Origin of the sequence: Rhizobium mayense, from assembly GCF_030272705.1 — a bacterium.
In the GTDB taxonomy this organism is placed as follows: domain Bacteria; phylum Pseudomonadota; class Alphaproteobacteria; order Rhizobiales; family Rhizobiaceae; genus Rhizobium; species Rhizobium mayense.
The window spans coordinates 1-41,759 of sequence record NZ_JARFYM010000043.1 but is presented as its reverse complement, the minus strand read 5'-3'; the positions used below and the strand labels follow the sequence as shown (position 1 = coordinate 41,759).

Here is a 41,759-nt window from a genome sequence, read left to right as displayed (position 1 = left end):
GATGCGGCTTGCCCATGGTCGATCTCCTTCCATGCACAAGTGAATCACAAAGCAAGCTTCAACGGAATCCTGAATCACGTAAGCTGCGACACGCTCTAGGTATTTGTCGAGATTCAGGGTTTCACGGATAGAGATATCATGATTCAAGCTCCTTTTGAGGAGTTTGAGGATGATTCGGACTGTCTTGACGGACGCCCAGTGGGAAAAGATGGCTCCCCATTGCCATGGCAAGGATACCGACCCCGCCCGCAACGGAGGCGACAATCGGCTCTTTGTTGAAGCGGTTCTGTGGAAAGCGCGCACCAACAGCCCTTGGCGGGATCTGCCGGACGCATTCGGCAACTGGAATACGGTTTTCAAACGCTTCGACGACTGGTCGAGAAAAGGCGTGTTCGAACGGATATTCGAAGCTGTTTCGGATGATCCGGACATGGAATATGCCATGATCGATGCAACCATCGTTCCGGTCCATCGTCATGGACACGGCGTAAAAGGGGGACTCAAAATCAGGCGATCGGAAAATCGAAAGGCGGATGGACAACCAAAATCCTTGCCTTGACTGACGCCCTTGGAAACCTCGTCCGGTTTCATCTCCTGCCCGGCCAGCGCTACGATACGATCGGCGTGGCTCCCCTGATCGAAGGGATCGATTTCGAGGCGATCCTTGCCGACAAGGCGTTCGATGCCAACTGGATCATCAAGGAGATGAACGAGCGCGGGGCGCAGATCGTCATCTCGCAGCGGTCCAAGCGCAAGCATCCGATCGAGATCGACAAGGAAGTCTATAAGTGGCGGCACCTGATCGAGAACTTCTTCTGCAAGCTCAAAGAGTTCAAGGCAATCGCCATGCGCTCCGACAAAACCGACCGAAACTTCTCGGCAATGATCTACGCTTGCGCTGCCGTCATAAATTCGCGTTGAATCTCAACAAACCCTAAACCGATATTGGGCTCCCTCGCGCGAACGTGAAGGTTGCTGGCAGGTAAGGGGCCGCAGATACTTCCTACTCACGAAGTGTCGAAAATGGTGTGATAGACCAACCGATTGAATCGACGGCACGCTTTAGTATCGCCTTGGTCTGAGCAAGGCTGGGTGAGACGGCGATGACATATCCGATGCGGTCTCGGTAATCCCCCTTCCTGACGATTGGCGTCTTGGGTTCAACATACAATTTGATCTCTGCGATACCCGGTATAGCAGCCGCGCGACTGTTGCCGTCAATCCAATCGAGCGTACCATCGCGATCAGGAATGAGGGAATGTGCGACCGCAGTGTTCGAATGCCTTTTGCGCAGATTCCATTCTTTGCCAATGACAAGCTTGATGTGCTCGGTGATAAGGTCGACACCGCAAGCCAGTTGAACCAATTGAGGATCCGGTACGCCAGCTAGACGCGGGTTGACTTCAATAACGACTGGGCCAAGCTTCGTCCACCGGAGTTCAATGTTCGTTGGCCCCCAGCCGAGGTCAAGAGCTCGCAAACAGCTCAGCGAAACATCAACTATACGCTGATGCTCGTCATCAGACAACGGGGCAGGAAAGGTCAACTCACGAAAGACGAAATGAGGTGGGGGACCGTAGTCAGCGACGCTAATCCCAATAACCTCATTTCCCATTATCTCAGCATTATAATGTGGTCCTTGGACGAATTCTTCGACCAGTATCCGCGGAGATGACGACCAATTTTGCCTCCCGCTCAACAGATAGGTCGTATGTTCGGCTAGTTCATCGACGGTGCGGCACAATCGGACACCACTGCTGCCGCTGCCTACGGTTGGCTTAAGAATCGCCGGCAGGCCGACCTCGGCGGCGGCGCTTTCTATTTCCACCGCATTCGCTGCCAGGCGATAGGTGGGTATTGGAACACCGGCCTCACCGAGGAGTTGACGTTGAGTAAACTTGTCGCAGCATCGCTCAATCGATACGGGATTGGGTCCAGGCAGATCGAAATGTCGGGCGAGCTTGCTAGCTGTCGCATAGAATGCTTCCCTAGGGCACGTAATTCCAGCAATGTCATAGGTCGCGCGCAGATGGGAACATTCGCTGATCAGCGCATCGAGGTCGTCTGTATCGACGCGGATTGCCTCAAGTCCTTCCGCAGCAAGATATTCGTACTGAGCTGGGTCAGCGCACAGAGTAATTGGATTGAGGCCAAGCCGCTGGCCCGCTAGAGCGAATAGCAGGCCAGTACCCGTTGGATCACCTTCAATCAGGATAAGCGCTCTTGTTGCCATGACTTTCATCTCCGACGTTGTAGTGCGGTGCGGTCACCCGAGGGTAATCCACATCAGCTTTTTCAGTCCTGTCCACGTCAGCCTTCGCAGTGAACCTACCAGCGTCGGCGGTTTGCGCTCGCAAAGATTCTGTAAATTTTGTTTCGAGGTTTGGTGCCGCGTCCGTTGAACTCGGAATCGGAAATTGGACGTCAGTTATAGCTCTTCGTGATCCCCTCCTTCGAACCAGGAGGTGTGATGGCGCGAGCACTGAGTGACGATCTTTGCAGTCGGGTTTTGGCGGCGACTGGGAACGGGTTCCACACGGTCGGCAGTAGCACGGCCTGGAATCTGGATTTCAACGGGCCTTTGCCTGGCTGGCGAGCCTACGACAAGGGCGGCTCAGGGCTGCCAAAATCAAGTTGAAACGGCTGAACTGGAGCGTCGCACTCGATGACGCCGATGGTCTACTCTGAGCTATTGGCTGCAAACAGATTCGGATTGGCTTTAGCCGGCGCCACCGATTTGTGGCGGCACAGGAAGCGATGGTTCCCAGGCTTGGCCTGGCTATCATTGATGATGACGCGCCCCGGATGGGGCCGCGGCTGAAACCACGCCGTCGCTGCAAACGAAGCACGTAACGCCGCACAGCTTCCGTCACGCCACCGCCGTCCATCTTGTATCGGCGGGCGTAGACATCACGGTCATCCGCAGTTGGCTTGGGCATGTGAGCCTCGACACCACCAATCACTACGCGAAAGCCAATCTGGAAACAAAGCGAAAGGCGCTGGAACAGATCGCCGCACCGGTGTCGACGGGGCATTTATCATCGTGGAAACGTGATACGAGCCTGCTCGCCTGGCTCGACACGCTCTGAAATAATGCGAAGGAATTTTGCGTGCAAAGGCCGGCAACCGGCGCGGTCCGCGTGAGTTCCTTCGCATTTTGAGCACCTGACGATTAGTAAAGTAATGGAGAGGTGGCCATTACTTGCCGTATGGCTTGACGTAAGACGCAGGCATCAGCCGAACCTCGTGACCCAGTGACCTAAGAATCCGAGCCCAGTGGTGTCCCGTCGCGCAAGCCTCGATGCCGACTAAGCATGGCGGCAATGCCTTGAAGAATCCAGCGACCTCATCGCGGCGAAGCTTGCGACGGGCAACGATAGCACCAGCTCCTCCCGTGAATCTGAAATACGTGCTTGGCGATATCCAGACCAATCGTGGTAATCTTCTCCATGGACGGCTCTCCTTCATGTGACTTTCGACAGCTACACTTTGGCACATTGCGATGCCGGGAGCGAGGCCGTCCACCACATCAGGTCAACCCGGCCCGGTTCAGTTTGTCGAGTCCTCGACACAGGCATTGTTGCCCTACCTCTGAGGTACAACAGTGCAAATCATTGTTTCAGCGCGCAGAATTTTTGTTCTTAGGCCCTAGGTGAGATTGGCACGACTTTTGAGTGTCCCTCTATAAGTAGGAGCTGCCAGCCTGATCGATATGCCAGATCTGTTCGGAACTCGCATTCCACTATCCTCAAATGTTAGATACGGAGAACAATTATGTTCGTGCGCAGCCTGCAGGATGTAGAAGTCACCGACCGGAGCAGTGGCACCAATCACCGTCTGCTGACGGAAAAGGCGTGGGCTTTACCGTCTGTCACACGATTGTGCGGGCCAATACGGTGTCACTTATCCAATACCGCAATCACCTCGAAGCCTGCTATTGCATCGCTGGAGAGGGCGTTGTCGAGGACATGGACGGCAATTGTATAAATCAAGAATCGCGGCGAAGGAAGTGGCTGCGCCATGTTAGTATATCGAGAGTGGAAAGAAAAAAATGGCATAAATAATAGGCAACATAATAGATATAAAATCTGCGCGTCGCTAGAAATATCAAATATAGCAGAAAATGAATTGGCTAATAGTGACATTCGATCTGCTGCAAAGAACGTTAAGATCGCCGATCACATGTAAGATTAACGGATTGGAAAACATATATGTCGGTAATAACGTCATAATAGACAGAAATGTTATCCTTAATGGTTTGAGAGGATCAGTCACCATTGGCGATTATGTTCATATCGCATCTGGGTGCTATCTGGACGGAGAAGGAATGATTACGCGCAATGATTTTTCCGGGCTTGCCCCAGGCGCTCACATATTTTCCGGCACGGACGATTACACAGGGGATATCTAACGAATATAACTATTCCAGAAGAATGCCTTAGGGTCAAATTCGCTGCCGTCTATATAAGAAGGCACGTCATCATTGGATCAGGGGCGATCGTTCTTCTCGGATGCAATATCGGAGAAAGATCATCGGTCGGGGCGTTGTCTCTAGTAACAAAGCGTCTGGATAGCTGGTGCGTATTCTGTGGTATTCCAGCAAAGCGCTTGAGGGCCAAATCGAAAAAGCACCTGGGGCTTGAACGACAGCTAATCCAGGCCAGCCAAATATTCGCGAACCACCGCTGCTCGAGCCCCGCGACCTTTTCGAAACCTGCTCGCCGTCACTGAGCGGTTGCGGCACAGCATAGATCGAACCGCGAGCGGGGCGGCCACAGGCGATCACGCTCGGCGCGCCGACAAGGCCTACGACGCGTAAGTCTTAACTGCAACATCTTCTTAAGAGGAGTTTTCAACAGATGGCAGCCACTACGGGTTCAATCAAACAAAATGCAGATCTCGACTCCGTACTCAACGACGCACGGCAGCGATTTGTGGACCGCAATCCTAAAAGCTTGGCCCGCCATATAGACGCCAAGCAGTCGCTTCCAGGCGGCAACACCCGTACCATACTCTGGTACAATCCTTTTCCACTTACTTTGGTGTCCGGGAATGGCTGCTACGTAACAGACTTTGATGGCCATCAATATGTGGATCTCTTGTCGGAATACACCGCGGGCCTGTACGGACATTCCGACCCAACCATAGCGGAGGCCATGATTGACGCCATCAGGGAAGGCGTCATGCTCGGCGGGCCAAACCGTTACGAGGCACACTTGGGTGCCGCTATTGTCGACCGCTTCCCGGCGATCGAACGCGTACGCTTCTGTAACTCCGGCACGGAAGCCAACATTATGGCGTTGGCAGCCGCGCGCGCAGTCACGGGCCGAACCAAGATACTGGCTTTTAAAGAAAGCTATCATGGGGGGGTCATGTGCTTTGCAAACGGAGGCTCACCGCTCAATTTGCCGTTTCCTTTCTTGCTGGCCGACTATAACGACGAGGTTGGCGTAGAGAAGATGATGCGAGAGCATGCCGATGATCTCGCTGCGGTCATCTTGGAGCCAATGTTGGGAGCTGGGGGCTGTATTGTCGCCAAGCCAAACTTCCTTCCGCGTCTCCGGGGTCTGGCTGACGAACTCGGCGTCATCTTGATCTTCGACGAGGTGCAAACGTCACGCTTAGGTTATAGAGCGTTGCACGGTGAACTCGGTATCCTTCCCGATATGGTTGCGCTCGGGAAGTATATCGGCGGCGGCGCAAGTTTCGGTGCCTTCGGCGGCAAGGCCTCGATCATGGACCGCTTTGATCCTGCGCGTGTCAATTCGTTTTCGCACGGCGGCACCTTCAACAATAACGTCCTAAGCATGGCGGCGGGATTGGCTGGCTTCACAAAAGTTTTGACTGAAGAAGCAAGCCGAAGAGTGAATGCCATAGGCGACTGGTTGCGAAGCGAGACGAACACCGCCCTCGAGCGGCATGCGGTTGCTGCCGTCGTTCTCGGCCGCGGCTCGCTGATGAATCTGCATTTTGTCGATGGCGTAGTCGAGACACCGGCGCAACTTAAGGAAAGAGACGTACGCTGGCTGGAGCTCTGGCACGTCGAGATGGTTCTGCGCGGGTTCTATGTGGCGCCACGGGGACTTGTCGCGCTCTCGCTCCCCTTCGGTGAGAACGAGGCGGAACGTTTTCTTGCGGCATTCGACGACTTTTTGGCTGTTCATCGTTCCCTTTTGCCTACACGCACCAGCTAAGCCGCTGATTTCTGGATGACAGCAGATGGGCTTGTTGCAATGGGTGAGTAGAGGGCGCAGAGAGCCCTGATCTGAGGTCAGTCAGGGGCGAGGATTCGAACTGCTCGGCCAGGGACGGATTCGGATTGAAGGCGCCTCGCCTGTCGACTACGCATCACGTGAATCATTTCGATGCCGGAAAGGATGGTGGCTGCGGCGGCCGTCGATTCGAAGCCGAGCATCGGCCGGACTCGGTGCTTGATGCGCCGATGCTCCTGCTCGATCAGATTGTTCAAATACTGGCTCCGGCGGATGCGGATCGGTTTCAACCGGCGCCGGGCGTGATCCTGCAAGCGATTTGTCGCGTCGCAGGAAACGATCGCCTCGTGGTTGGTCTGGCGCGATCATGGGCTTACGCCGCATCGCTGGCGAAGCTTCAAACTCTGAAGCGACAACGCCTTCGCTGAGAAGTTGGGTCGGATTGAAAGTACGTGTAAAAAGTTCACAAGGGTAGTTCGAAGGGTAAAGGTTTTGGCACGAGTGGCGCAGGCACGCCATCGTGTTCGTACTCCGAAACGGCGAATATGCTTGCCGATCTAGGGACTGCGGCAGCAAGCTTCGGCGTGACATCCAGGCCATCGGTGGCCACGGAGGCAAGACATTCTGTGACACAATTACCGTCACATCCAGCCCAAAAAACCGCACGGCACTTTACCTGCGCGTTTCCCCGCCGGACCAGAAGCCCGATCTTCAAGCTACGCCACGCGACGGACTGGCATCGTCGGAGACTACTGCGACATCGCAGTGTCAGGCCGCCGCGAGGGTCGCGAGTATTCGCAACAGGTATGTCGATTGTGTCCTGGTCTGGAAAATCGACCGCTTCGCTCGCTCCACCTGTCGCCTAGAACTGACCCCTCCCATTGCCTCAGTGAGGCAATGGGAGGGGTCAGTTTCTCATTTCGTCCGGCAATCCTCTCCGGCTACGATGAGCTAAAAATCCTGGGTCCAGGGGATGCTTACTATTTCGAAAGTCTACGACCGCATCGGTTCCGCCGCATCGGGCCTGTTGTGGGCGAGGTTATTAGCGCCTGCACGCCGGCGACCTTTTGGGATCGGCTTTTGATGCGGTGAGCACGCGGTTTAGCGCTGTGCTCGTCCCAGAACAGCTCCGAGGACCATCGACCACTACCAGTCGCCTGCATGCCGCGCATCGGAATCATTGATGCGGCAACACCACGGCGGTTCACTCTCAGCCTACTGCGGCGCCCGGTGGCGCGTGATCTGCGCGACTTTTGAGAACTGGTGATGATGTCGTGCAGATGCTTCCATCCATGTGCTCCAAGCTGACCCTGCCGTTACGGGAAAACAACGCGATGCCTTTGGAAGGACGGCAGCTTCTTTTTCCCGCAACGGCCCGGCTTCAAGATCGTCAAACCGAGCGGCGGACGTTTGAGGGCGGCAGCCCGCGTTAGAGGCCGCCCATACATAGATACTTCATTTCGAGATAGTCCTCGAGACCGTGCCGCGAGCCCTCGCGTCCAATGCCGGACTGCTTGATGCCACCGAAGGGTGCCGCCTCCGATGACATGCGGCCGGTATTGATGCCGACCATGCCGTATTCCAGCGCCTCGGCCACCCGCCAGACGCGTTTGAGGTTCGAGGCGTAGAAATAGGCGGCGAGGCCATAGATGGTGTCGTTGGCTTTCCGGATCACCTGCTCCGGGTCTTCGAAACGGATGATGGGCGCCAATGGACCAAACGTCTCTTCCTGCGCGATCCGCATCGAACCGACGACATTGGTGATGACGGTCGGCTCGAAAAATGTTCCCTTCGCGCCGATCCGGCGACCGCCGCAGCGAACCGTCGCGCCCTTTTTGACGGCATCATCGACATGCGCTTCAATTTTTGCCAGCGCATGGCTATCGATCAAAGGACCGATAGCATTGTCCGGTTTGAACCCGTCGCCAACCTGCAGCCGCCTGACGCGCTCGGCAAACCTCTCGGAGAACAGGTGGTAGACGCCGGCCTGCACGTAAATACGATTGGCGGACACGCAAGTCTGGCCGCCATTGCGAAACTTGGCCTGAATCGCACCATCGACGGCGGCATCGATATCAGCGTCGTCGAAAACGATGAAGGGCGCGTTGCCGCCGAGCTCGAAACTGATCCGCTTGATCTGGTCGGAGCTTTGGCGCATCAGCAGCCGGCCGACTTCTGTCGATCCGGTGAAGCTGATCTTGCGAACTTTCGGATTAGAGCAAAGCTCCTTGCCGACGGCATCGCCGTCCGACGCATAGATCAGATTGAGCACGCCCTCGGGAAAGCCGGCCATCCGGGCAAGCCCGAACATGGCGCCCGCGACAAGTGGGGTTTGTTGAGCGGGCTTCAGGACGATCGTGCAGCCGGCTGCCAGCGCCGGCGCAATCTTGCGCGCGACCATCGAGGCCGGAAAATTCCAGGGCGTGATGGCGCCCACGACACCGACCGGCTGCTTGATCACCAGCAGTCGTCTGTCGGTGGACGGCGCCGGGATCGTCTCGCCGTAGATGCGGTTCGCCTCTTCCGCATACCATCTGACATAAGCCGCGGCATGGGAAATCTCCGACTTCGCCTCGGCAAGCGGCTTGCCCATTTCGCAGGTCAGAATAGCGGCGAGATCATCGATGTGATCGACAATCAGCTGGTGCCACCGCCACAGGATGTCGGAGCGCTCACGCGCGGTCAGACCCGCCCAACGTTCTCTTGCGGCATCAGCTCGATCGATTGCGAGCGCCACATCCGAGGCCTGCATGTCCGGCAACTCCGCCAGCAATTCACCCGTGGAGGGATTGTGGACCGGAAAGCGCCTGGCGGTTTCGACGACGCCAGCGGCGGCTGCAAGATCGCCGAACCTTTTGGTGTTCTTGATATGCTTTTTGAGCGCCTGCGTAAGGGTCACGGCGTCCTCCTCCTCAAGTGGGCCTTGCCCGTTTCTTCCGCCGTCAAACGACAGAACCGGAGCGGCCCTTCGACCGCTCCGGCTTCATGCCGCATAATGGTGCGGCCAGTTCAGCCGACAGCTATGACGGCTTCGATTTCCACCTTGGCGCCTTTCGACAGAGCTTTCACCTCGTAGCAGGCACGCGCCGGGAACGGCTCGGAGAAGAACTCGGCATAGACCTGGTTGACCTCCGCGAAATCGCCAAGGCTGGTCAGCAGCACCGTGGTCTTGACCGTCTTCGAAAGCTCGGTGCCCGCTTCCTTGGCAATGGCGGCCATGTTCTTCAGGCATTGTTCGGCCTGCTTGACCACATCGTCAGAATTAAACTCGCCGGTGGCCGGGTCGATCGGCAACTGTCCGAACACGAACAGGAGATTGCCGGTCTTGATAGCCTGGGAATAGGGGCCGACAGCGCCGGGGGCATCGGCGGTAGAAACAGCGGTGATCACATTAGGTCTCCATGGAAGAATTATTCGAGTTGGCGTCAGGCGTAGCGGGCGACCGCGAGCTCAGTGGCGTCGATCTCAGGCTCCGGCCGCGGGACCGAGGCGCGTTACTGTAAACCCGGGCACACGGGCGATGAGGATGGCGATTTCGCCGCGATTGGCGTTCAGGATCGCGTCAGCCGCCGTTCGTTCACGGTTGGCCCATGCCGGTAATCAAAACGTTGCAACATATACCGATCAAGTCAATCCGTCAGTGGCCAGCACACAGCAGGCGATCATTCGCCCGCTACATTTGGTTAGGCCACGGCGCCCGTGGCCGGAGCGCGCACGTGACAGGCCACAAGGCGGCCATCTGCAGCCGGCACCAAGGGCGGCACTTCGATCCGGCAGCGCTCGACCGCGAGCGGACAGCGCGGGTGAAACGCGCACCCGCTCGGCGGATTGACCGGGCTTGGCACCTCGCCCTCGACGGGCACCTCCAGTCGGGCACATGAGGGATCTGGCACCGGAGCCGCGGCTATCAGCGCCTCAGTGTAAGGATGGAATGGCTTGGCGAAGAGCGCTTCGCAAGTTGCCAATTCGACAATCCGTCCGAGATACATGACGGCTACGCGATGACCGATATGCTCCACAACACCAAGATCGTGCGAAATGAAAACAAAGGCGATCCCTGTTTGCTCCTGGAGGTCCATGAGCAAGTTCAGGATTTGCGCCTGCACGGAGACATCGAGAGCCGAGACCGCCTCGTCGGCGATGATGATTGAGGGCTTGAGGGACAACGCACGCGCAATCCCAAGCCGCTGGCGCTGACCGCCCGACAATTCCGAGGGAAGCCTGTGCATGATCTCGGGCGCAAGGCCCACCTTTTGTAAAAGCTCCGCCGCCAGGGCCTCGCGCTTTTTGCGGCCCAGACGCTCGAAGTTCTCGACCGGTTCGGTGATGATCTGACCGGCCGTTAGCCGCGGGTTCAGCGACGAATAGGGGTCCTGAAACACCATCTGCATCCGACGGCGCCAGTTCCGAAGCTCGTTTTTGTTGAGACTTGCAACATCGGTTCCATCGAGCAGCACGCGGCCATCAGTCGGGTCAAGGAGCCGCATCAAGAGCCTTGCGACTGTCGACTTGCCGCATCCGGATTCGCCGACAATGCAAAGGGTCTCGCCCGCCTCAACAGAAAAGGAGACATCCTCGACCGCTCGCACGACCAATGGAACTCTATTAAAGAATCCCCCACCAAGCGGATAGTGCTTAACCAGTTTCTCGACTTTCAACAGGGGTTCACTCATGCGCTCACTACCTCCTCAGCATGCCAGCAGGCAGCTGCATGATCCGACCCGTAGTCTTCAAGAACTGGCGCTTTCGCCCGACAGACGTCGGTTGCAAACGGGCAACGCACCGCAAAGCTGCACCCTGCAATGGGTTCGCGTAGACTCGGCACGATGCCAGGAATTTCCGGCAAGCGGCGCTCTTTTCCGCGTCGCCTGTCAGGGACCGAGCGCATGAGGGCCTTTGTGTATGGATGCATGGGCCGCGCGAAGAGATCCATCACCGTTGCCTGCTCAACGATCCGGCCGGCATACATCACGATCACGCGCTGGCAGGTCTCGGCCACGACGCCAAGATCATGGGTGATTAACATCACCGCGGTTCCCGAGCGCTCCTTCAGATCGACGATCAGCCGCAGGATCTGTGCCTGAATGGTGACATCGAGTGCCGTCGTCGGCTCGTCTGCAATCAGGAGTTCGGGGGAGCAGGCCAGCGCCATGGCAATCATGGCACGCTGGCGCATGCCCCCCGACATTTCGTGGGGATAGTTGTTAACCCGCCGTTCAGGGTCCGCAATGCGGACGAGGCGCAGCATCTCTACGGCCTTTGACAAGGCCTCGGCACGTGACGCCCCGGTATGGATTTCTACCGCCTCTGCAATCTGGCGACCGATCGTGTAGACCGGGTTGAGGCTCGTCATAGGATCCTGGAAGATCATGACGATCTTATCCCCCCGGATCTTGCGCATCTCCCGCTCGCACAGATCCAGGAGATTGCGGCCGTGAAAGCGAACCTCGCCGCCGACTGTCCTGGCGGTCAGCTTCGGCAGTAGGCGCAGAATGGAAAGCGCCGTGACGCTCTTGCCACAACCAGATTCGCCGACCACGCCAAGCGTTTCGCCTTTCTTCACCCGGAAGCTGACGCCGCCAAGGGCCCGGGTGACGCTCTCTTCACCGAAGAAGTGAGTCTCGAGATCTCGAACGTCCAAAAGCACGTCATTCTCGATGGCTCTATCCTCCCTAAAGTTCTCGATTGTACTATGCGCCCAGGAGTTTTGCATCAGCATCTCAGCGCCTCCGTTTCGCGCGGGGATCGAACAGGTCACGCAGGCCGTCGCCAAGGAGATTGACCGCGAGAACCGTGACCGCGAGGAAGACGCCTGGAGCGAAGATCGTCAGCGGAGCGGTCGCGAGATAGAGACGGGAGCTCGCGATCATATTGCCCCAGCTCGGGATTTCGGGTGGTACGCCGACGCCGAGGAAGCTCAGTCCTGCCTCGGTCATGATTGCATCCGCACACACAATGGCGCTCTGTACCATGAGCTGCGGGATGGTGCTCGGAAGAACATGACGCCACAGGACTTTAGGCAGCAGCGCGCCGCCACAGACCGCGGCCTCTACGTAAGGACGCTCCCGCACGCTCAGCACTACCGAGCGCACCAGCCGGGTCACGCTTGGCGTCTGGGGAATTGTGACGGCGACGATTAGGATGCCGATCCCGGGACCAGTCAAGGAGATGAGGGCTATGGCCAGTAGAATGGTCGGAATCGACATGAGGGCGTCCATAATCCGCATAATGACGTTGTCGAATCTGCGAACATAGCCTGCGACGACGCCGACTAGGAGGCCGGCACAGGTTGCCAACAGGGCCGACATCAGACCGACCATCAGCGAGATGCGCGCTCCGTAGATGGTTCGGGCGAACACGTCCCGGCCAAGATGGTCGGTCCCGAACCAGTGTGCGGTTGACGGCGGCTTCAAGCGGACGAAGGGATCTATGTTCCCAGGATCGCCGGCATAAAACGGGGCCGCGAGCGCCATAAAGATCAGAAGCAAGAGGAGACCGCCGCCGATCGGGACCAGAGGGCGTCGCCGCGCAACACGACTAAGCTTGAATAGGCGCGACCGACCCGCCACCGCGAAAGTAGGTGTATAGGAAATCTGCGTCATGTTAGTACCTAATGCGAGGATCGATCAGAGTGTAGGCGAGATCGACCGCGAGATTGATGAGAACGTAGAGACCCGAGGTAAGGATCAGCACGCTTTGGATGATCGGATAGTCCCGGTTGTTGATCGCATCGACCACCAGGCGCCCGATACCGGGGATGTTGAATACGGTTTCGGTGAGCACGACCCCGCCGATCAGATAGGCGAAGCTTATCCCGATCACGGTGAGGATTGGGACACCGGCATTCTTCAATGCATGGTGAAAGAGCATGGCATAGGACGAGGCGCCCTTGGCCGCCGCGGTGCGCATGTAGTCTTCCGTCAGTACCTCGAGCACGCTCGCCCGCGCGATCCGGGCGACGAATGCAATGTAAGGCACACTCAGGGTCACAGTCGGCAGGATCAGATGTGCAAACCAGCTGCCGAACCCCTCTGCGATGAGGGTGTACCCCTGGACTGGCAGCCAACCGGTGCCGATCGCCAGTAGATAGACGAGGAAATAGCCGATTACGAACACCGGAACGGAATATCCGAGGGCCGAGAATACCAAGAGTAATCGATCAACCACCCCGCCGGCTCGCCACGCCGCGAGGATCCCGAAGGACACGCCGACAGTGACCGAAAGCGCCAAGGTCAGGAGCGAAAGGGAAAGCGTGGGTTCTAGACGCTGCGCGAGGAGATCGAGAACTAACCGGCCCGAGAAGATTGAAGTGCCGAAGTCGCCACCCAACATTTCCAACAACCAGTGCGCGAACTGGACAGGCAACGGATCGTTCAAACCCAACTGATCTCGAATGTTTGCCACCATTTGTTCCGTGGCAGCTGGGCCGGCGAGGATGGCAGCCGGATCGCCTGGCGCCAACCTGATCAGAAGGAACACAAAGATCCCGACCATCGCCATGACAGCGATGGCCGAAACCATCCTTCGAAGGATGTAGGAAGCCATAATGCTCAAACCTTCTGCATGTTCCACATGCACAATAGCCCGCTAGGCACTTCAAGGAGATTAGTGAGCGCCTTTCTGTGAGCGACTGGCGAAATGGTTTCACCTAGAAATACAGCACCGACGAAATTCCACCAAACTGCTTGCATTTTGCGTGCAAGCGCCTGTCGCTGTTCCAGTGACCCAACGTCTGCCCAAGAATTCCGAAGAGCCTCGAATTCATCATTTTTTGGCCAGCCGTACCAAGCCTTGTCACCGTTCGCCAAGACGAAAGAACTGAACAGAGGATCACCAATACTGAAATCGTCCCAGCTGCTAATGAAAATGCTCCAGCCTCTCTCATCGACTGGGCCTTTATTGGTGCGGCGCTTGCCGATCCCGCCCCAATCGCTCGGTGCGAGTTCCGCATTGATCCCTATCTTCTGCAACGCAGTCGCCACGAGCAATGCCGCATCATTGAATCTCTGTACGTCTGTCGCCTGCAGAACGACGACCTTCTCGCCAGCATATCCAGCCTCATTAAACAGTTGCTTGGCTTTCTCTGGATCGCCTCCCTTCTTGAACCATCCGGTATTCTCGTCGTTGGAATATGGCGTGGTATTTCCAAATAGCGACGTGATCGTACGGGCGTATTGTGGATCGGGAGACATCACGCGCAGAAACGCTTCTTGGTCTATCAAGTGAAGCATCGCTTGGCGTGCCTTCACATTATCGAAAGGCTTCTGCAAGGAGTTCAAGCGCATAAAATACACGTCGCCTGACTTGTTCAAAACTTTTAATTTGAGGTTAGGGTCGCTTTCGATTACAGGCAACATATCCGGCGGCGGCGCCTCAACGAAATCAATTTCACCACTCTGTAATGCCGCAAATGCAGTCTGCGGATCGGCGATATTATCCCATATCACACGATCTACGTTGACGACCTTCCCGCCCGCGTAGCCATCAGCTGGCTCGCTGCGCGGAACATATTTCTCGTTTTTATCGTAAGCGAAGCTCGCGCCTGGCTTGGCAAGATCCTGGTTGAATTTGAAAGGTCCTGATCCGATGCTCGACGTTACCTGTTCGGTGGCAGGACGTTTGGCATCGCTCTCGCGCATAATAAACGGCAACGGCGCCGAAGTCGTTGCAAGGATGTCCAGAAGAGAACCAAGCGGCTCCTTGAGCGTAATGGTGAATGTCTTGTCGTCCTTGCTCGAGATGTCAGTGGCCCGTTCCATAAGCAGTTGTCCACCGGGATGTACTTGGCCCCAGCGGCGAATCGAGGCCACGCAGTCTGCCGCCGTGACGGGGCTGTCGTCATGGAAGTTCAGACCATCTCGGAGCTCGAACGTGTAGGTCTTCTTATCGTCCGAAATGGCGAAATTTCCAACCATTTGGGGCTGCGGGATGCCCTTGGAGTTGAGCGAGAAGAGCGTGTCGAAGACGGCAAGGCCATGGTAGGCGGTTGGATTAGTCGTCGTAAACATGGGGTCGAAGATGCTGAGAAAGCCGCCGATCACCATATGTACTGGCTGCGCAGCGCCCGGTGCCGTTTTTGCTCGCAGAGTCGACGGGATTGATAGAGCTGTTCCGGCAGCTAAACCCATCTTGATAACTTCGCGTCGAGACATTGTCATGTTTAGTTCCCCTTTCTTACTGCAGTCTGATTCTTGTCGGTTGTTGCCGTACCTGCCAACCTAGAGGTCAGCACAGATTAGTTAGCCGGACGGTGCTGGGCGGCGGCGAGAAGTCAGTCAAACTCCCTCCCATGTCGCGACAGCAGGCATTGCCATGAAAAATAGCGATAACAGGGGGCAGGGACAGTAGGTCGCCGCCACTGCCGGGTCCGCTTCGAAGAGAGCGTCGAGAACTCGCCGTGTTGGAAGAGGGCCGCGCGCACTAATCTGAGCCGAAATACCCGCACCTTGAATACGGGCAAACATTCCCCCTCGGGCGCTAACGCCTGCGCTCATGAAGTCCTCCGGCAACACAATTCTCCCGATAGCGCACGACGGAATAAATGTGATCTCGTTATGCTGCATTTGGCATATCATTTATGTTTTTGTGCGTCAATAGCACCGCGCGTCTCCTAATGAGACGACGAGTCCAAGCATTGATCGGCGCGTAACCGTTGTTGGCCCGGCAAAGGCCAAGGCGCCCGCGATCGCGCGCTGTGACAAGCGTTTTCCAAGAGCGCTGGCAGTGCTTATTTGTGATACGTTATGATTAAGAATCGCATGTCATAAATATTGCGATTACACGGCAGAGCAGAGACCCATGCATTAGTCGCGACGGTTTCTCCGCGCACGGGTGCGAAGGTAGGCCATTTGGAGGCAATGAAAAAGGAGCGGCGACGTGACGTGGACTACTGGAGTGGTCGAATGACAGGCCCTCTACAGCAATCGTCGATGGCGATGCTTATCGGGTCGGCAAGCGAGTTCTTGAAATCTTCCGCGTTACCCATGTGCAGTGCGGCAGCGCCTTCTTTTGATCAAGCACTGCGAGGGGAAGTTCTAGACTAGTTTCCGTCCATAAACGGCAAGCGTTTGATTTTGTTAGATGAGTCGCGACATTGCGCGAGCGAGGTCCGGCGGTTTCAGGTAGACTTTGAGATCAAGCCATTAATTCCAAAGGAAAACCCGTAACCGCCGGAGCCGACAATGCGCCAGGAACGCACCGTACAAGCTAATATATTCGAAATTTTCGCTACGCACGAGATCGGCCACGAGTTGAAAGCGATGTCGCCATGGTTAGATGAGCATCGCGATCTGATTGGCTTGGTAGCCCGGGATCTGGTTCGGGTCGGCGTCAAGGCCGCTGGCGACAGGGCCTGCCGGCCGAAGCGATGCTGCGTTGTGCGCTGCTCAAGCAATACCGCTCAGCTGAGCTACCAGGAGCTGCCATTCCATCTCGAGGACTCCGCCTCGTTTCACGCCACCCACCTGCCATGGTCAGCCCCTGCATCGCGGACTTCATCAAGGCTAGCGTTCTAGAACCGCGCTGGAAGGCCGGACATATCACCGCACCGTTCCCATGTGATGACACGGCCTGAAGAAAGCACTTGCCTGAAGGACCGGCACAAATGTCTCATGGTGAGCTCTCTCTTTGCAGGCATCAAATCTCCACGTTGATCGAAGAGCATTTGATGCCAAGGTTGCTGACCGAGGAGCTAACTGCAGTGCCGAAAACCGGCCGGTCTTTGATTGAAACGCTCGCCGGCTTCAAATCGGAATGGCGGCCGGCTTCACGTCGGAAACCGCCAAATTCTAAAGTTGGCAGTCTCATCCGATTGTCCACGTCCTCTCTTCTAAGTGTTGCGCCGTAAACGCAAAAGTGATGAAAATCTGCGTCGCATATGGTATATCATTCTTTAATGATTGACATCACAATGGCGAGCAAATAGTTTCAGGAAGACATTGGTAGTCACGGCACCGATCGTCTTCTCATGCTACAAGGGTTCTTCAATGTCCGAGATTTACAAAGACTTCGCCCCGCTCGACTCCAGCAAGACGCCGCGCTTTGCAGAGGTTGCTACTTTTATGCGCACGCGGTCGATCCCGATTGATCAAGCGGGCGTGGTCGACGTGGGGATTGTCGGAGTTCCTTTCGATCTTGGCACTAACTTCCGCCCAGGAAGCCGATTTGGGCCCGCCGGTATTCGCGAGGCGTCACGCATTATCAGATCAGTCAATGGACATACGTACGTCGCTCCGTTTGAGATCGCGCGCATTGCAGATCTGGGTGACACGCCTGTTCATACAGTTCTGTTTGACGAGAGCATACAAATAATCACCGAATACTTTCGTGCCGTCCGCGAGAATTCTATTAGGCCACTATCGCTGGGTGGTGACCACACCATCTCACTTCCCATTCTGCGCGGCCTCGTGCAAAGCGATCCGGTCGGCATGATCCAATTTGACGCTCACACTGATACGCACGATAGCGCTCGCGGTTCTAAGATCAATCACGGGACTCCCTTCCGTCGCGCCGTGGAGGAGGGTCTGCTCGACCCGAAGCGGGTTGTCCAGATTGGTCTCAGGAGTACAATATCGGCGCAGAACGAATACGATTGGGCGCGGAGTGTCGGCATGACGCTTATAACCATGGACGATTACGAGTCGATGGGCCGTACGGCCGTGATCGAAGAGGCGCGTCGCATTGTTGGGAACGGTCGGACTTACCTTTCGTTTGATATTGATGGCCTTGATGCGGTCTATTGCCCCGGCACTGGAGTGCCCGAACCCGGCGGCTTTTCTATGCGTGACGCGCTGGTCATGCTCCGTGGACTTCGCGGGATTAACTTCATTGGTGGAGACATTTGCGAGGTTTCTCCTTACCTCGATGCGGCGGGGATAACATCCATGCATGCCGCAAACCTAAGTTTCGAGTTGCTCTGCCTGCTGGCAGAGGCTTCGCGCGATTATGCGGCCTGAGCCAGAAGAGCATTTGTGACTGTTCTTGCGTGCACCTTAGGGACGACGATTGTCTCCAACGAGCGAAGGCCAGGCCATGTCATCACGCAAGGAATAATTCGTGGTTGCAGGCATCGAAAATTCCCTAGTTGGCGCTGCTGCCCCGACGACGATAGTCCGTCCCGATCTTTTCGGGATGGGAGCGGCGCTGGTGGCCGAACTTGGAGAACTTCTGATGATCTGGGATCTACACTGTCAGGTCCAATCTGTGTGACTGCAATCGCTCGGCGAACCGGGCGCGATCTCAAGAATCCTGCAATCTCATGGGAAATGTCGGCGATTAGCGCCGATATTCAGTGTTAACTTGTGCGCACAAAGTCGGAGAGAAGGACCAGGCTCTATGAATTCCCGTATCAATAGTCTCCTCACGGATACCGAGCGCAGCGCTGTGCTCGAGCTTCGTCACGCGATGCACGGTGAGCCGGAGCTCTCAAACAACGAATGGAAGACGCAGCAACGAATAAAGGAAATGCTGGAACGATTTGGATTGCCCGCTGCGACCGTCTTTCACAATACGGGACTCTACGTTGACATCGACGGGACCGCGTCTGGCCCCGAGCGCGCGATCGCAGTCCGCGGCGATATCGACGCGCTTCCCATCAATGAGTCGCGTGACGACTTACCCTTTCGCTCTCAAGTCGATGGTGTCATGCACGCCTGTGGCCATGACCTCCACGCCTCGATCGCCATGGGAGTCGCGCTGGGCCTTTATAGGATGCGCAGCAACTTCGCGGGCAAGGTACGTGTGCTCTTTCAGCCGGCGGAAGAAGCGGAGCCCCTCGGAGGTCGCACTGTAGTCGAAGAAAAACTACTTGAGGGATTTGATTGCGCGGTAGGCTACCACGTTTCGCCGTCGATTCCCTTCGGCAAGTTTGGTGCTCGCGAGGGGGCAGTAACCAAATCGGCAGACCAATTCACAGTTACCATTGAGGGTAGTGCGGCACATGGTTCAACCCCGCACAGGGGAGTTGATGCCATTACAATCGCGGCCGCGTTCGTAAACGAAGTTCAGAAGATCATCTCGCGAGAAATGCCCGGTGACGACAGGTCTGTCATCACGATTGGAACTATCCATGGGGGCGAAGCCACAAACATAATTTGTCCAACAGTCGTGATGGAGGGGACGATCAGGACCACCAGTCCGGAGAGACGTCAACTCCTAGCCGAGCGGGTGCGGCAGATTGCTGAAGGCATCGCAGCAATGCATCGCGGCAAAGCAGAGGTTGCTGTGAGAACGGGTGAGCCCGCCGTGATTAACGACACGGAGATGGTGAGCCTATTCCGGCACGCTGTATTGGACGCGGTAGGCTCCGACGCATTCACGGAGGGTAAAGCGCTTAGCGGCAGCGATGACTTCGGCTTTTATTCGCAATGTGTTCCGTCCATTTATTTCTGGTTTGGCAGCGGCGAGCCCGGCAAGCAGTCCGGGGTGCACACTCCTACCTTCGCAGTTTCGGACGACGTTCTCGTTCCGACGACTGAACTAGCCATCAAGTACTGCTTTGATTTGCTGAACCAGCAGCGGGCGCAGTGAGCATAATCTCTGTTAACGACGGTTTCAGGTGAAACAGTATGATTAGTCTAAAAACATTCGACGAAGCCCGGGAGCGCATTGTCAACCACGTTCGCCGTACGCCTCTTGCGATCTCGACGTCGCTAACCGAACGAATGGGGACGCAAGTCGGGCTAAAACTGGAAAACAATCAGCTAACGGGTAGTTTTAAGCTGCGCGGAGCGACAAATGCGGTTCTTCAATTAAACAAGAACGAGCGAGATCGAGGTGTCATCGCAGCCTCGACTGGAAATCACGGGCGAGCCTTGTCTTTTGCGGCCCAGGTCGTTGGCTCCCATGCGGTTATCTGCATGTCGTCACTTGTCCCGGAAAATAAAGTTGCTGAGATCCGACGACTCGGTGCGTCTGTACGTATTGTCGGATCTTCGCAAGATGATGCCCAGGAGGAAGTTGACCGGCTGGTCGCAGAAGAGGGTCTCACCATGATTCCACCTTTTGACCACCCACACATCATAGCGGGTCAGGGCACTGTTGGTTTGGAGATTGTTGACGCAATGCCTGACGTTGGGACAGTACTTGTTCCGCTTTCCGGGGGTGGGTTGGCTGCAGGCGTTGCGGCGGCTGTGAAGGCCGTGCGCGCTCATGCCAAAGTGATTGGCGTTACCATGGAGCGAGGAGCTGCCATGAAGGCTAGCATCGATGCTGGCCATCCGGTTCAAGTCACTGAATACAGAAGTTTTGCCGACTCGTTAGGAGGCGGCATTGGATTGGCTAACGCTTGGACATTCCCCATGTGCAAGGCGTTTCTCGACGACATCATCCTTGTCAATGAAGGCGAGATCGCAGCGGGTATCCGCCATGCCTATGAACATGAGCGGGAGATCGTGGAAGGTGCGGGCGCGGTCGGAATTGCGGCGCTGCTTTCCGGAAAGCTTAGAAATTTGCGGGGTCCAATAGCGGTACTTATGTCGGGCCGAAACATTGATATGGACTTGCACCGAAAGGTGGTCAACGGATTTGCGGAAATAGGTGAGGCGGATTGATGCCAGTTATGAAAATACTTACAGAGGCCGAGCTCCGGCGGATCGTCCCGCTCGACCTCGAAGCGGTAAAATGCACGGAGGAGGCTTTTCGGGCGCTCGCTGTCGAAGGTGCCGTTCAGATGCCGCCAATCCTACGCCTGGATGTACCTGACAGCCGGGGAGAGGTCGATGTGAAGACGGCTTATATTCCGGGCTTTAGCGGCTTTGCGATCAAGATCAGCCCCGGCTTTTTCGATAATCCTAAGATCGGACTTCCAAGCACCAACGGGATGATGGTTTTGCTTTCGAGCAAGACTGGATTGGTGCAAGCTCTGCTCTTAGACAACGGTTACCTGACGGACGTTCGTACGGCAGCTGCTGGCGCGGTCGCCGCAAAACATCTCTCACGGCAAAATGCTTCGATCGCGACGGTCTTCGGAGCAGGCGTCCAAGCGAGACTGCAACTCCAAGCCCTCAGCCTTGTCAGACCAATTCAAGAAGTTCGTATTTGGGCGCGTGATCTAGGTAAAGCAGAGGCGTTCGCCACACAGTTGAAGGCCGAATACGACTTCGCAATTTCTGTTTTTGTTGATCCGCAAAAAGCAATCCTAGGTTCTCATGTTGTCGTGACGACTACACCTGCAGATCGGCCGATCATCGATGCTTCTTGGCTTGAACCTGGGCAGCATATCACGGCTATGGGTTCTGACGCTGAACATAAGAACGAAATCGATCCGCTCGCGCTCAAGCGGGCCGACGTTTACGTGGCGGACAGCCTAAAGCAGACGCGAAGACTGGGCGAACTACACCACGCCATCGAAGCCGGGCTTTTTGCGAGCGATGCGGAGTTCCCTGAGCTAGGACAAATTATTGCGGGCATCAGGACCGGTCGCGGGCGTGATTCAGATATTACCATCGCCGACCTCACCGGGACGGGTGTGCAGGATACCGCCATCGCTACCTTGGCGGCGCATCGCGCTGACGAACGCGGCGCCGGCATGATCTTCGAAAGCTGTAAATAGAAAATATAATCTGCTGACGATCATATTGGCGGCCATCGAAGCCACGGTCCGCAGCAGCAGGAATGCGATTACCGGCGGGAGACCCGTTCTTTCGGAAACCGCCCAGTCCCCTATCGCCCAACCGATCGAAAGGAGTCAGAAATGCCAATTATCAAAGGACCACAAGCTTTCCCTCGCGCCGAATTTTTGAGGCGGCTCACCTTAGTGAAGGCAGAAATGGGCAGCCTGGAAATTGATAGTTTAGTCGTGGGAAATGCTTCTGACATTACCTATCTGACCGGCTACACGGCGAAATCGGGCTATGTTCCGCAGGCGATCGTTGTATCCTTGATGGACGAAGAGCCGACTTTCATATTACGTCGACAGGACGCGCCCGCAGCGGTCCACCAGACGTTCATGGATCATGGCAAAATCATCGGATATCCGGAGGCCCTAATTGGTAATCCTGACAAGGACGGCTTCGATGCTGTCATCGATTTCTTAAACGAGATCGGTGTTGCAGGACGAGGAGTGGGTGTGCAGCTTGGTTACCTCACATCGCGATCAGCTGATAAATTCAAAGCTCGGCTACGGAAGGCCAGAATCGTCGATTGCACGCATTCTGTCGCGTGGATCCGCATGCTAAAGTCGGACCTCGAGATCGCGATGATGCGAGATGCCGCTGCTATCGCGGACGCCGGAATTGTGAAAGCGTCCGAAGTCATTCGAAGCGGTGTTCGCGAAGCCGACGTTATGGCTGAAGTCGCGGCCCAACTTGCGCGCGGAGCAAACGGAAAAGTGGGCACCGACCTAGCGTCAATGTATTTCTGCTCCTCTCCACGTACTGGTACATGCCACATTCGGTGGAGTGAAGATGTCATTCGCGACGGGTCTCAGATTAACCTCGAAATTGGCGGAGTCCGTCATGGCTACGTCTCTGCGATAATGCGCACCTTCTCAGTCGGAACACCTTCCGACCGACTCCGCCGTGTGCACGAGGCCGAGGTGTCCGGCCTGGAAGCTGCGCTTGAGAAAGTCCGTCCCGGCGCAACCTGCAGCGACGTGGCAAATGCGTTTTACCGGACTATCGAAAAAGCCGGCCTTCAGAAGGACTCACGATGCGGCTATGCCATCGGCATCAATTGGAGCGAGCCCACTGCAAGTCTGAAAGCGGGCGACATGACAGAGCTTAAGCCGAACATGACTTTCCACCTCATGCTCGGCAACTGGATTGATGAAGATTTCGGCTACGTGATCAGCGAGACGTTTCGTGTTACCGAATCAGGTTGCGAAGTCCTGACCAAGTCACCAAGAAGGCTTTTTGAGCTTTAGCTACTGCGTAAACGACGCGCGCGAAATGCTGTCATTTTTCAGCGTCTCATATAGAGCAGGAGAAAGCGACGAGCTGCCGGTTCCTCAGGCCACACCGGCAGAGGCGAACATACATGGTGTAATCGCGGGCACGAGGCCCTCAGGATCCGATCATGATCTTGGAAGGTGGCTGCTCCCCGATATGATGAGATACGGGCTCTCGACTGGACGCCGGGCCCAGCATCAATGGAGAACAGCCATGGCAGAGTATATCGGTCTCGACGTATCAATGAAAGAGACAGCAATTTCGATCCGTCGCGCGGGCAAGCGGATCTGGCGCGGGAAGTGCGCCTCTGATCCCGCCGCCATAGCCGAACTTGTCCGCATGCGAGCGCCAAATGTAGAGCGCGTGGTGTTTGAAACGGGCCCTCTTTCGGTATGGTTCTATCATGCGTTGCGCGCCGAGGGATTGCCTGCCATTTGCGTCGACGCTCGTCACGCCAAAGCGGCGCTCGATATGGCCGCCAACAAAACCGATGCCAACGACGCCGACGGGCTCGCGCATCTGGCGGAGGTCGGTTTTTTCCGCGAAGTCCGAGTAAAGTCCTTCGACAGCATGCTTTCTCGGACATTGGTCGCGGCTCGCACGAAACTCATGCGAACGACACTGGACGTGGCGAACCAGATTCGGGGATTGATGAAAACGTTCGGCCTTATCGTTCCGTGCAGTATGGGTGGCAAGTTTGAGGTGCATATTCGCTCCCTCCTGGCCGACAACGCCGGTCTTTCGAGGATAATCCTGCCCTTACTCGAAGCGTGGCGTAGTCTGCGCCTCCAGGCGGCCAGGTTGGGGAAGCAGCTCCTCGCCGAAGCACGTAAAAACCAGCAATGTCAGTTGCTGATGTCGATCCCCGGCGTTGGCGCGATCACAGCTACTGCCTACCTAACTGCCGTCGAAGATCCCGCGAACTTCAAACGATCGCGCTCGGTAGGCGCATGGCTGGGGTTGACGACGCGGCGCTATCAGTCAGGCGAAGTAGACTATGACGGCCACATCTCCCGACGCGGAGACACGCATGTGCGTTCGCTTCTATATGAAGCCGCGGTGGTGATCCTGACCCGCAGCCGGGCCGACAGCGATCTGCGTAGATGGGGTATAAAACTACGCGAGAAGATTGGCTTCAAACGCTCCGCGGTTGCTGTCGCCCGCAAACTCGCCGTCATCATGCATGCGATGCTGCGCTCCGGTGAGCTCTTCAACAGGGCGACAGCCACCATCTAACTCTCAAGCTCAGTAACGCCCATGGCGTGAAGAGGCGTCCCTGCCGGGACCGAGGCTGGTCCATTCCGTTAAGACCGTTGCACCACGAGTTTGCTCGGAGCGTGCGAGACATACATTGGAAGGACCGTCCCGCGAAGCACCACAATGCGGCGACCCATGTCGACCGCGTAGACGACTATGCTCTCGGCAAACAACCTCTCACACCTAAAAAGGCGCTTGCAAATCTCGCTATTAGACGACGGTCTTACATTCTGATCCAATGCACCTCGACTTCCTCCGCAGTGAGGCCCAGCCGCACCACATTCAAAGATTCGTCGAGGACCTCCACCACCCAGGATGCAAGATCGAGATAGGTCCGCGGCGGGCGCGTGTTATCGCTCGGACGCCGCGCTCCCGTCGCTTGCAAATCGGGCATGTCGCAAAGCCGGATCACTCACGCAGGCTTCTACAGAATGCGCGATTGAAAGTAGGCGGCGATCATCCCCATGCTTGCCCTGCACGAGCAGACCAACCGGAAGGTCTCCGGCTTTTTGACAAGGCACTGTCGCAGCGCAGCAGTCGAAGAAATTGGCGATTTCGTTGTTTCGACCGATCATGAACTCAACCCGTCTGTGTTCGTCAGGGTTTTTCAACATGGCGACAAGAGGGGGTAAGATCGGGACCGTCGGCATCAAAACCGCGTGAAAGCGAGAGATCCGCTCATGAGCGTTGAGAACATAGGCTTCGCGTACGTTCAGTGCCTCCCTCCTCTCTCTCATGGAAATTGGCTTTCCCGAAAGAATTATGTCCACAACCGATGGCTCCATAAAATGTCCGCGCCCCTCCACTAGTCGTCCATGGCTAGCATAGACTTCCGTATGCGAGATCACTGGATATGCCTCACGCCATTGTGCTTCGCCAAGTTCAGGCCAGGAAAACTCGATGATGGTCGCACCTTCGCGTGAGAGCGACTCAAGTGCACCCGAAAATGCATCGGCAACCTGCGGGTCCAGTTCATCGAGAACGACGGTTGTAGGGACGCCGAACACCATGCCCAAAAGGGGTGTTTGCGCTAATGGACGCCATTGCTCATCGGCAAGTGCAGAGTCAATGATCGCACAGCATTTGATAGAGCGGGCAATCGGTCCAATGGTGTCGAAAGTTTCCGAGAGCGAAACCACTCCACGCGTGGAAATACGGCCTTCAGAGGGTTTGAAACCGGCGAGGCCGCAAAGAGCGGCTGGTCCTCTGATAGACCCGCCCGTGTCTGTGCCGAGCGCCGCTATGGCCGAACCGTCCGCGACGCAGGCGGCCGAGCCGGAGGAGGAGCCTCCCACGAGCCTCAATGGGTCGACAGGATTCAGCGGTGTGCCAAAATGACGATTTTCTCCGGTGTTTGTGAAAGCGAACTCGGACATATTTGCTTTGCCAATGATCACCGCGCCAGCTGTGCGAAGCCGCGCTACGCAGTCCGCGTCGCGTGCTGCTGGCAACGCGATCGCCAGGGCTTCTGATCCCGCTTGAGTTATGTCACCCCGTACGTCGCAGTTGTCTTTGACTGCAATTGGCAACCCTGCAAGTGGAGATGGCGATGGCGTCCCAGAGGCGCTTAATCTGTCTTCCCGTCCGGCCGCAGCTTTAGCGTCCTCCGGCCACAGTCGCGTGAAAGCGACACTGCCCCGTGTTCTCAGTTCCGCAGCGTGGGCAAGTGAGCGTTCGACAAGTCCGGATGACGTGATCAGGCCTTCGGAGCGAGCTCTCGCCAATCGCTCGATGGTGTCACCCGCTCTGAACGGAGGTAATTCATGGGACATTGCATAAACTCCAAATCGGCTAGTCCTGGCCGGTGCTAAGAGACCCAAGGCCCAGGTGGTAGTATCAAAGGTGCACCGCATCCCCGGATCCGCGATACGGGCGATTTCAAATTGAATTGCATTTGCGAGTTCCGTATTCCGGTCGCAGCTGAAAGCGGTCAAACGCAAGCAGCTGTCTCTGAAAAAAGCGCCTTTGCAACTTTAACGGGGCATCGTTCCCAAATACCGATCGAAGACATCGGCTATCGTATCGATATCGGATTCAGTCATGGCCGTGGAAAGGCACGCCGTACCGCCAAGCGGGAGAAAGATCCCTTGGTCTCTGAAGAATTCGCTCATCGACTTCATGGACGCCGCTTGTTCGGGCGTTGGATAGGCCTCGCGATAGTCATGGGGCAGGGTTTGATTTGCGTGAATCTTGAAAAGCGATGCTGCACCACTAATTACATAGTGGGCCTGATGTCGCTCGACGGCAGCAGTAAGTGCTGCGCGGAGGCGATCTCCCATTTCCTCCAGGCGAGCGAAAACCTCCTCCGTCATGGCTTCCATACTCACGCGACCAGCAACCATGGATACAGGATTGGCTGAGAAGGTGCCGCCTTGTACCAGTTTCGCTCTGCCGGCTGACCCGTCAAAGACGCTCATGACCTGGCGCGATCCACCAATGGCACCAATTGGGAATCCGCCACCAATGATCTTACCAGCAGCGATCAGATCAGGCTCAATACCGTACCTTGCAGAAGCGCCGCGATAGCTTTGGCGCAAATTGAGCACCTCATCGCAGATCACAAGGATACCATGGTGGCGCGCGGATTCGACTACAGCGGCGATGAAGTCAGCTTCAGGTGGAATTAGGCCAATGCGGCTTGGCATCAGATCAAGGAGTACGCAAGATAGTCGATCGGCCGCAGCTGCAATTCGCCGCCGGGCCCCCTCTGCATCGTTGAAGCGAAGAATGACTGTTTCGTCGGCGACCGACGTCGGCATCCCTGCATAGGACGGTACAGCGACAGGTGCATCCGGCGGTCCCCAGGTAGCGGGTGTACCCACTTGCCCGACCTCGGCCCAGTCATAGGAACCGTGATAGGCTCCCTCGATCTTCGCTATACCGGCGCGTCCCGTGAAGGCGCGCGCTGCCTTGATGGCGAACATAACCGCCTCGGTGCCGGTGTTTACGAAGCGGATCTGCTCAATTGCCGGAATGCGGTCGACCAGCAGCTCTGCCAGGTCGATCTCGTGGACCGTCGGATTCGAAAAACAAGTACCATCATGAAGCAAACGCGCGACGGCATCCAGAGCAGGCGCAAAGCCATGTCCGTGGATTAGGGTTGTGAAATTGTTGCTAAGATCTAAAAAGCGCTGACCATCGACATCAATCAAGTGCGCGCCGTCGCCCCTCAGAACGTAACGCGGCACAGGATCGCGCTCAACCGTGGCCCGCGTAGTACCATCGGGGAAGACTCGGCGGCTCCGCAGAAATAGCTGATTTGATTCGTAACCAGGCAAGGTAACGCTAGTAGCTCTGGATGATGTACTTGGCATGAACGGTTTCCCTTTGGCACCATATTGTGTTTGCATTTGCGACGACCAGCGCGGCTCGGCCAAAATTGTGAGTTATCCAGCAACGCCAAGGAATGTCACTTTGCGACCAAATACGTTGACTAGATGGGAGCGGCCTTAGCTTATTTTTCGGAAACGATGCGCTCACGCCTTCGCAGCTCCGTGTCTCAATTAAAGTGATCTAGAGGCCAGATCGGCCTTCGAACGTGTTGGTAGGGGATCGCGGTATAATTCGCGGTGCAGCTATGTCCGGTATCAACGAACACAAGCGCACGGGACAGCGGTTCCAAATCGGCACGAAAATGATTCATGCCCTTGCATATAACAAGCTCTTGCTCCTCAAATTCTATTCCAAACAGTTTGAATTGCTCTCGCTCTTCTGTTTGGCTAGCGATGGAAGTCAGCACCACATCTACTCCCCCAATGGACACCAGTGCGCTCATACCAAGATTGCCAACCGTGTTGCGGGCATACGGGCCCTTACGCAGGTAGTCGCCGCTCGCAAGTGCTTTCACGCGGCCCGTAACTCTCAGGTCACCCTTTTGCCCGAGCTGAAGTGCGACGTTTTGATCAAGCCCTGCAGCCTGGCAGGCTTGAACGGCCTCCGGTGCCCAAAGGCTGAAGAAAACGGCATGCGTGGCTTGACTAAGAACTGCTCTAAGAATTGCCACATCATCTCCGGCCGCTCCGCCTCCCGGATTGTCAGCATAGTCGACCAATATGACCGGCTTACCGCTACCTCGTAGACTCTCCGCGATTGCCAGACCTTTATCGAGCGAATGGAATTCAATTGTGCGATCGGCACGCGTCTGCCACATGTGCCTCGATAGCGCGTTGGCTTCTTTGTCATACTTATCTGTGCCGCCATGGCACGTGATTGCAGCACTGGGTCCAATCTCAAATATGTCACTATAAGAAAATCCAGCCTGGACACTAATGTGTGTTATTGCTGGATTCTCCTGCGTTAAGCGTTCCGCAAGATCCAAAATTTGAGGCATAGGCCCCTCTTTGGTGGTTGTCCTCGCACCATCTAGCCCGGCCAATAGCGGAGGCTTGATTAGCTTGACCTTTGTAAGCGGTCCGCCGAGAAGCATGTCATTCAACAAGTGGCATGCGAGTTGCGTCGTCTTGACCTGATCAACGTGTGGTGTCGTTCGATAAGCCACGATAGCGTTGGACAGTTCAGCCATGCGGAAAGTGACGTTGGCGTGGGGATCCAGCGTAACGACGACGGGGATGTTCCAGCCGGCCACCTGACGGATCCGCGCCAAGATTTCGCCTTCGCAATCTTCGAACCTCTCAGAAACCATGGACCCATGAAGCATCAAAAAAATGCCGTCACATTTCTCATCATCGAGCGATCCGAGCAGGAAGCCGACCAACTCCTCGAACGCCTCTTTGGTTACAGTGCCGCTCGGACCTGCTTGCGCATGAAGGGGTGTGATTAGCTCCCAATCGTGCCGCTCGGAAAAATCAATCAGAGAACCCCAATCCGTTTCAGTGCCGCTAAAGCGACGAGCAATGTCTCCGCCAAACATTAAGCCACGATTCTTGAACCGGAGAATGGTTGTTGGGTGCGGATTGAACGTGTTGGTTTCATGTTGCCAAAACGCCGCTATCACACGCTTCATCGTTACATCCCTCATGCCTACAACGAACAACAGCCGACATTAAACCGCCAATTCGTGATGTCAACCGGAGATTTTTGATATACCATTTACGTCGGTTTGATCTTTAGAAAAATCCTTGTTGCGGACCAATGCAACAAGGCTGTATTGAAGAGCAGAAAGCTAGAGGATCGAATTTGACAAAGCCAAACTCCGCTGTATTGAGAGATCAGGTTTATGACGAGTTAGGTGCCTTGATCCGTGGGGGGCAATTTGCTCCCGGCGAGAAGATCACCATACGAAACCTAGCCAAAGACTTTTCAATGAGTCCGACCCCTGTGCGAGAGGCTCTCTACCGCTTGATATCTGAGGGTGTTTTGCAAGGTGAAGCGAACAGGTCCGCCTTCATACCGCTCCTAACGCCCGAACAAATTGCCGAACTCAAGGATATCCGTTTACACATCGAGTGCTTCGCGGCAGAGCGCGCAACGCTGCGGGGTACATCGGAGATTGCGGCAAGGCTGCGCAAGACGTCGGCAAAACTCAAGAGGGCTCGCGCAGCCGGTGACCGTCGTGCGGACCTTGCTCTGGTATACACGTTTCAGTTTGAACTATACGCCGCTTGCGACATGCCCAACCTCATTCGGATCATCAATTCACTTTGGCTGAAAACCGGGCCTTACCTGAATTTGCTTTTTCCTCATTACATTTATGCAGTATCGACCGATCGCGGTGACTGGCGCGAAAGGATAGCCTTAGGCGTTGAGAAGAAAGATGCCGCGGCTGTTGCCGCGGAGGTCAAGCAGGACATTGATCAGTCTTTGTCCTACATCGCGAACATAATTTCCGCAGCCTCGATGTTAAAACTGGCGGGTGGAAAATAATATTTTTTGTTGTGATGGCGTTAGAGCCGCCGTAAATTCCAGATGGGACATCGTAGGTGTTGGCGGCGAAAGACTCCTTGGCTCGAATAAGGCCACGATCGCCTTACGCGAGGCCAGGATTGAGCCGTTGACCGTGAGCGCGACGTACATCCCACCTTTTCTTTTGTGATTGAGGCCGCGAGATAAGCTCCTTCATCGATAGGAGCTGAACGGAATGGTTCGAGATCGCGCTGATGCCATGCTTGAAGGCATGCATGAAGCCAGGCATGAGGGAAAGTATCGTCGGATCGAGGTGATCACCGGTCGGCGGCAGCGGCGGAATTGGACTGACGAGGAGAAGGCGCGGATCCTTGCGGAAAGCGCGGTACCCGACGTGAACATCTCGGCCGTTGCCCGGCGCTGGGGCGTCAATCGCGGCTTGCTGAACGTCTGGCCTCGGGAAGCTGGACTGACCTCTCAACGAACCGCGAAGGCCGGCGCGCAGCAGGCGATGTTCGTGCCGGTAACGGTGATTGGCGATCGAGCGTCCCCCGACAGTTCGCCATCGGATGTCGCCCACTTCGCCGCAGGTCGGATTGAGATCGAGATTGCTGGCGCTCGCATGACCGTGATCGGCTCGGCAGCGCCCGAGTTGGCGCAGGCGATGGTGGCGGCGTTGCGAGGGCGTCGGTGATCGGAGTTTCGCCAAATGGCGTGAAGATCATGGTGGCAACGCAGCCGGTTGACTTCCGGCGCGGCATGAATGGGCTTGTGGCCTTGGTGGCGTCAGCCCCCTATTGTGGCGACGTGTTCGTGTTCCGCGCCAAGCGCCTCGATCGCCTCCGCTGCATTTATTGGGATGGATCAGGCATGATCCTAGTGACAAAATGGCTGGAGGCTGGCAAGTTCGTTTGGCCACCGGTCCGCGATGGTGCGATGCAGATGAGTAGCCGGGAGTTCTCGCTTTTGCTAGCCGGCATTGACTGGACGCGCGTCAAACGAAACGCTGTGAGGAGGCCCTCAAAAGTAGGTTGATCCTATTGGTTTTGCTTGAAGCTTCGGGCTCATATGGTAGGGTCAGTCATGCCGCTTCGACCCGATCCCTTACCCCAGGATGCTGCGCAATTGATCCGGATCATTCTCTCGCTTGACGAAGAGAATGCCGATCTCAAAGCGCGTGTTGCCTTCCTTGAGCGCCAGCTTTTTGGTGCAAAATCTGAGAAGATGGCGGTGCTCGATCCGATGCAGGCGGCGCTCGATCTGGGCGATCTGAGTGATATTGCCGTTGCAGCCAATGACGATGTTGCACCCGCTGAGGGGCCAATGTCGGCGCGACGGGCACCGTCGCGCAATATCGGCCGCTTGCCCATCGAGCCGGAGAGCAAGACGTGCCCCTGCTGTTCGTTCGAACTTCATTGCATCGGCACGGACGTCAGCGAGGCGCTCGACATCGTGCCCGCGATTGTCCGGGTCAAACGGACGATCCGGCCGCGCTATGCATGCCGGGCTTGCGAAAGCGTTGTTGTGCAAGCGCCGGCGCCGGCACGCGTGATGGATGGTGGCATGGTGACCACGGCGTTTGCCGCGCATGTCGCTGTTTCGAAGTTTGCCTGGCATCTCCCGCTCCATCGTCAGGCGCAGATGCTGGCCTCCTGCGGCGTCATCATCGATCGCGGCACACTCGGTGCCTGGGTGACGCGGGGCGCCTGGTGGCTCGAACTTCTCTATGATGCACTCACCGCCTTCATCCGCTCGCAGCCGAGGGTCTTCTGTGACGAGACTCCACTTCCGCGGCTCGATCCGGGGCGGAAACGAACCAAGGTCTGCCAGTTATGGGCACAAGCGGTTGACGACCGTCACCCTGGAATGGTCCGGCGCCGCCGGCCGTGGCCTACATCTTTGCCGAAAGCCGCAGCGCTCGCGAGATCGAAGGGCAATTGGCGTCATTTGGCGGCGTGCTGCAAGTCGACGGATACCAAGCCTATAAAACCATGGCCAAGCGCCGAAGGAAGAGTAATGTCGCCCCCATACGGCTGGCCTTCTGCCTTGCCCATGCCCGGCGCAAGTTCGTCGATGTCGTCAAGCTCACCGGCTCCTCGGAGGCGCTGTCGATCCTTGCCAGGATTGCCGAAGTCTATCGCATCGAAGCGAAGGTCCGAGGCGAGAATGACGATACCTGGCTCGTAGTGAGGCGTCGCGAGGCAGCTCCTGTGATGAGAGAACTGAAGGTCCAGCTCACCGAACTGAGCGACGAGGTGTCAGCGAAATCGGCGCTTGGCAAGGCCGTCGCCTACACGCTCAACCACTGGAGCGGACTGGCAGCCTTCCTGGAGGATGGCCGGATCGAAGTGGACTCCAATGTCGTTGAGCGTTCAATGAAATCCGTGGCTCTGACGAGGAAGAACTCCTTGTTAGTGGGCAGTGCCCGCGTTAGTGGGCAGTGCCCGCGGCGGCAAGACCTTCGCGGTCCTCGCATCGCTCGTCAACACCTGTAAACTGAACGGCGTTGACTCCGAGATCTGGCTTGCCGATGTGCTGGAGCGCATCGTCTCCGGCAAAGTGAAAGCCAACGAAATGGAAAGTCTCCTGCCTTGGGCCTGGAAGGCTGAGCGTGAAGCGATGACACAGCCGGGGCGACAAGCGGCATGACACACAACAGCCAGGGCATGACGGCCGCACGACCGAAGCTTGATGACGAGGCGTTCGAGGCGTTTATCAGGGGACGTCGTCCAGCATCGCCAATCTGGTCAATGAGCGGTCTTGATGGTTATCTCACGGCTCTCATCATCGGACCGAGGTTTATCGACCCACGCCAATGGATTCCGGAACTGGCCGGTCCGGATGCCCTAAACCTACCGATGGAGACAACCGAGCATCGGGCCGTGCAGACCATCGTTGCGGAGTATAACCGTATCTCGGCGAGCCTTTCCGAAACACCGAAAGACCACCGGCCCAGGTTCACCAGGATCGATGATCAGACCTTTGATATCTTCGATTGGGACCTCTGCTTTTTGCTGGGAACAGGGTACGCGCCGAAGCTGTGGCGGCCTGTCCTTCGCGGTCATGCCGTCACCGGGGATATCATCGCGCCACTCCGCAAGCTCGGCGAGGCAAAACGGAAAGCGACCCGCCAGGATGCTGCTGACGTCGCCGAAGCGCTCGTCAATATCCGTAACTACTTCATGCCAAAACGGGCAAAGCAAAAGTTCTGACTGAAAGCGCTGTTGCGATTCCGTCAATGCTAAAAGCCGTGGGTTGTTCGTCGCGCTCACCGTTGACCGGAAAGGAGCCGTTCGGGGAGCGGCGAGGTTTGCCCATTGAATGTGTGGGGTCGCCGTTTTTCGCTCTTGCGATCCAACGGATTGCCGTCGAAATCCCAACTCCAAACCGGGCTGCCGCCTGCCGAGCTAACATGGCCGCCGAAGACGCCGTCAGTACTCGTCTTCGAAGGCCATCGCTTAGCGATTGTGGCATCATAGGCCCTCTTCGCTTTGAATGTAGAGGTTCGGCTCTTGCCGTCACCCTCGATTTCATCGATCAAGGGATCTGCTCTAACAAACAGATGACGCCCGATTGCGCAAACAATCCATGCGCATGTTTATCTTCTCTAATTTGTTATAGCAGTTGTGCCTTTTCAAAATATCATCGGCCTCACCTCAGATCGAACTGTTGCTCGAAGCTGTGTTGCTCGAAAATGTGAAGCCACGGCGAGGAACGCCTGCGTAAGGGACTATCGCTATAGCACGAAGATCATGCCAGCATCTGTGGTCAAGTTTTTGTTATATTTGGTGGTTGAAAATGAAATATCATTGTGTAATATCGTAAATCACAATAGGAGTTTAGCCAGATGACAACGCACATACCCTTCCCGGAAAAAGGCTTGGATGAAGCAGCGATTTGGCAGGCGATGGATTGCGCGAAGGAAGGTGACGTGGATTGGCGGGGCGGGCGTCTACCCGGTTTTTACGTCCATTTTGCCAACGACGACGTAGATCGGGTGGGCAAAGTCGCCTTTCAGAAATTCCAAGCAACAAATGCCTTGGGCCTTGGCGCGTTTCCGTCGATTAAGAAATTTGAGTCGGAGGTTGTCGAGTGGGCCCTTTCACTTTTTCGAGCAAAGGGCGGTGCGGCAAGCATCACGTCGGGGGGCACTGAGAGCATCTTCATCGCGATGAAGACTGCACGTGAGTGGGCAAAAGCCAACCGTCCCAATGTCCTCAATCCGAGGGTGGTGATTTCCCACACCGCGCATCCGGCCTTCGACAAGGCGGCGAAGTATCTAGAGCTGGAAGTTGTAAGGATTGCGCCGCGGGCGGACTTTAAGACTGACATCGATGCGCTTGAAGGAGCTCTGGATGATCAAACGATTATGATCGCTGGTTCAGCTCCTCAGTTTACAATGGGTGTCTTTGACCAAATTGAGGAGCTCGCCGCTATAGCCGAGTCTCGAAATATTTGGTTTCACACGGACGCGTGCGTTGGAGGCTTTTTGTCTCCTTTTGCAGAGCAGAATGGGCATCCCATTCCCGCTTGGGATTTTCGCGTAATGGGTGTGAAGTCCATTTCAGCGGACCTGCACAAATATGGCTTCGCGCCAAAAGGGGCTTCGATTGTTGCGTTTGCGGATGCCGGCTTCCAGAAGTTTCAAGTGTTTGACTTCAATAACTGGTCGCGTGGGCGGTATGTAACGTCAACATTCGCCGGCACGCGCTCTGGTGCTAACATTGCTGCTGCTTGGGCGGTCATGCGTTTCCTCGGCAATGAAGGTTATCGAAAGATCGCCGAACAGATCTGGCAGATACGTGAACAGCTGCTGCGGGAAATTCCGGCAATAGAGGACCTATTTGTGTATGGTGAGCCTGAGCTTACCGTAATGAGCTATGGTTCTAAAACGCTGGACGTAGGCGATATCGCGGCAGGTTTGGCTGCAAAGGGCTGGTACACTGTGGCGCCATCCTTAAATCCGCCGGCAATCAATTTGGGTATTCTCAGTCTCGCTTTCGGAGAAGTTTCGGACGTCTATCTAAATGACCTCCGGGATGTTGTCTCGCAGCTTAAGACGGGAGAAAATCGTTTCGATCGCTCCCTTATCGGCTCCTATGGAACTCGGTAATCGGCCGGCGCCTTAGACGCCTACTTGCTCAACTCGCTGCTGCTCGAAATAAAACGCCGCGGCGAATCGGAAGAGCTTGCAACGCTCTGGGGCGGTAGCGCCATGTGAGTGGGTGCGCTCTGAGGATCTAAATTCATCGGCCGACGCGGTCATCAACCTGCTGGAGAGGAACACATTCATCTTCGCTCGGCCACGGCGGCATCTTCATGCGCGCTCACATGTGTCACCGCCGCAAGCGAGTGGATGCACCGGCGAGAGCTGCGAGTTCCGTCGCGGTAGACTGAGACGCCTCACACCGCAACATGGATGGACAGAGGAGTCGGGTCGACCGGCGCGGCCCGTAAGGTGGAGGATAGTTGGATAAGACTTTTGCCGGCGCATCTAATGCATTAGAAGGCGTGCTGTTCGACGGAACGTTCATTGCAGCGGGCGGTTTCGGCCTTTGCGGCATTCCGGAACTGCTGATCGACGCGATCCGTAAGGTTGGCACCAAAGACCTGACAATCGCCTCGAACAATTGCGGTGTCGACGACTTTGGCTTCGGTGTGCTGCTGAAGACGAAGCAAATCAAGAAGATGATCTCGTCCTATGTCGGAGAGAACGCGGAGTTCATGCGGCAATACCTGAGCGGTGAACTCGACCTGGCGTTCAATCCGCAGGGGACGCTCGCCGAGCGTATGCGCGCCGGCGGCGCCGGCATTGCCGGTTTCTATACAAAGACAGACGTCGGTACGGTTGTTGCTGAGGGCAAGGAGACGAAGACATTCAACGGCGAGGCCTACGTGCTCGAGACCGGGATCGTCGCCGATCTGTCGATCGTCAAGGCCTGGAAGGCCGACACGTCGGGCAATCTCGTCTTCCGCAAGACGGCCCGCAATTTCAATTCGCCGGCCGCCACGGCGACAAGATCTGCGTCGCCGAAGTCGAGGAGATCGTGCCGATCGGCAGCCTCGATCCCGACCACATCCACGTGCCGGGCATCTACGTGCATCGCCTGATCCAGAGCCAGCACGAGAATCGCATCGAGCAGCGCACCGCGCGCGCGGCGGCTTGAAGAGCAGGGGGAAAAGACATGGCCTGGGACAGAAACCAGATGGCGGCCCGCGCTGCCCGCGAACTCGAAGATGGCACCTACGTCAATCTCGGCATTGGCATTCCAACGCTGGTCGCCAACTATATCCCGGACGGCGTCCATGTGACGCTGCAGTCGGAGAACGGCCTGCTTGGCATCGGTCCCTTTCCGACCGAAGGTGAGATCGATGCCGACCTCATCAATGCCAGCAAGCAGACGGTGACGGCACTGCCCCATTCGGCCTTCTTCGACTCGGCGCAGAGCTTCGCGATGATCCGCGGCAAGCTCGTCAAGGGCATGGGCGGCGCGAGGGATCTCGTTGCCGGCGTCAAACGGGTGGTGGTCGTCATGGATCACATCAACAAAGCCGGCGAATCCAAGATGCTGAAGGCCTGCACCCGTCGTCGATCGGATCATCACCAATCTTGGTGTGCTCGACGTCGTCGATGGCGGACTGAAGCTGGCCGAGCTTGCCGAGGGTGTCACCGACGGTGAGATCCGCAGCGCCACCGAAGCAACCATTGTCAACTAGGCCTGCAGCCTTTTGTCGAGACGCCGGAGCCGGCCGTTGCCGGCTTCGCAAGACCATAGAGGGGACCACCATGAGCACCCCATCGATTGTCATCGCCAGCGCCGCCCGCACCGCGGTCGGATCGTTCAACGGCGCGTTCGGCAATACGCCGGCGCACGAGCTCGGCGCCGCCGTCATCAAGGGCGTGCTCGAGCGCGCAGGCCTCGAAGCGGGCGAGGTCGACGAGGTGATCCTCGGCCAGGTGCTGCAGGCCGGCGAGGGCCAGAACCCGGCGCGGGCGATGAAGGCCGGCGTTCCGCAGGAAAAGACCGCCTGGGGCATGAACGAGCTCTGCGGTTCGGGTCTCCGTGCCGTCGCGCTCGGCATGCAGCAGATTGCCGCCGGTGATGCGGATATCATCGTTGCCGGCGGCATGGAGTCGATGTCGATTGCGCCGCACTGCTCGCATCTTCGCGGCGGCGTGAAGATGGGCGGATCGACACGATGATCAAGGACGGCCTGACCGACGCCTTCTATGGCTATCACATGGGCATCACGGCCGAGAACGTCGCCCGCCAGTGGCAGCTCAGCCGCGGGGAGCAGGACACCTTCGCACTCGCCTCGCAGAATAAGGCAGAAGCGGCACAGAAGGCCGGGCGCTTCGCCGATGAAATCATTCCCTTTATCGTCAAGACCCGCCATGGCGACGTCACCGTCGACCAGGACGAATATGTCCGCCATGGCGCAACGCTCGACCAGATGACGAAGCTGCGCCCGGCCTTCGACAAGGAAGGCACCGTCACTGCCGGTAACGCCTCCGGTCTCAATGACGGCGCCGCCGCGATCCTGCTGATGAACGAGGCGCAGGCTTCCAAGCGCGGCGTCCAGCCGCTTGCCCGCATCGTCTCCTGGGCAACGGCCGGCGTCGATCCGCAGCTCATGGGTACCGGCCCGATCCCGGCCTCGCGCAAGGCGCTGGCGAAAGCCGGCTGGGCGATCGGCGACGTCGAACTCGTCGAGGCCAACGAGGCTTTTGCCGCCCAGGCCTGTGCGGTCAACAAGGACCTCGGCTGGGATCCGTCGATCGTCAACATCAATGGCGGCGCGATCGCCATCGGTCGTCCGATCGGCGCCTCCGATGCCCGCGTGCTCAACACGCTGCTCTTCGAAATGAAGCGCCGCGGCGCCAAGAAAGGATTGGCCACGCTCTGCATCGGCGGCGGCATGCGTGTCGCCATGTGCGTGGAAGCATCTGAGAGGGCAAGGCCATGACCTCTGCCGAGTATCGTCTCTGCGACGTATCGCTCGACCGGTCATTCGGTGGCCGGGACGCGAGAATCGAGCGGGAGCAAGCGCTCGCGGTCATCGACCTCTTGGAATCCAATACATTCATTCCGGTCGGTCACGACGGCGGCCCCTATCGTCTCAGGATCGAAGCCGTCGATGGGCGCCTGGCGTTGCATGTCGCTGATGATCAGGGCGAGCATGTCGCCAGTCACTACCTATCGCTGACGCCCTTCCGCCGGTTGCTCAAAGACTACGCTCGCATCTGCGAGAGCTACTACGACGCGATCCACCACCCTGGACCTGATCGGCTTGAGGCTATCGATATGGGTCTGCGTGGCGTCGACAACGAGGCTGCCGAACTGCTGAGAAGCCGGTTGGCAACGAGTGACTATCGACAACAACACCGCGCGCTGGCTGTTCACGGTGATTTACGCCCTACTCGTGCGCAATGCCGACCATCGAGTTCTGCTGAGCTGAGATAGCTGTGGCCCCAACTGCCCGAACAAGGAGGAACCCCAAGTGAACGCAATACCTCAACGCGAAGTACACCTCGGAGAAACGAGCTCCGCAGGCTTTCTGGATGGCGTTGACCAGAACTTCCGCCATGCGATGGCGTTCCTTGATTTGCCGGAAGGGCTGTCGGAACGGATCATGCAGTGCAACTCGACTTACACTGTTCGTTTCGGTGTTCGCCTGCGCGGCCGCATGTACAGTTTCATCGGCTGGCGATCGGTCCACAGCGAGCACTGCGAGCCGGTGAAGGGCGGTATACGCTATTCATCAAATGCCGATGCGGAGGAGGTCGAAGCGCTGGCCGCACTGATGACGCTCAAATGCTCGCTGGTCGATGTTCCATTCGGCGGCTCGAAGGGCGCGCTGAAGATTGACCCGCGCGAATGGACGCCGCAGGAGCTCGAGCGCATCACACGCCGCTTCACCCAGGAACTCAACAAACGTGGCCTGATCGGCCCCGGCGTCAACGTCCCGGCTCCCGACATCGGCACGGGCGAGCGGGAAATGGCCTGGATGATGGATGAGTTCCGCCGCGCCAATCTGACCGATGTGATCAATGCGCGCGCCTGTGTGACTGGAAAGCCGCTGTCGAAGGGCGGGATTGCCGGTCGGACGGAAGCAACGGGTAGGGGCGTGCAATTCGCCATCCAGAGCTATCTCCGCGATCCTCGTACCGCCGGATTGAACGGCAAGCGTGATCTGAAGGGTGCTGCGGTCATCGTTCAGGGGTTTGGCAACGTGGGTTACCATGCGGCAAAATTCCTCTCGGAAGAGGATGGCGCCCGAGTGACGATCGTTGCAGAACGTGATGGGTATGTCGCCAACGCCGACGGCCTGGCGATCGAGGCGCTGAAGCAGCATCAGATCAAAACGGGCAGCATCCTTGGCTTTGAAGGTACCACATCGTTCCCCGGCAATATGACGGGCATCGAGCAGCCATGCGACGTTCTCGTTCCAGCGGCGATGGAAAATGCCATCCATGCGGGGAACGCAGATTGCATCAAGGCAGCCCTCGTCGTCGAGGCTGCCAACGGCCCGGTGACCTTCGAGGCAGACAAGGTTCTCCGCACCCGTGGGATCACCATCCTTCCCGATCTCTACGTCAATGCCGGCGGCGTGGTCGTCAGCTACTTCGAATGGGTGAAGAACCTAACGCACATTCCCTTCGGCCTAATGGAGCGGCGCCGGCGTGAGCGGCGCAACCAGACGATTGCCGCGGCACTTGAACGCATGACGGGCAAGGATTTTCCGGCGGATATGCGCGAAGAATTCCTCCAAGGCGGGGCGGAAATCGACCTCGTTCGGTCTGGACTGGAGGACGTCATGCGCAGCACCTGGACACGCATCGCCGACCTGATGGAGCAGCAACCGGAACTCGGTGATTACCGAACCGCCGCGTATGTCGCGTCGATCCGACAGATCGCCGATGCCTACGAAGCGATAGGTATCTGACCAGCTACACGTAGGACAAGGGCTTCGCTTGTGCGATCCGTGGCTTGGGCTTTGAATTCGCCTCCCAAGCGACTTGGCTGCCGCCGAACAAGTTAAAGGTACTTCATTTCAAGATAGTCCTCAAGGCCATGCCGAGAGCCCTCGCGTTCCAATGCCGGACTGCTTGATGCCGCCGAAGGGGCCGCCTCCGATGACATGCGACCAGTGTTGATGCCGACCATACCGTACTCCAGCGCCTCGGCCACGCGCCAGACCCGCTTGAGGTTCGAAGCACTAGGCGGAGGCCGTAGATCGTATCATTGGCATCCCGCACGGCCTGCTCCGGGTCTTCGAAACGGATGATTGGCGCCAGAGGACCGAAAGTCTCTTCCTGGGCGATGCGCATTGAGCTGACGACATTTGTGATCACGGTCGGCTCAAAAAATGTTCCGGACGTACCGATCCGGCGCCCACCACATCGCACATTGCCCCTTTTTTGACAGCCTCGTCGACATGCGCTTCAGATCTTTGTCAGAGCATGATTATCGATCAGAGGCCCGGCTACTGATGGCTGTTTTGAAGCCAGTCAATGTCGTGGATGACGGTAATATCGCGGGTCTCGATGCGTCCGCGACCGCCATCGACTGTACTGGCACGGCTCACAGTGATGTCTTTTGAAATCGCTGGCTTTTTGTTCGGCGGCAAAGAGTTCGACATCATCGCGCAACGTGCCTTGATTGCCTTTGAGGGCGAAGATGTAGTCAGCTTTCTTGTCCAGGACCTTCTGGGCGATGGCACGCTGGCAGCCCATGGCATCGATCGTCACGATGGCACCCTCATGGCCAGCATGTCCAGCAGCCTGGGAATAGCGAGGATCTCATTGGCCTTGTCCGCCGCCTTGACCTGCCCCAGCACCAGACGCTGGCGGGCGGCGAATGCGGAAACCATGTGTATCGTCTCCTCGGCATTCCTGGAGCCCGTGGAGCGGCGGACCGTCTTGCCGTCTATGGCGACGACGCCTTCCGGCGCGCCCGTCAGTGACGCTACCCATGCCACAAAGCAGCGCTGGAAGTGTTCGGCATCGAGGCTGGCAAGGATATCGCCCAGATGATCAGGAGACGGTACGCCCGCAAGAAAGGGGCGAAACAGGCGCAAGAGATCAAGCTTCTTGTCACCAAAGCGGGCAATGTCGGTGATGGCTTCCGCCCCGGCGATCACCGCCACAAGACACAGCAGCAGCACCTCATCCAGCGGATATCTTACCTTCGCACTCTGCCGACCATCAGGCAGATCCTTGAAATGACTCAGAAAAACAACCGTTTCCGACAACGCACCGGCATCGCAAGCCACATCGTCCGTCCAAAGCATCCTTCAAAGAGTCAGATGCTCCCGACAGATTCAGCTACTAAACCACTTGTCACGCGTTAATTCACCCGATTGCCCTGACGGAGAGACCCTACGCTATGCCGATTAGGCCACCGCTATGCTACTGAAAACGTTGGCAAAAACTTGCTTAATCGGCATAGTTCGACGGGCATAAAAGGCCAAAATGAACAACGTCGATCCGCTCGCTTGGCTAAAGCGTGTCGCACTTATTCAGCCTCATATCCGGCTGCTCTGAAGAAATTCAGGCATTCGTCGACCGAGAAGAGGCTGACAATTTCACCGAGGGCTT

At 56.9% G+C, this 41,759-nt stretch carries 28 protein-coding genes and 12 pseudogenes; 23 read left to right on the top strand and 17 right to left on the bottom strand.

Annotated features, from left to right (window positions below):
• The first annotated feature begins 163 nt into the window (after positions 1-163).
• Positions 164-921, top strand: a protein-coding gene (locus tag PY649_RS31025) for an IS5 family transposase (protein WP_432761438.1) whose coding sequence is annotated in 2 segments (ribosomal slippage) — positions 164-500 and positions 500-921 — 759 coding nt in all. Because the reading frame shifts where the segments join, the coding sequence is not laid out codon by codon here.
• An 82-nt stretch (positions 922-1,003) separates the two neighbouring features.
• Here the strand turns inward: PY649_RS31025 and PY649_RS31020 are convergent.
• Positions 1,004-2,233: an ATP-grasp domain-containing protein gene (locus PY649_RS31020; RefSeq protein ID WP_285872736.1), complete on the bottom strand. Its 1,230-nt coding sequence runs from the start codon at positions 2,231-2,233 to the stop codon at positions 1,004-1,006.
• 601 nt (positions 2,234-2,834) lie between these two features.
• On the opposite strand from PY649_RS31020, the gene PY649_RS31015 reads away from it, so the two are divergent.
• A complete protein-coding gene (locus PY649_RS31015; RefSeq protein ID WP_285872742.1) occupies positions 2,835-3,089 on the top strand; it encodes a tyrosine-type recombinase/integrase in 255 nt (84 codons plus the stop codon).
• Positions 3,090-3,207: 118 nt separating this feature from the next.
• Here the strand turns inward: PY649_RS31015 and PY649_RS31010 are convergent.
• A pseudogene (locus tag PY649_RS31010) lies at positions 3,208-3,451 on the bottom strand (IS110 family transposase); the annotation flags it as partial.
• Positions 3,452-3,774: 323 nt separating this feature from the next.
• Between PY649_RS31010 and PY649_RS31005 the strand changes: the two are divergent.
• Both PY649_RS31005 and PY649_RS31000 read left to right on the top strand, forming a co-directional pair.
• Positions 3,775-3,980: pseudogene (locus tag PY649_RS31005) on the top strand (ectoine synthase); the annotation flags it as partial.
• An 879-nt stretch (positions 3,981-4,859) separates the two neighbouring features.
• Positions 4,860-6,194 (top strand): aspartate aminotransferase family protein, encoded by a 1,335-nt coding sequence (locus PY649_RS31000; protein ID WP_285872735.1) that lies wholly within the window; start codon positions 4,860-4,862, stop codon positions 6,192-6,194.
• A gap of 94 nt (positions 6,195-6,288) precedes the next feature.
• Here PY649_RS31000 and PY649_RS30995 read toward each other — a convergent pair.
• Positions 6,289-6,571: pseudogene (locus PY649_RS30995) on the bottom strand (DDE-type integrase/transposase/recombinase); the annotation flags it as partial.
• 541 nt (positions 6,572-7,112) lie between these two features.
• Here PY649_RS30995 and PY649_RS30990 point away from each other — a divergent pair.
• A pseudogene (locus PY649_RS30990) lies at positions 7,113-7,304 on the top strand (cupin domain-containing protein); the annotation flags it as partial.
• A gap of 337 nt (positions 7,305-7,641) precedes the next feature.
• Here the strand turns inward: PY649_RS30990 and PY649_RS30985 are convergent.
• The 7 genes from PY649_RS30985 to PY649_RS30955 all read right to left on the bottom strand — a co-directional run bounded on the left by PY649_RS30985 (position 7,642) and on the right by PY649_RS30955 (position 15,370).
• The gene (locus PY649_RS30985; RefSeq protein WP_285872734.1) at positions 7,642-9,111 is read right to left on the bottom strand and encodes an NAD-dependent succinate-semialdehyde dehydrogenase; all 1,470 of its coding nucleotides are present in this window, start codon (positions 9,109-9,111) and stop codon (positions 7,642-7,644) included.
• Positions 9,112-9,221: 110 nt separating this feature from the next.
• Positions 9,222-9,602, bottom strand: a complete 381-nt coding sequence (locus PY649_RS30980) for a RidA family protein (RefSeq protein WP_285872733.1) — start codon at positions 9,600-9,602, stop codon at positions 9,222-9,224.
• Between the two features lie 293 nt (positions 9,603-9,895).
• A complete protein-coding gene (locus PY649_RS30975; protein WP_285872732.1) occupies positions 9,896-10,885 on the bottom strand; it encodes an ABC transporter ATP-binding protein in 990 nt (329 codons plus the stop codon).
• Positions 10,882-11,925: an ABC transporter ATP-binding protein gene (locus PY649_RS30970; protein ID WP_285872741.1), complete on the bottom strand. Its 1,044-nt coding sequence runs from the start codon at positions 11,923-11,925 to the stop codon at positions 10,882-10,884. The genes PY649_RS30975 and PY649_RS30970 overlap by 4 nt, the downstream gene beginning before the upstream one ends.
• A gap of 7 nt (positions 11,926-11,932) precedes the next feature.
• Positions 11,933-12,814 carry an ABC transporter permease gene (locus PY649_RS30965; RefSeq protein ID WP_285872730.1) on the bottom strand — a complete coding sequence of 294 codons (882 nt, stop codon included), beginning with the start codon at positions 12,812-12,814 and terminating at the stop codon, positions 11,933-11,935.
• A 1-nt stretch (position 12,815) separates the two neighbouring features.
• A complete protein-coding gene (locus PY649_RS30960; RefSeq protein ID WP_285872739.1) occupies positions 12,816-13,757 on the bottom strand; it encodes an ABC transporter permease in 942 nt (313 codons plus the stop codon).
• Positions 13,758-13,762: 5 nt separating this feature from the next.
• Complete coding sequence (locus PY649_RS30955) at positions 13,763-15,370, bottom strand: ABC transporter substrate-binding protein (protein ID WP_285872729.1); 1,608 nt, start codon at positions 15,368-15,370, stop codon at positions 13,763-13,765.
• A 1,023-nt stretch (positions 15,371-16,393) separates the two neighbouring features.
• On the opposite strand from PY649_RS30955, the pseudogene PY649_RS30950 reads away from it, so the two are divergent.
• The 7 genes and pseudogenes from PY649_RS30950 to PY649_RS30920 form a co-directional block, all read left to right on the top strand.
• A pseudogene (locus PY649_RS30950) lies at positions 16,394-16,684 on the top strand (ISNCY family transposase); the annotation flags it as partial.
• 513 nt (positions 16,685-17,197) lie between these two features.
• Entirely contained in the window at positions 17,198-18,166 is a 969-nt protein-coding gene (gene speB, locus PY649_RS30945) for an agmatinase (RefSeq protein ID WP_285872728.1), read from the top strand.
• Positions 18,167-18,545: 379 nt separating this feature from the next.
• The gene (locus PY649_RS30940; RefSeq protein ID WP_285872727.1) at positions 18,546-19,739 is read left to right on the top strand and encodes a M20 family metallopeptidase; all 1,194 of its coding nucleotides are present in this window, start codon (positions 18,546-18,548) and stop codon (positions 19,737-19,739) included.
• A 38-nt stretch (positions 19,740-19,777) separates the two neighbouring features.
• Complete coding sequence (gene eutB / locus PY649_RS30935; protein WP_285872726.1) at positions 19,778-20,761, top strand: hydroxyectoine utilization dehydratase EutB; 984 nt, start codon at positions 19,778-19,780, stop codon at positions 20,759-20,761.
• A complete protein-coding gene (gene eutC, locus PY649_RS30930; RefSeq protein ID WP_285872725.1) occupies positions 20,761-21,762 on the top strand; it encodes an ectoine utilization protein EutC in 1,002 nt (333 codons plus the stop codon). Before eutB ends, eutC begins: the two co-directional genes overlap by 1 nt.
• Positions 21,763-21,903: 141 nt before the next feature.
• Entirely contained in the window at positions 21,904-23,073 is a 1,170-nt protein-coding gene (locus PY649_RS30925; RefSeq protein ID WP_285872724.1) for a M24 family metallopeptidase, read from the top strand.
• A 238-nt stretch (positions 23,074-23,311) separates the two neighbouring features.
• A complete protein-coding gene (locus PY649_RS30920; protein WP_285872723.1) occupies positions 23,312-24,334 on the top strand; it encodes an IS110 family RNA-guided transposase in 1,023 nt (340 codons plus the stop codon).
• A 371-nt stretch (positions 24,335-24,705) separates the two neighbouring features.
• Here the strand turns inward: PY649_RS30920 and PY649_RS30915 are convergent, their stop codons facing one another.
• The 3 genes from PY649_RS30915 to PY649_RS30905 all read right to left on the bottom strand — a co-directional run bounded on the left by PY649_RS30915 (position 24,706) and on the right by PY649_RS30905 (position 29,318).
• On the bottom strand, positions 24,706-26,127 hold the full coding sequence (locus tag PY649_RS30915) for an amidase (protein ID WP_285872722.1): 1,422 nt from the start codon (positions 26,125-26,127) through the stop codon (positions 24,706-24,708).
• 201 nt (positions 26,128-26,328) lie between these two features.
• Positions 26,329-27,669, bottom strand: coding sequence for an aspartate aminotransferase family protein (locus tag PY649_RS30910; RefSeq protein WP_285872738.1), 1,341 nt, complete (start codon positions 27,667-27,669; stop codon positions 26,329-26,331).
• Between the two features lie 185 nt (positions 27,670-27,854).
• Entirely contained in the window at positions 27,855-29,318 is a 1,464-nt protein-coding gene (locus tag PY649_RS30905; RefSeq protein ID WP_285872721.1) for a M81 family metallopeptidase, read from the bottom strand.
• A gap of 173 nt (positions 29,319-29,491) precedes the next feature.
• Between PY649_RS30905 and PY649_RS30900 the strand changes: the two genes are divergently transcribed.
• From PY649_RS30900 to PY649_RS30880, 5 genes and pseudogenes are all read left to right on the top strand, one after another.
• Positions 29,492-30,178 carry a GntR family transcriptional regulator gene (locus PY649_RS30900; protein ID WP_285872720.1) on the top strand — a complete coding sequence of 229 codons (687 nt, stop codon included), beginning with the start codon at positions 29,492-29,494 and terminating at the stop codon, positions 30,176-30,178.
• Between the two features lie 214 nt (positions 30,179-30,392).
• Positions 30,393-30,851 carry an IS66-like element accessory protein TnpA gene (gene tnpA, locus PY649_RS30895; RefSeq protein WP_285872718.1) on the top strand — a complete coding sequence of 153 codons (459 nt, stop codon included), beginning with the start codon at positions 30,393-30,395 and terminating at the stop codon, positions 30,849-30,851.
• On the top strand, positions 30,848-31,192 hold the full coding sequence (gene tnpB / locus PY649_RS30890; protein ID WP_285872717.1) for an IS66 family insertion sequence element accessory protein TnpB: 345 nt from the start codon (positions 30,848-30,850) through the stop codon (positions 31,190-31,192). Before tnpA ends, tnpB begins: the two co-directional genes overlap by 4 nt.
• Positions 31,193-31,240: 48 nt before the next feature.
• A pseudogene (gene tnpC, locus PY649_RS30885) lies at positions 31,241-32,806 on the top strand (IS66 family transposase).
• Positions 32,803-33,369, top strand: a complete 567-nt coding sequence (locus PY649_RS30880) for a UPF0149 family protein (RefSeq protein WP_285872716.1) — start codon at positions 32,803-32,805, stop codon at positions 33,367-33,369. Before tnpC ends, PY649_RS30880 begins: the two are co-directional and overlap by 4 nt.
• 112 nt (positions 33,370-33,481) lie before the next feature.
• Here PY649_RS30880 and PY649_RS30875 read toward each other — a convergent pair.
• Positions 33,482-33,631: pseudogene (locus PY649_RS30875) on the bottom strand (IS630 family transposase); the annotation flags it as partial.
• Between the two features lie 373 nt (positions 33,632-34,004).
• Between PY649_RS30875 and PY649_RS30870 the strand changes: the two are divergent.
• The 6 genes and pseudogenes from PY649_RS30870 to PY649_RS30845 all read left to right on the top strand — a co-directional run bounded on the left by PY649_RS30870 (position 34,005) and on the right by PY649_RS30845 (position 40,105).
• Positions 34,005-35,270, top strand: coding sequence for a pyridoxal phosphate-dependent decarboxylase family protein (locus tag PY649_RS30870; protein ID WP_285872715.1), 1,266 nt, complete (start codon positions 34,005-34,007; stop codon positions 35,268-35,270).
• Between the two features lie 356 nt (positions 35,271-35,626).
• Positions 35,627-36,324, top strand: a pseudogene (locus PY649_RS30865) (CoA transferase subunit A).
• A gap of 18 nt (positions 36,325-36,342) precedes the next feature.
• A pseudogene (locus PY649_RS30860) lies at positions 36,343-36,874 on the top strand (CoA-transferase).
• A gap of 70 nt (positions 36,875-36,944) precedes the next feature.
• Positions 36,945-38,125: pseudogene (locus PY649_RS30855) on the top strand (acetyl-CoA C-acetyltransferase).
• Positions 38,122-38,617: pseudogene (locus tag PY649_RS30850) on the top strand (UPF0262 family protein). The pseudogenes PY649_RS30855 and PY649_RS30850 overlap by 4 nt, the downstream one beginning before the upstream one ends.
• Positions 38,618-38,659: 42 nt before the next feature.
• Positions 38,660-40,105 carry a Glu/Leu/Phe/Val family dehydrogenase gene (locus tag PY649_RS30845; protein WP_285872713.1) on the top strand — a complete coding sequence of 482 codons (1,446 nt, stop codon included), beginning with the start codon at positions 38,660-38,662 and terminating at the stop codon, positions 40,103-40,105.
• Positions 40,106-40,197: 92 nt separating this feature from the next.
• Here the strand turns inward: PY649_RS30845 and PY649_RS30840 are convergent.
• The 3 genes and pseudogenes from PY649_RS30840 to PY649_RS30830 form a co-directional block, all read right to left on the bottom strand.
• A pseudogene (locus tag PY649_RS30840) lies at positions 40,198-40,568 on the bottom strand (aldehyde dehydrogenase family protein).
• Positions 40,569-40,670: 102 nt separating this feature from the next.
• Positions 40,671-40,910 (bottom strand): hypothetical protein, encoded by a 240-nt coding sequence (locus tag PY649_RS30835; RefSeq protein WP_285872711.1) that lies wholly within the window; start codon positions 40,908-40,910, stop codon positions 40,671-40,673.
• Positions 40,907-41,434 carry an ISAs1 family transposase gene (locus PY649_RS30830; RefSeq protein WP_285872709.1) on the bottom strand — a complete coding sequence of 176 codons (528 nt, stop codon included), beginning with the start codon at positions 41,432-41,434 and terminating at the stop codon, positions 40,907-40,909. The genes PY649_RS30835 and PY649_RS30830 overlap by 4 nt, the downstream gene beginning before the upstream one ends.
• Positions 41,435-41,759 lie beyond the last annotated feature (325 nt).

Excerpts from the sequence above, each read along its gene's own strand:
- PY649_RS30970 (WP_285872741.1), bottom strand. The coding sequence starts at position 11,925 with ATGCAAAACTCCTGGGCGCATAGTACAATCGAGAACTTTAGGGAGGAT.
- PY649_RS30870 (WP_285872715.1), top strand. The coding sequence starts at position 34,005 with ATGACAACGCACATACCCTTCCCGGAAAAAGGCTTGGATGAAGCAGCG.
- PY649_RS30975 (WP_285872732.1), bottom strand. The coding sequence starts at position 10,885 with ATGAGTGAACCCCTGTTGAAAGTCGAGAAACTGGTTAAGCACTATCCG.
- PY649_RS30920 (WP_285872723.1), top strand. The coding sequence starts at position 23,312 with ATGGCAGAGTATATCGGTCTCGACGTATCAATGAAAGAGACAGCAATT.
- eutB (WP_285872726.1), top strand. The coding sequence starts at position 19,778 with ATGATTAGTCTAAAAACATTCGACGAAGCCCGGGAGCGCATTGTCAAC.
- PY649_RS30940 (WP_285872727.1), top strand. The coding sequence starts at position 18,546 with ATGAATTCCCGTATCAATAGTCTCCTCACGGATACCGAGCGCAGCGCT.
- PY649_RS30905 (WP_285872721.1), bottom strand. The coding sequence starts at position 29,318 with ATGAAGCGTGTGATAGCGGCGTTTTGGCAACATGAAACCAACACGTTC.
- speB (WP_285872728.1), top strand. The coding sequence starts at position 17,198 with ATGTCCGAGATTTACAAAGACTTCGCCCCGCTCGACTCCAGCAAGACG.
- PY649_RS30910 (WP_285872738.1), bottom strand. The coding sequence starts at position 27,669 with ATGCCAAGTACATCATCCAGAGCTACTAGCGTTACCTTGCCTGGTTAC.
- PY649_RS30960 (WP_285872739.1), bottom strand. The coding sequence starts at position 13,757 with ATGGCTTCCTACATCCTTCGAAGGATGGTTTCGGCCATCGCTGTCATG.
- PY649_RS30955 (WP_285872729.1), bottom strand. The coding sequence starts at position 15,370 with ATGACAATGTCTCGACGCGAAGTTATCAAGATGGGTTTAGCTGCCGGA.
- PY649_RS30880 (WP_285872716.1), top strand. The coding sequence starts at position 32,803 with ATGACACACAACAGCCAGGGCATGACGGCCGCACGACCGAAGCTTGAT.
- PY649_RS31000 (WP_285872735.1), top strand. The coding sequence starts at position 4,860 with ATGGCAGCCACTACGGGTTCAATCAAACAAAATGCAGATCTCGACTCC.
- PY649_RS30915 (WP_285872722.1), bottom strand. The coding sequence starts at position 26,127 with ATGTCCCATGAATTACCTCCGTTCAGAGCGGGTGACACCATCGAGCGA.
- PY649_RS30965 (WP_285872730.1), bottom strand. The coding sequence starts at position 12,814 with ATGACGCAGATTTCCTATACACCTACTTTCGCGGTGGCGGGTCGGTCG.
- tnpA (WP_285872718.1), top strand. The coding sequence starts at position 30,393 with ATGGTTCGAGATCGCGCTGATGCCATGCTTGAAGGCATGCATGAAGCC.
- eutC (WP_285872725.1), top strand. The coding sequence starts at position 20,761 with ATGCCAGTTATGAAAATACTTACAGAGGCCGAGCTCCGGCGGATCGTC.
- PY649_RS31020 (WP_285872736.1), bottom strand. The coding sequence starts at position 2,233 with ATGGCAACAAGAGCGCTTATCCTGATTGAAGGTGATCCAACGGGTACT.
- PY649_RS30925 (WP_285872724.1), top strand. The coding sequence starts at position 21,904 with ATGCCAATTATCAAAGGACCACAAGCTTTCCCTCGCGCCGAATTTTTG.